Annotated in this window: 45 protein-coding genes; 13 read left to right on the top strand and 32 right to left on the bottom strand. The window is 54.6% G+C overall.

Annotated features, from left to right (window positions below):
- A partial coding sequence (gene sucB, locus G437_RS0109015) for a 2-oxoglutarate dehydrogenase, E2 component, dihydrolipoamide succinyltransferase (protein ID WP_024332234.1) occupies positions 1 to 1,311 on the top strand: 1,311 nt, incomplete at its 5' end.
- A 53-nt stretch (positions 1,312 to 1,364) separates the two neighbouring features.
- Here the strand turns inward: sucB and G437_RS0109010 are convergent.
- A complete protein-coding gene (locus G437_RS0109010) occupies positions 1,365 to 2,639 on the bottom strand; it encodes a protein kinase domain-containing protein (protein ID WP_024332233.1) in 1,275 nt (424 codons plus the stop codon).
- 125 nt (positions 2,640 to 2,764) lie between these two features.
- Between G437_RS0109010 and G437_RS0109005 the strand changes: the two genes are divergently transcribed.
- The 5 genes from G437_RS0109005 (at position 2,765) to G437_RS0108985 (ending at position 7,136) form a co-directional block, all read left to right on the top strand.
- Complete coding sequence (locus tag G437_RS0109005) at positions 2,765 to 3,457, top strand: DUF4191 domain-containing protein (protein WP_024332232.1); 693 nt, start codon at positions 2,765 to 2,767, stop codon at positions 3,455 to 3,457.
- 109 nt (positions 3,458 to 3,566) lie between these two features.
- Positions 3,567 to 4,487, top strand: a complete 921-nt coding sequence (locus G437_RS0109000; RefSeq protein ID WP_024332231.1) for an ABC transporter substrate-binding protein — start codon at positions 3,567 to 3,569, stop codon at positions 4,485 to 4,487.
- Positions 4,488 to 4,498: 11 nt separating this feature from the next.
- The gene (locus G437_RS0108995) at positions 4,499 to 5,407 is read left to right on the top strand and encodes a transporter substrate-binding domain-containing protein (protein WP_024332230.1); all 909 of its coding nucleotides are present in this window, start codon (positions 4,499 to 4,501) and stop codon (positions 5,405 to 5,407) included.
- A 2-nt stretch (positions 5,408 to 5,409) separates the two neighbouring features.
- Positions 5,410 to 6,309: an amino acid ABC transporter permease gene (locus G437_RS0108990; RefSeq protein ID WP_024332229.1), complete on the top strand. Its 900-nt coding sequence runs from the start codon at positions 5,410 to 5,412 to the stop codon at positions 6,307 to 6,309.
- An 11-nt stretch (positions 6,310 to 6,320) separates the two neighbouring features.
- Positions 6,321 to 7,136, top strand: coding sequence for an amino acid ABC transporter ATP-binding protein (locus G437_RS0108985; RefSeq protein ID WP_029769527.1), 816 nt, complete (start codon positions 6,321 to 6,323; stop codon positions 7,134 to 7,136).
- Between the two features lie 30 nt (positions 7,137 to 7,166).
- Here the strand turns inward: G437_RS0108985 and G437_RS0108980 are convergent, their stop codons facing one another.
- The 7 genes from G437_RS0108980 to glgA are packed head-to-tail and all read right to left on the bottom strand — an operon-like array spanning position 7,167 to position 15,483.
- Positions 7,167 to 7,856 (bottom strand): histidine phosphatase family protein, encoded by a 690-nt coding sequence (locus tag G437_RS0108980; protein WP_024332227.1) that lies wholly within the window; start codon positions 7,854 to 7,856, stop codon positions 7,167 to 7,169.
- A gap of 3 nt (positions 7,857 to 7,859) precedes the next feature.
- Complete coding sequence (locus tag G437_RS0108975; protein WP_024332226.1) at positions 7,860 to 10,811, bottom strand: bifunctional [glutamine synthetase] adenylyltransferase/[glutamine synthetase]-adenylyl-L-tyrosine phosphorylase; 2,952 nt, start codon at positions 10,809 to 10,811, stop codon at positions 7,860 to 7,862.
- Positions 10,808 to 12,139, bottom strand: coding sequence for a glutamine synthetase family protein (locus tag G437_RS0108970; RefSeq protein WP_024332225.1), 1,332 nt, complete (start codon positions 12,137 to 12,139; stop codon positions 10,808 to 10,810). The genes G437_RS0108975 and G437_RS0108970 overlap by 4 nt, the downstream gene beginning before the upstream one ends.
- Positions 12,136 to 13,023, bottom strand: a complete 888-nt coding sequence (locus tag G437_RS0108965; protein WP_024332224.1) for an SPFH domain-containing protein — start codon at positions 13,021 to 13,023, stop codon at positions 12,136 to 12,138. Before G437_RS0108965 ends, G437_RS0108970 begins: the two co-directional genes overlap by 4 nt.
- Positions 13,024 to 13,038: 15 nt before the next feature.
- Positions 13,039 to 13,464 (bottom strand): NfeD family protein, encoded by a 426-nt coding sequence (locus G437_RS0108960; RefSeq protein ID WP_024332223.1) that lies wholly within the window; start codon positions 13,462 to 13,464, stop codon positions 13,039 to 13,041.
- Positions 13,461 to 14,252 carry an ABC transporter ATP-binding protein gene (locus G437_RS0108955; protein ID WP_024332222.1) on the bottom strand — a complete coding sequence of 264 codons (792 nt, stop codon included), beginning with the start codon at positions 14,250 to 14,252 and terminating at the stop codon, positions 13,461 to 13,463. The genes G437_RS0108960 and G437_RS0108955 overlap by 4 nt, the downstream gene beginning before the upstream one ends.
- Before the next feature lie 34 nt (positions 14,253 to 14,286).
- Entirely contained in the window at positions 14,287 to 15,483 is a 1,197-nt protein-coding gene (gene glgA, locus G437_RS0108950) for a glycogen synthase (protein WP_024332221.1), read from the bottom strand.
- Positions 15,484 to 15,579: 96 nt separating this feature from the next.
- Here glgA and glgC point away from each other — a divergent pair, with 96 nt between their 5' ends.
- Positions 15,580 to 16,818, top strand: a complete 1,239-nt coding sequence (gene glgC, locus G437_RS0108945) for a glucose-1-phosphate adenylyltransferase (protein ID WP_029769525.1) — start codon at positions 15,580 to 15,582, stop codon at positions 16,816 to 16,818.
- 18 nt (positions 16,819 to 16,836) lie between these two features.
- Here the strand turns inward: glgC and G437_RS11440 are convergent, their stop codons facing one another.
- Together G437_RS11440 and G437_RS0108935 are read right to left on the bottom strand one after the other, a co-directional pair.
- Positions 16,837 to 17,124: a hypothetical protein gene (locus tag G437_RS11440; RefSeq protein ID WP_024332219.1), complete on the bottom strand. Its 288-nt coding sequence runs from the start codon at positions 17,122 to 17,124 to the stop codon at positions 16,837 to 16,839.
- A gap of 21 nt (positions 17,125 to 17,145) precedes the next feature.
- A complete protein-coding gene (locus G437_RS0108935; protein WP_024332218.1) occupies positions 17,146 to 18,759 on the bottom strand; it encodes an ABC-F family ATP-binding cassette domain-containing protein in 1,614 nt (537 codons plus the stop codon).
- A gap of 73 nt (positions 18,760 to 18,832) precedes the next feature.
- Between G437_RS0108935 and ypfJ the strand changes: the two genes are divergently transcribed.
- Positions 18,833 to 19,738, top strand: coding sequence for a KPN_02809 family neutral zinc metallopeptidase (ypfJ, locus tag G437_RS0108930; RefSeq protein WP_024332217.1), 906 nt, complete (start codon positions 18,833 to 18,835; stop codon positions 19,736 to 19,738).
- Between the two features lie 51 nt (positions 19,739 to 19,789).
- Here the strand turns inward: ypfJ and G437_RS0108925 are convergent, their stop codons facing one another.
- Positions 19,790 to 21,160 (bottom strand): aspartate aminotransferase family protein, encoded by a 1,371-nt coding sequence (locus tag G437_RS0108925; protein WP_024332216.1) that lies wholly within the window; start codon positions 21,158 to 21,160, stop codon positions 19,790 to 19,792.
- A 288-nt stretch (positions 21,161 to 21,448) separates the two neighbouring features.
- Here G437_RS0108925 and G437_RS0108920 point away from each other — a divergent pair, with 288 nt between their 5' ends.
- A complete protein-coding gene (locus tag G437_RS0108920; protein ID WP_024332215.1) occupies positions 21,449 to 22,339 on the top strand; it encodes a universal stress protein in 891 nt (296 codons plus the stop codon).
- Complete coding sequence (locus G437_RS0108915; RefSeq protein WP_024332214.1) at positions 22,329 to 23,885, top strand: APC family permease; 1,557 nt, start codon at positions 22,329 to 22,331, stop codon at positions 23,883 to 23,885. The genes G437_RS0108920 and G437_RS0108915 overlap by 11 nt, the downstream gene beginning before the upstream one ends.
- A gap of 373 nt (positions 23,886 to 24,258) precedes the next feature.
- On the opposite strand, the gene G437_RS0108910 is transcribed toward G437_RS0108915, so the two are convergent.
- Genes G437_RS0108910 through gabT form a run of 3 tightly spaced genes read right to left on the bottom strand, consistent with a single transcriptional unit; the run spans position 24,259 to position 28,324 of the window.
- Positions 24,259 to 25,734, bottom strand: coding sequence for an NAD-dependent succinate-semialdehyde dehydrogenase (locus G437_RS0108910; protein WP_024332213.1), 1,476 nt, complete (start codon positions 25,732 to 25,734; stop codon positions 24,259 to 24,261).
- A 13-nt stretch (positions 25,735 to 25,747) separates the two neighbouring features.
- Entirely contained in the window at positions 25,748 to 27,001 is a 1,254-nt protein-coding gene (locus G437_RS0108905; RefSeq protein ID WP_024332212.1) for a Glu/Leu/Phe/Val family dehydrogenase, read from the bottom strand.
- Positions 27,002 to 28,324, bottom strand: a complete 1,323-nt coding sequence (gene gabT, locus G437_RS0108900; protein WP_024332211.1) for a 4-aminobutyrate--2-oxoglutarate transaminase — start codon at positions 28,322 to 28,324, stop codon at positions 27,002 to 27,004.
- Positions 28,325 to 28,437: 113 nt separating this feature from the next.
- Here gabT and G437_RS0108895 point away from each other — a divergent pair, with 113 nt between their 5' ends.
- The 3 genes from G437_RS0108895 to tgt are packed head-to-tail and all read left to right on the top strand — an operon-like array spanning position 28,438 to position 31,807.
- Positions 28,438 to 29,889: a PucR family transcriptional regulator gene (locus G437_RS0108895; RefSeq protein ID WP_024332210.1), complete on the top strand. Its 1,452-nt coding sequence runs from the start codon at positions 28,438 to 28,440 to the stop codon at positions 29,887 to 29,889.
- Between the two features lie 20 nt (positions 29,890 to 29,909).
- Positions 29,910 to 30,593, top strand: a complete 684-nt coding sequence (locus tag G437_RS0108890; protein WP_024332209.1) for a queuosine precursor transporter — start codon at positions 29,910 to 29,912, stop codon at positions 30,591 to 30,593.
- A complete protein-coding gene (gene tgt / locus G437_RS0108885) occupies positions 30,590 to 31,807 on the top strand; it encodes a tRNA guanosine(34) transglycosylase Tgt (protein ID WP_024332208.1) in 1,218 nt (405 codons plus the stop codon). The genes G437_RS0108890 and tgt overlap by 4 nt, the downstream gene beginning before the upstream one ends.
- Before the next feature lie 39 nt (positions 31,808 to 31,846).
- On the opposite strand, the gene G437_RS0108880 is transcribed toward tgt, so the two are convergent.
- The 18 genes from G437_RS0108880 to G437_RS0108790 all read right to left on the bottom strand — a co-directional run bounded on the left by G437_RS0108880 (position 31,847) and on the right by G437_RS0108790 (position 50,558).
- Positions 31,847 to 32,305: a metal-sulfur cluster assembly factor gene (locus G437_RS0108880; protein ID WP_024332207.1), complete on the bottom strand. Its 459-nt coding sequence runs from the start codon at positions 32,303 to 32,305 to the stop codon at positions 31,847 to 31,849.
- Between the two features lie 9 nt (positions 32,306 to 32,314).
- A complete protein-coding gene (sufU, locus tag G437_RS0108875) occupies positions 32,315 to 32,809 on the bottom strand; it encodes a Fe-S cluster assembly sulfur transfer protein SufU (RefSeq protein ID WP_024332206.1) in 495 nt (164 codons plus the stop codon).
- Positions 32,810 to 34,105 (bottom strand): aminotransferase class V-fold PLP-dependent enzyme, encoded by a 1,296-nt coding sequence (locus G437_RS0108870; protein WP_024332205.1) that lies wholly within the window; start codon positions 34,103 to 34,105, stop codon positions 32,810 to 32,812.
- The gene (gene sufC, locus G437_RS0108865) at positions 34,105 to 34,857 is read right to left on the bottom strand and encodes a Fe-S cluster assembly ATPase SufC (RefSeq protein ID WP_024332204.1); all 753 of its coding nucleotides are present in this window, start codon (positions 34,855 to 34,857) and stop codon (positions 34,105 to 34,107) included. Before sufC ends, G437_RS0108870 begins: the two co-directional genes overlap by 1 nt.
- A 10-nt stretch (positions 34,858 to 34,867) precedes the next feature.
- Entirely contained in the window at positions 34,868 to 35,200 is a 333-nt protein-coding gene (locus tag G437_RS0108860; protein WP_024332203.1) for a non-heme iron oxygenase ferredoxin subunit, read from the bottom strand.
- Positions 35,197 to 36,381, bottom strand: a complete 1,185-nt coding sequence (gene sufD, locus G437_RS0108855) for a Fe-S cluster assembly protein SufD (RefSeq protein ID WP_024332202.1) — start codon at positions 36,379 to 36,381, stop codon at positions 35,197 to 35,199. Before sufD ends, G437_RS0108860 begins: the two co-directional genes overlap by 4 nt.
- A 5-nt stretch (positions 36,382 to 36,386) precedes the next feature.
- A complete protein-coding gene (gene sufB, locus G437_RS0108850) occupies positions 36,387 to 37,835 on the bottom strand; it encodes a Fe-S cluster assembly protein SufB (RefSeq protein ID WP_024332201.1) in 1,449 nt (482 codons plus the stop codon).
- A 26-nt stretch (positions 37,836 to 37,861) separates the two neighbouring features.
- Positions 37,862 to 38,560 carry a helix-turn-helix transcriptional regulator gene (locus G437_RS0108845; protein WP_024332200.1) on the bottom strand — a complete coding sequence of 233 codons (699 nt, stop codon included), beginning with the start codon at positions 38,558 to 38,560 and terminating at the stop codon, positions 37,862 to 37,864.
- A gap of 76 nt (positions 38,561 to 38,636) precedes the next feature.
- Positions 38,637 to 39,269: an NUDIX domain-containing protein gene (locus G437_RS0108840; protein WP_024332199.1), complete on the bottom strand. Its 633-nt coding sequence runs from the start codon at positions 39,267 to 39,269 to the stop codon at positions 38,637 to 38,639.
- 12 nt (positions 39,270 to 39,281) lie between these two features.
- Positions 39,282 to 40,331 carry a glycosyltransferase family 4 protein gene (locus G437_RS0108835; RefSeq protein WP_024332198.1) on the bottom strand — a complete coding sequence of 350 codons (1,050 nt, stop codon included), beginning with the start codon at positions 40,329 to 40,331 and terminating at the stop codon, positions 39,282 to 39,284.
- Positions 40,264 to 41,931: a murein biosynthesis integral membrane protein MurJ gene (gene murJ, locus G437_RS0108830; RefSeq protein ID WP_024332197.1), complete on the bottom strand. Its 1,668-nt coding sequence runs from the start codon at positions 41,929 to 41,931 to the stop codon at positions 40,264 to 40,266. The genes G437_RS0108835 and murJ overlap by 68 nt, the downstream gene beginning before the upstream one ends.
- Entirely contained in the window at positions 41,900 to 42,730 is an 831-nt protein-coding gene (locus tag G437_RS0108825; protein ID WP_024332196.1) for a hypothetical protein, read from the bottom strand. The genes murJ and G437_RS0108825 overlap by 32 nt, the downstream gene beginning before the upstream one ends.
- Entirely contained in the window at positions 42,730 to 43,662 is a 933-nt protein-coding gene (locus G437_RS0108820) for a copper transporter (protein WP_024332195.1), read from the bottom strand. Before G437_RS0108820 ends, G437_RS0108825 begins: the two co-directional genes overlap by 1 nt.
- 11 nt (positions 43,663 to 43,673) lie before the next feature.
- A complete protein-coding gene (steA, locus tag G437_RS0108815) occupies positions 43,674 to 44,873 on the bottom strand; it encodes a putative cytokinetic ring protein SteA (RefSeq protein ID WP_024332194.1) in 1,200 nt (399 codons plus the stop codon).
- Positions 44,874 to 44,884: 11 nt separating this feature from the next.
- The gene (gene recN, locus G437_RS0108810; RefSeq protein ID WP_024332193.1) at positions 44,885 to 46,546 is read right to left on the bottom strand and encodes a DNA repair protein RecN; all 1,662 of its coding nucleotides are present in this window, start codon (positions 46,544 to 46,546) and stop codon (positions 44,885 to 44,887) included.
- Positions 46,546 to 47,367 (bottom strand): NAD kinase, encoded by an 822-nt coding sequence (locus G437_RS0108805; protein WP_024332192.1) that lies wholly within the window; start codon positions 47,365 to 47,367, stop codon positions 46,546 to 46,548. Before G437_RS0108805 ends, recN begins: the two co-directional genes overlap by 1 nt.
- Positions 47,364 to 48,194, bottom strand: coding sequence for a TlyA family RNA methyltransferase (locus tag G437_RS0108800; protein WP_024332191.1), 831 nt, complete (start codon positions 48,192 to 48,194; stop codon positions 47,364 to 47,366). Before G437_RS0108800 ends, G437_RS0108805 begins: the two co-directional genes overlap by 4 nt.
- Before the next feature lie 132 nt (positions 48,195 to 48,326).
- On the bottom strand, positions 48,327 to 50,558 hold the full coding sequence (locus G437_RS0108790; RefSeq protein WP_231782351.1) for an HAD-IIA family hydrolase: 2,232 nt from the start codon (positions 50,556 to 50,558) through the stop codon (positions 48,327 to 48,329).
- Positions 50,559 to 50,980: the final 422 nt, after the last annotated feature.

Here is a 50,980-nt window from a genome sequence, read left to right as displayed (position 1 = left end):
ACCGAGGGCACTGTTTCGCGCTGGCTAAAGGAAGTTGGCGAAAAGGTCGAGGCCGACGAGCCTCTGGTCGAGGTTTCTACCGACAAGGTCGATTCCGAAGTTCCGGCGCCGGTGTCCGGATACCTAACCGAGATCGTTGTTCCCGAGGACGAGACAGTCGATGTAGACACCGTTATCGCTCGCATCGGCGCTTCTGCCCCCGGAGCAGATAAGTCCACTGCTGCTCCGAAGCAGGAAGAATCGACTCCTAAGGCTCCGGAAGCTCCCAAGGCTCCCGCCGCGCCCAAGGCCCCGCAGGCTCCTAAGGCTCCGCAGGCCCCCGCAGCGCCCAAGGCTCCGGAAGCTCCCAAACCCGCCTCCCCTTCAAAGTCGGCGGGCTCGCCCGCAAAGGGAGGCTACGTGACCCCGATCGTTCGCAAGCTAGCTAAGGAAAAGGGCGTCGACCTTTCTACTGTTACTGGTACAGGCGTAGGCGGCAGAATCCGCAAGCAAGATGTACTCGAGGCGGCTTCTAAACCTGCGCCGGCGAAGGATGCGCCAAAGCAGGCAGGCAAGGAACCCTTCCGGGCCAAGACCCCTGAGTGGCAGGAGGGCTTGCGCGGCAGCACCCAGAAGATGTCGGGTCTGCGCCGCACTATCGCCAAGCGTATGGTTGAGTCGCTTCAGGTTTCTGCTCAGCTAACTACCGTGGTCGAGGTAGACGTAACCCGCATTGCCAACCTGCGTAAGAAAGCCAAGGCGCCCTTCCAAGAGAAGGAGGGCACCAAGCTCACCTTCCTGCCTTTCTTCGTAAAGGCTGCCACAGAGGCTTTGCAGGCTCACCCGAAGCTCAATGCTCGCATAGATGGTAAGGAAGTTACCTACTTCGACCATGAGCACGTTGGTATTGCAGTCGACACTCCTAAGGGCCTCTTTGTTCCCGTTATCAAGGATTGTGGACAGAAGGACATTGCCCAAATAGCGCACTCGATCAATGATCTGGCTGGGCGCACTCGCGATGGGCAGATCAAGCCCGACGAGCTGAGTGGATCCACGTTCACCATCACCAATACTGGTTCTGGTGGAGCACTATTCGACACCCCGGTTATCAACCAGCCCGAGGTTGCAATTTTGGGTGTTGGCACAATTGTCCGCCGCCCGGTAGTAGTAAAGGATGGCGATGGGAACGAAAACATTTCCATTCGTTCTATGGTCTATCTGGCCATCAGCTACGATCACCGTCTGGTAGACGGTGCCGACGCTGCCCGTTACTTGATGGCAGTAAAGCAACGTCTAGAAGAGGGCGACTTCGCCCAAGAACTAGGTATGTAAGCTGATTGTAGATGCGGCCGGCGATAGCGCCGGCCGCATCTTTACGCCGTTTTTTATTTCCTCACTACACTGAATATTTTCCCGTCCCTTATTTCAAAAACCGCCTTATATTTAGTGCTTTCCACTTTTCTACAGCTTTGGGAACACTGCTCGTGGGCACTTTGGACAATGGTTGCTTCTATGGTGGATCCCTGCTTTTCTTCGTTTGCAACCGTGACCGTGACTCCCTTAGCGCGTACTCCTGCTGCCTGTAGTCGAGCAAATAGGTCTAAATCCGCTTTCTGCGACGGCGATTCCGGAAACGATACTTCAGCAAGCGACTTCTTATCCATCTTCTCGATCGCCCGCGCCCGACGCGCTAACATTTCGGCGAGCGTAGCGTTGCCCGGTGCTAGGTCCGTTTCGGGCGGCGCACTCTGCTGTTGCGTTTCTACCGAAGGAGCTGGTTGCGGTTTTATAGAACGGACTCTCTTAGGTTCCTTGCGCTGCTCTGAACTCGGCGTCTTTAGCCCCTCAGTCACCTTCTGAGAGTCCTTTTGTTCTTTGACTGCAGCTGCAGTATCTGTATTTGCCGTAATGGCGGTGCCCAGCGCTAAACCAACTCCCACGCACACCATCACGACCCCAACCGAAATCAAAGACCAGTGGGGCTTTGCTCTTTTGGCGGGAGCTTGGGTTACCGCATCCAGCATTCCTATTGTGCGCAGTTCCTGGGCAGGATCCAAGCAGTCCTGTGCGGAAGTCCCCTCGTCTTTATATAGCTCGAGCAACTGCCCCGCAACCGGCCGCTCCTCCGGATCGGCGTTGGTAGCACCATGACTATCAAAGCCTAGTTCTTCACATATTTTGCCCCACCCATATATGTCGCGTGCTGGGGAGTCTTCTTCAGATGGAGAGGCGTACTTTGCGGTTCCCAATCGCGTCTGGGCGATATCAATGTCGATCAAGCTGGCTCGTCCGCCCTCGTCAACCAACACATTCGCAGGCGAAACGTCGCCATGACTGAGCCCCCGTGAATGCAACTGCGCAAGTCCTTCTAGCAAATCAGCTAGAACCCGCTTGGGCCTATTCAGTTCGCCCAGCGCACTCAGCGGACTGCCCGACTCCAAGGACATTACTAGCACCCACCGGTTGTCGACCGGGACCAGGTCGTGCAGCTGCACCAGGTGGCGAGCGCGAAGTCCACTGAGGCATTCGAAGCGGTCCGGATCGGGACAACGAACAAATTTTGCCGCCCAGCTCTTGCCTGCCTCGTCTCGAACTTTCCAGACTGGGCCCAGGGCGGCAAATCCAATAACGTCTAGTACTTCGTAACCGCGAATCCTCATGTCTCTACGGAACCACTCACTATGACTGTTTTGAAGGGGGCTTCGGCAATCTGTGGATAACTTTTTGTCTTGTGGGGCTCTCGCCCGTACAATTCAGGCTAGATACAACCAGAAAGTAGGATTCTATGGCTAAGGACGATACCGCCGCACCGAAGCGGTCTTTTTTTGCCAACATCAAGGACGCGTACACCCTAACCAAGCGCTCCTACCCGTGGGTAGGCTGGGCGCTCGCCGGCGCTTTCCTTCTTCCACTAGTCATTTCAGCTTTGGTTGGCTGGGCTACTTCACACATTGTCCTAGGCATTCTGTTCGGTATTTCGCTCGGGCTGCTAGCTACCACTGCCACTTTGTCCAGACTGATGAACCGGGCAATGTACGCCCAGCTCGACGGCCACGCCGGAGCTGCCGGAGCCATCATGCGGCAAATTCGTCGTGGTTGGGATATCGAAGAACAACCGGTAGCAATGACTCGCAATCAAGACCTCGTCTACCGGCTCGTTGGACGCCCGGGAATTGTACTTGTGTCCGAGGGGCCAACAGCTCACGTTTCGCGGATGCTGGCTGACGAATCCAAGAAGATCGCTCGCGTCGCCCCAGGCGTCGAAATACACCATATTCAGGTAGGCCACCAGGAAGGGCAGATTCCCCTAAGCAAGCTATTGCGCACTATTAACAAGTTGCCAAAGTCCTTGCGTAAAGAAGAGGTCCCGGTTGTTACCAATAGGCTTCGTTCCCTGCAGGCAAAGTCGATGAATATGCCCCGAGGTGTTGATCCCTCTAAGGTCAAGTTCAATCGCAGGGCACTGCGCGGCAAATAGAAATAGCTTCTTTTTGTGAAACGGCTCCCACTTAGTGGGGGCCGTTTTGCATACTCATTCATATACATGCATAATATGCATATCACTTAATATTTATAAGGAGTTCCCAATGCAGAAGAAGTTTTATGCAATCGCTGCAGCCAGCGTGCTCGCACTTTCAGCTTGCTCAACAGGAGGCGAGGGGGCTTCCCCCGCAGGCGGCACCACAGACCCTGGCGAAACAGGCTACGACGTTTCTGCCATTAAGAAAGACGACTCCGTGGCCGCCCTCGTTCCAGAGAACGTAAAGAAGCGCGACGTGCTTCGTTCTGTTTCTTCTGCAGACTATGCTCCTGCCGAGTACTTCAAGGTAGACGGGCAGACTCCAACCGGCTATGACATCGACATCGCCAACGCGCTAGCTAAAGTCATGGGCCTGAAAGAAGGCACTACTAAACACACAGCCTTCGACGCCCTCATCCCACAAGTAGGCTCCAAGTATGACGTTTCACTCTCGTCTTTCTCGATTACACCAGAACGCGAGAGCGAAGTAAACATGGTCTCGTACGTACAGGTCGGCTCCGCATTTGGCACCGCCAAGGGCAACCCCAACAAGTTTGATCCCAAGAATCCATGCGGCAAGACCATCGGCGTCCAAAAAGGTACCTTCCAATACGACTACATTCAAGACATGTCAAAGAAGTGCCTAGCAGAGGGCAAGCCGAAGATTCAGATCAAACCCCACGATCTCCAAACTGAAATTTCACCTAAAGTCGCCGGCAAACAGTACGACGCCACTTTCGCAGATTCGACCGTAGTTGGCTACACGGTGAAAAAGTCCAACGGCTCCATAGAACAAATTGGCGACGTCATGGAGTCGGCGCCCCAGGGGATCGTGATCAGCAAGCAAGATGAAGCCCTCACCAAAGCGGTCCAGGCAGGAATGCAGAAACTGATGGACTCGGGCGAATTGAAGAAGATCCTGTCCCACTACGGCGCTCAGGATGCCGGCCTTAAAAAGGCCGAGGTCAACCCGTCTGTAAAGAAATAGGCAGATCCGTAATGTCCACGCAAAAGCTAGCTTCCCTCGCCCTTGTGGCGCTCCTGCCCCTAACGGCCTGTGCCGCACCAGATTCCAATGCCGTTGACGATCCTGGCCGCGACGGCTTTGACATCTCGTCTATAGAAAAAGACGACGCGGTCGCAGCCCTAGTTCCGAGGGAACTAGCCTCGCGTGGAACGCTGCGAAATGCGGCTGCAACGGATTATGCACCCGCCGAATATCGCAAAGAAGATGGGCAAACCCCCACCGGCTACGACATCGACCTCGCTAAGGCACTTGCAAAGGTGATGGGACTCAAAGGAGCAACTACTACCCATGCCCCGTTCGATTCGCTAATTCCGCAGGTAGGTTCCAAATTCGACCTCTCGCTTTCATCATTCTCGATCACCGCTGAGCGCGAGGCCGAAGTAAACATGATTTCTTATGTAAAGGTCGGCTCCGCATTTGCTACAGCTAAGAAGAATGCGCAGATTTTCGATCCGGCAAATCCGTGTGGAAAAACTATTGGCGTGCAAAAAGGAACGTTCCAATACGAGTATGTAGCCAAACTTTCTAACAAATGCAAGGCAGAATCGAAAGCTCCAATAACAGTTAAACCACACGATGTCCAAACCGAAATAACGCCAAAGGTAGCCTCTGGTCAATACGACGCTACCTTTGCCGATTCCACGGTTGTGGGGTATTCGATACGGAAAACCCGTGGCGCCCTCACCCAAGTTGGTGACACTATTGAATCTGCCCCCCAAGGTGTGGTCGTTGCCAAAGCCGACCGGCAGCTCGGACTTGCGGTCCAGGCCGCAATGCAAAAGTTGATGCGTACCGGCCAGCTAAAGAAGATCCTTGGCCACTACGGGGCGGCAGATGCGGCCTTGGAAGAGGCCGAGCTCAATCCTCAAGTTGGAAAATAGATATGGAAGAACTACATAGGAACAATCCGCAGCCCGTGTTTAAGCCGGGCAGGCTAATTGGTGCCCTCGTGGTGGCACTGATTGCCTTAGCGGTAATTAACTCACTCGTTACCAACCCGAATTACCGATGGGACGTGGTTGGCCAGTACCTGTTCCACCCCTCCGTAATGCGGGGAATCGTATACACGCTACTGCTTACCGTAGGATCTATGGTGATTGGCATCATTTTGGCCACCACGATGGCAATAATGCGCCAGAGCGAAAACCCGGTCACCCGCTCGGTTGCCTGGTTCTACATATGGTTCTTCCGAGGAACACCAATCTACACTCAGCTAATTTTCTGGGGCCTGCTTCCCACGCTGTACCAAACTATCTCGCTTGGAGTACCTTTTGGCCCAGAGCTCTTCTCGTATTCCACCGACAAGGTTTTGACACCCGGACTTTGCGCCCTGGCTGGCCTGGGTCTAAACGAGGGCGCATACCTGGCCGAGATTATTCGCTCCGGTCTAAATTCAGTAGATCAGGGCCAAACTGAGGCGGCAACTGCACTGGGAATGAAACCTGCCAAGATCATGCGCCGGATTATTTTGCCCCAGGCTATGCGGGTCATAATTCCTCCTACCGGCAACGAGACAATTTCGATGCTAAAGACCACCTCTCTCGTGGCAGCTGTTCCCTTCACCTTAGAGCTGCAGTTCGCTGTACAAGAGCTTGGCAATCGCACGTTTATGCCGATCCCTCTCCTACTGGTTGCGGTATTCTGGTACCTATTGATCACCTCAGTTTTGATGGTTGGCCAGTACTACATTGAACGCTACTTCGGACGCGGTTTTGATCAACGCGATTCGAGCAGCTCTACTTCTAAAGACCCCAAGACTGCATTTTTGGATGTGACACCGTGAGCGAATCAAGCATGGTAAAAATCGAGGGCGCCCACAAGTTTTTTGGCGATCTACACGTGCTGAAGGGAATCGACCTCGAAATTAAGAAAGGCGAAGTCTGTGTTCTACTCGGCCCTTCCGGTTCGGGAAAATCTACGTTACTTCGCTGCATAAATGAACTAGAATTTATTTCGGCAGGGCGTATCTATTTGAACGGTGAACTGCTCGGAATGGTTGAGGAGCCCGCCCCCACCGGTTTAATTAATAAGTTGAGAGCTCGCAGGCACGACTCAATTACCCCAGAAGGTACTTGGCTCAAGCGCAGGCCCGATTCGGAAGTCGCAAGGCAACGCTCGAGGGTCGGGATGGTGTTTCAGCGGTTCAACCTATTTCCCCATATGACGGCACTGCAAAACGTCATGGAAGCACCCGTGCAGGTCAAGGGCGTAAAAAAAGAGGAGGCCCGCAAGCTTGCCCTTTCGCTTTTGGAGCAGGTTGGCCTTTCAGACAGAGCGGAGCACTACCCTTCTGAGCTTTCCGGGGGCCAGCAACAGCGCGTTGCCATCGCCCGGGCCCTGGCGATGGAGCCTGAGCTAATGCTTTTCGACGAGCCCACCTCTGCCCTCGATCCCGAATTGGTCGGCGAAGTGCTGGGCGTAATGAAAGATCTAGCGGCCAATGGAATGACCATGGTCGTGGTCACTCACGAAATCGCCTTTGCCCGCGAGGTTGCGGATAAAGTTGTCTTTTTGGACAAGGGGCAAATTGTCGAGGCCGGCCCCCCCAGTGAGGTTATCGACAATCCGAGCCAGCCAAGAACTCGCGAGTTCTTCAACAAGGTTCTCTAAGAGTTTGAGGGGCCTCGTGCCCCTCAAACTTTATTCTTTGCCTTCCAAGGCTCGCATGGCTTGCTGGGAAGAAAGTGGTGCCCCTGCTACCTCCTGCACAGGCCAATCCGCAACTGGACGGCCTCCCCAGGTGAGGGCTGTAAAGTTCCCCGGTTTGCCCTCTAAGACGGACGTCTGCGCGTTCGGAACCGGGAACTGCGAAATCAATCCGACACTTACCTGCGGAGTACGCGTAGCCCCGTATAGTCGCATTATCGCACCGTGACAAACAATACCTGCGGTACCGTCGCCAACCTCCTGGTAAGCCTCCTGCACCACCTGGTCAAAGCGAGCTAGGATTTCGCGGCCAGACTCCGCTCCTGGCATCCTGTAGTCCAAATCCCCTTTTACCCAACGCACCAACGTAGATAGGTACTGCCTCACTGAGTCGGCGTCAGTGTTCATCTCGAGCTCTCCGGCGCGTACCTCCCGTAGCCCTTCGCGCACTTTCACTTGCAACCCGAAAAGATCTGCTAGAGGCTGCGCCGTCTGCTGCGCCCTAGCAATAAACGAGCTGTACAGCGCATCCAGGGCAGGCAAATTGTTGAGCTTCCAGTTGGCGGCCAGCTGGCGAGCCTGCCCTCTGCCCTCGTCGTTTAGGTCAGCCCCCGGATAATCGGTATCTAAGGCGCCGGCAATGTTCGAGGGCGTCTGGCCATGTCGAATTAGTACTAGCTTCATGTTTTACCCGTAAAAAATCTCTTCCATTACGTCCCTACAGTGGCGAGCCTTGCGGCGGTAGTCGTCAACCAGAGAGCGGGCACTGCGCTCATAGCCCAGTATCAAGGAAACCGCTGCTATCTCGTCATTTGTTCTTGGCAGCAAATCCAGTTTACTTCCTCCGTCACGCCCAGATGCGAGCGTGTTGGCCGCCCTAATCCGGCTCGCCGCACGCCAGGCGGCCTCTAGTGCATTTGCCTTCTCTGCCGGCAAAAGCCCTGCTTGGACAGCGGCAGCCAGTGCCTGAAGGGTATTTGTTGTGCGCAACTGTTCTATTTCGTGCCCGTAGGTAAGTTGGATCAGCTGTACCGCCCATTCAGCATCGGAGAGGCCCCCCGGGCCAAGTTTTACATGCGCACGCGGGTCAGACCCGCGTGGTAAACGTTCACGCTCCATGCGAGCCTTAAGCATTCGAATACTTCTTAAATCTTCCTCCGACGGAGCCCGGCCGTAGCGGTATTCGTCTACGATTTGCATAGCCTGCTCTAATACCCGCCGATCACCGGCGACGGGTCGGGCACGCAACAACGCCTGCCTTTCCCACGGCGAGGCCCATTTTTCATAGTAGGAACGCAATGATTCAATGCTACGGGCAGTAGGTCCGTCTTTGCCCTCGGGACGGAGCCCCAAGTCCACCTTGAAAGGCCGCTGTACTCCCACCTCCGACAAAAGAGATTTCATAGTAGCAACAGTTTGTTCGGCCTCTTCGCGCGCCCCTTCCCCAAGCGGTTCGTAGACAGCCATTATATCGGCGTCGGAAGCATATCCGGGTTCCCTTCCTCCCAACCTACCTAGCGCAATAATGCCAATTCTGGCTCGGGGGTTTTTTACCACTCGGTGGGCGAGCTCCAGTGTCGTTTCCAAAGCCGCGTCATCTGCCGGGCAAATGTATAAACGGGCCCGCTTTGGATCCACCCCTTGCAAACAATCGGCAAGGCCAGCCCTAAGCAGCTCCCTAGAGCGAATCTCGCGCACCAGCTGGGCAGCCTCCACAATGTCCTCATGCCGACTAGCACTGGCACGCATTTCCCCAACGAGCCGTTCTTCCTCACGAGGTTCCAACTCTATCGGGTGGTCTAACCAAGCCACCGCAGCCGGAAAATGCTCAAATCCTTCCGCACAGTACGTGCTAGTTGGCAGTAACTTCGCAAGATACGCCGCAGCTACTCGAGAATCGCGCAACATAGCCAAATACCAATGCGAAGTGCCAATAATCTCGCTCAACCTGCGAAATCGCAGCAATCCAGCGTCAGGATTAGCTCCGTTTGCAATCCAGCCAATCATCACTGGCAGAAGCTGACGTTGTAAAGCTGCCCGCCTAGTCACCCCAGCAGTAAGCGCTTCAATATGGCGCAGGCTGCCTTGAGGATCCTTGTAGCCAACAGCTTTCAGACGAGCTGCAGCAGCTTCGGGCGAGAGAGCCGCTTCATCAGCCGAAAGGGAGGCAGTGGCAGGCAGTAGCGGCCTGAAAAATAATTCGCGATGCAAATTGCGCACGTCGTGGCGCACATGGGCCAATTCGACCTTGAGCGAGTCTGCATCGGGATACTTCTGCCCATCTATTGCCCGTCCGATTCGGCGCAGCTGCAGGTCAGCGGACGGGATCAGTCCAGTGCGGCGAAGCCTGTATAGCTGGGCACGATGTTCCACACAGCGCAAAAACCTGTAGCAACGGGCAAGCTTAGCTGCCCCCTCGCGAGCAATGTAGCCCTGGGTTGCCAAAGCCTGAATTGCCTCCAGAGTGTGAGGCCGGCGCACCGACTTGTCGTACCGTCCGTGTACCAATTGCATTAGTTGGATAGTCATCTCGACATCGCGGAGGCCGCCGGGGCCCAGCTTGATCTGCCTATCTTTGTGCTCTGGTCTCACGTTTTCCTCGACGCGAGCGCGCATGGCTCTAGCATCGGCTACGAAGCCCTCCCTGCCAGACGCCTCCCACACCATAGGCTCAACCATTTTTATAAACTCTTCGCCTAGCTTTCTATCTCCGGCAGCAAAACGAGCCTTCAGTAGCGCTTGAAACTCCCAGGACTGTGCCCAGCGGCGATAGTAAGAGCGATACGAATCTATAGTGCGGGCCACAGCCCCATCTGCGCCCTCGGGACGCAACCCCATGTCCAAAGGCCAAAGAGGCATTTCCTGCCCCTGCCCGACACAAATAGACGTCAGGGCGGACACAATCTTTGCGCTCTTCTCGATGAGCTCCCCCTCTGGCATCTGACGAGCAGGCTCTACCACAAATATGACATCCACATCAGAGATGTAGTTGACTTCTCGCCCACCGGTCTTCCCCATTACTATTACAGCGAAACGCACTTCATGGTTTGGATCTGCCTCCTCCACAGCAATCCGCAGGGACGCCTGCAAGGTCATATCCACCAGTGCCGTAATACAGCGGCTAACAAACGACACAATGTCGAGCGCCGCCCCGGAGCTCAAATCCATAGCCGCGATCAAGGTGAGTGCTCTGCGGTAAAGGTAGCGAACGCGATCCGAACTATCAGCGGCCTGAAACTCTGCTAGAAACTGCTGTGTCCACGCCCTCGCCTCACGTTCTTCCGAGGCAGGGTCGTAATTGCCCTCGTCAAAGTTCGAAAAAAGCGGAGGCATACGCAGGTTAGCCAACTGCTGCAAATCCTGCGGATGCGTCAATAGATGATCCGTTAAAGCTTGCGAAAGCCCAAGCACGCTGAACAACGCGTTTCCTGCTCCAGTTAGACATGCCCGAAGTTGTTTCGGTGCTGCCTCCCCTAAACGCACGAATCCGAGCAGTGCCATGTCTGGATCTGCGGCACTCGCCAAATATGGCAGCGGGTCAGCTATCTCGGAAACCTCCGCAAGCCAACTTTTAGCACGCGCGACTTCACGAACCCCAGCCTTGCGAAGCCTGATCGAGAGCTCAGAAGAATTACTCATAGGAAGAATTGACGCAGCTCATAATCTGTAACCTGAGCACGGTATTCTTGCCACTCGCGCTCCTTGTTCGCTATGACAAATTCGAATACCTCTTCCCCCAACGTAGAAGCCACCAGATCGGATTTTTTCATCGCCTTAACAGCATTGGCGAGGGAGGAAGGCATGGAGGGAATACCCAAAATCCGGCGTTCCTGATCCGTAAGTGCCCACACGTTATCTTCTGCCTCCGGGGGCAGCTCGTAATTATTTTCGATTCCGGCTAGACCGGCCTCCAGCAGCACGGAAAAGCCTAAATATGGATTTACCGCCGGATCGAGCGCTCGGAATTCAATGCGAGCGGACTCGGGCTTGTTGGGTTTATAGTTGGGGACGCGCACCAGCGCGGACCTGTTGTTGTGCCCCCAGCACACGAACGAAGGGGCCTCGCCTCCGCCCCAGAGCCGCTTGTAGGAGTTCACGTGTTGATTTGTAACTGCTGCCATTTCGTGGGCGTGGTGCAATATCCCGGCGATGAAAGCACGTGCGGTGCGCGACAGCTGATACTGGCCAGATGGATCGTGGAAAGCGTTTCTTTCGCCCTCGAAAAGAGACATGTGGGCGTGCATTCCAGAACCAGGCTCGCCCGCGAATGGCTTAGGCATAAAGGTGGCTTGTATACCCTCGCGTAGTGCTACCTCTTCGACCAGAGTACGGAAAGTCATAATATTATCCGCAGCCGTTAGTGCATCTACAGAGCGCAGATCGATTTCGTTCTGTCCGGGACCGCCCTCGTGATGACTCATTTCGACACTTATGCCCATTTCTTCGAGCATACCAATTGCCTTGCGACGAAAATCGTTGTCACCGCCCCGAGCAACATGGTCGAAGTACCCGGCCTCGTCAACCGGCACTATCTGCCCTTGCGGACCCCGTTCAGGTTTCAGCAGATAGAACTCAATCTCGGGATGGACTCGGAACGTAAAACCTAGCCCTGCAGCATGTTCGAGTGCCCGTTCCAAGACAGCGCGGGGATCGGTTCGGGCGGGCGACCCATCGGGATTAGTCAGGTCGCAAAACATGCGCCCTACCGACGCATTATCGGTGCGCCAAGGCAAAAACTGGAAGGTTGAAGCGTCCGGACGCAAGATCATGTCAGACTCGTAGACTCGACTCAAACCCTGGATAGCGGAGCCATCGAATCCTATGCCCTCGGCAAAGGCGCGTTCCAGTTCTACCGGATCGATTGCGACAGCCTTGAGTACACCAAGCACGTCCGTGAACCACAAACGCACGAAGCGTGAATCCGATTCAGCAATCTTCGAGAGGACTTCCTCTTCTACTGGCCTCATTTATTATTACCAAATCCCTTCGAAATAGCCTCCAAGGCCGCAGTCATCTCGGCTGGAACTATCCAAGTCTTGTTGCCGTCCCCTTTAGCTAGTTCCGGAAGCATCTGCAAATACTGGTAAGACAGCAGCTTCTGATCCGGATTTCCCTCGTGTATTGCTGCAAATACCTTCTGGATCGCCTCTGCCTCACCTTGAGCTCGGGTAACCGCTGCTTCTGCATCACCCCGAGCTATTAGTACCGCGGACTTGCGCTGGCCCTCTGCTTGAGTAACTTGCGATTCGCGTTGGCCTTCAGCAGTCAAAATTGCGGCTCGCTTGTCACGCTCGGCACGCATCTGCTTTTCCATTGCCTCCTGAATCGAAGGAGGCGGGTCAATTGCCTTTATTTCGACTCTGTTAATGCGAATGCCCCAATTAGTAGTTGCCGCGTCCAAGACTCCTCGCAATTGAGTATTGATAGAATCGCGCGAGGTGAGTGTATCTTCTAAGTCCATTGTGCCAATCACGTTGCGCAGCGTAGTAGCAGTAAGCTGCTCGATTGCAACCAGGTAGTTGGCGATCTCGTAAGTCGCCTGCTCCGGACTGTTAATTTGGTAGTAAATAACTGAATCTATAGTAACCGAAACGTTGTCGGCAGTAATAACAGGCTGAGGGGCAAACGCGACCACTTGTTCTGACAGCGTAACAACCGCCCGTTTGGAATCCACAAAGGGGATTAAAACGTGTAGCCCTGGGGCCAAGGTCGTTTGATAACGGCCAAGACGTTCCACCACTACGGCGGTTGCCTGCCTAACTACAATTATCGATTTCGCAATAGCAATAACAACTACCAATACGACTATTGCGGCCACTATGCCAGCGGCACCTATAGGTAAAACGCTCATTTTAAAAACCCTTATCTAATCGGTGGTTTTTACCACGGCTCGCGCCCCGTCTATTCGAACTACAGTTACAGTTTCGCCTTCATTGATCGGCTCTTCGCTTACAGCACTCCAACGCTCTCCGTGAAGCATAATCGTGCCGCCCGCACTATTGATCGAAGAGGTAGCAACCCCGCACCTACCGCGATAACGAGAAGCATTAAAGGCAACTTTAGGAGTTGACGACTCAATCCTCTTTTTCAGAAACGGCCTCACTGTCAGCACCAGCACCGAAGAGACAGCCGCGAAAAGCAGGATGTGAAGCCACCAAAGCTCCGGAGCAAGGAAAGCACTGACACCGCTAGCCCCAGCCCCGATTGCCAGCATTAAAAAGAAGAAATCACCGCTGAGTAATTCGACAATCACTCCTAGCAGAGCTGCCCCAACCCAGATCCAGCCACTCATTTCGCCTGATCCTTGTGAGCCCACCAGCGCCCTTCGCTGCCACCGACCGACAGGGGGTAATCAAACAGGGCAGAGATTACCTTAGAGGTGAGTACCTCGCCAAGTGGACCTTCTTTTTCTACTGCACCGTCCTTAAGTGCTAGTGCGTTGGTGAAGCCCTTTGGAATCTGCTCAACGTGGTGGGTAACCATGATCATGGCAGGAGCGTGTTTGTCACTAGAAATCTCGGTTAGGGCTGCAAGCAGATCCTCGCGGGCACCTAAGTCTAGTCCCCTTGCAGGCTCGTCTAAGACTAGCGCCTCGGGATCGGGCATTAGAGCCCTGGCAATCATAACGCGCTGGCGTTCCCCGTCCGACAAGCTCCCCACCTGGCGATCCTTTAGGTGAGAGATTCCAAAAAGGGCGAGCAAATCGGCCGCTCGAGAGGTATCCACCTCCTCGAAGGTCTGTTCTGCTGACGCTGGCTGTCCATACACAGAACTCAATATTGCATCTTCTACCAAAGTCTGCGGCTCAAGCAGCTGATCAGCCGCCGCGCCGATAGTACCTACCCTTGAGCGCAGCTCCGCAATGTCGACTGCACTAAGTTCCTCACCCAGCACCTTCACTGTGCCCTCATCTGCCTGCACAGCGCCTGTAAGCAGTGAAACTAAAGTGGTCTTGCCGGCCCCATTAGGGCCTAAAATAACCCAATGTTCGCCCTCGCGTACACCCCAGTTGATGTCCTTTAGTATTTCCTCGGTGCCACGGTGCACCCCGACCCCATTTAGCTCTATAACTGCTGCCATATTTTTACCTTATACGGTTTGGTCTTTTCCCGCTCTAATGCAACAAATCCTTGTACATCTGGATGGTTTTGTTTCCTATGGATGACCAGGTGAAATGCTCTTTACACCTGGCCAATCCGGCCTCTCCCATCTGCTTTGCTCGGGCCGGATCTGCTAGAAGAGCGTTAATGCGCTCGGCCATGTCACGTTCAAATTGCGCTGGCTCAAGCGGGGTGCCTGTGCCATCTTTCTTCTGCTCGATGGGTACTAAGAAGCCTGTTACACCGTCTACGATCACGTCTGGGATTCCCCCAGTCTCGGTTCCCACCACAGGTAAAGACATGGCCATGGCCTCAAGATTCACAATCCCCAAAGGCTCGTAAATTGACGGCGTAACAAATACAGTTGCCGCAGACAAGATCGCAATGAGTTCATTTCGCGGAAGCATCTCGGTGATCATCTTGACACCGGTGCGGTCCTGGGCCAGTTCGCTGACCAGACCTTGAACTTCAGCGGCAATCTGCTTAGTATCTGGGGCTCCGGCGCAGAGCACAATCTGAGCCTCACGGTCCACGTAACGAAGCGCTTTGAGTAGGTGGGGCAAGCCTTTTTGGCGGGTTACTCGCCCCACAAAGACGACGGTAGGGCGGGACGGATCTATGTCATACTTAGCCAGTATTTCTTGGACTCTGGCAGTGTCCTCTGGCACCTTCCATTCTGCCAAATCTATGCCATTGTGAATGACGCGGACCTTTTGCGGATCGACGTTTTCGTAGCAGCGCAAAATATCCTCGCGCATACCATTAGATACCGCCACAATTTGGTCGGCGCCCTCATAGGCTGTTTTCTCGGCCCACGAGGAAAGGTGATAACCGCCCCCTAGCTGCTCTGCCTTCCACGGACGCAGAAGCTCCAAAGAATGCGCCGAAATTACGTGGGGCACCTGCCACATCAGCTTAGACCAGTGCCCAGCCATGTTTGCGTACCAGGTATGCGAATGAACCACATCGGCCCCCTTGGTGTAGGGCACCATCTGTATATCCACTGCCAGGGTTTTGAGCGCCCCATTCGCGTTTTTCAGTTGGAGCGGATATTCGTACCCGCGCACCCCCTCTTCGGAGCGAGGCCCATCAAAGGCATGCACATGCACCGCAATATCTTTGCGCAGCACTTTTGCCAGTTCTTCAACATGCACACCGGCGCCACCGTAAACGTGAGGGGGATATTCACGGGTCAACAGGTCTACGCGCACGATGAACTCCTAACAGCTAGCCTATATGTGAACACCATTACTTTATCTAATTCCAAACTCCAGCGCGGGCAGTTCTCAGCCCGGTAAAGTTGAAGCATGTCGTCAACACCACGCGTATTAGCTTTCGTTCTTGCCGGTGGCGAAGGAAAACGCCTGATGCCCCTTACAACCGACCGTGCCAAGCCCGCGGTTCCCTTCGGGGGGCACTTCCGGCTGATTGACTTCGCCCTTTCCAATATGGTCAATTCTTCGTACACAAAAGTTGTTGTACTTACTCAATACAAGTCGCATTCACTGGATAGGCACATCTCCAAAACCTGGCGCATGTCGACCCTGCTCGGATCTTACGTGACCCCAGTTCCCGCCCAGCAGCGCAAAGGAGCGCATTGGTACTTGGGATCGGCCGACGCGGTCTATCAGACGTTGAACATTGTCCGCGACGAAAAACCCGATTACCTGGTTATCGTTGGAGCAGACAACATTTACCGCATGGACTTTTCACAGATGGTCCGCAAACACATAGAAACGGGGGCATCGCTAACAGTTGCTGGCATTCGGCAACCTATCGAACTTGCTAACCAATTCGGAATTCTCGAAACGGAGGGCGACAAGATTTCCGCCTTCGTTGAAAAGCCATCTTCTACTCCCGGCCTCCCAGACGACCCCTCTAAGGTGTTGGCATCCATGGGTAACTACGTCGTCACCACCGACGCGTTTGTCAACTTCCTCGAGCAGGATTCACTTGACAAGGAATCCAGCCACGACATGGGTGGGGACGCCGTCCCGTATTTCGTTGAGCACGGTGAAGCTGGTTTCTATGACTTCATCGACAACCGCGTCCCCGGATCCACTGATCGCGACCGCGACTACTGGCGCGACGTTGGAACCTTAGATGCATACTACGATGCCAACATGGACCTGATCGCGGTCCACCCTATCTTCAATCTCTATAACCAAGAATGGCCCACCTACACTCAGATTGAAGGCTCTACTCCCCCAGCTAAGTTCGTCTTTGACGACGAAGGCAGGCGAGGGCTAGCGGTGGATTCTTTGGTCTCTCCGGGCGTAACTATATCTGGCGGGCACGTCGAAGGGTCTGTGCTTTCACCCGGGGTATATGTACACTCCTATTCCCGAGTTGACGATTCTGTCGTTATGCACAACTGCCGCATTAACCGACATGCCCAAGTCCAGCGTGCCATCTTAGACAAGAACGTAGTTGTCGAAGAAGGCGCTAAGGTCGGTTTCGATTTCGACCACGATCGCGCTCGCGGACTCACCGTTACCAAGTCCGGGATTGCTGTAGCTCCGAAGGGGCTAGTTATCCCTCGATAGCCCTTAGCTTGGCGGTGACTAGGCAGACCCTAGCGAGTGCCCGAAAGTTTCTCTGTAGCGGAAACCTGCTAGGGTTGCTGGTGCAAACTTGTGGTATGCGCCGCCGGCGCCATCGGAAGGTACGTCGAGATGAAATGTTCGGCACGCAAGTGCACTGAGCCCGCTGAGTTCGCCGTCTGCTGGCGAAATCCAAAGCTGCACTACGGGCGCGAAAAAGTTTGGCTCGCCTGCCCTGGACACCGAGACTTCCTCGTCGATTACGTAAAGTTGCGGGATTTCCCTGTCCGGGTCGAGACGCTCGAACAATACCTCAAGAAGAATGACTGACTACTTTAGCTCCACCAAGTCCATATAGCTTTCGTCCCAGAGATCTTCGTCTCCGTCGGGCAACAATATAACCCGCTGTGGTTGTAGAGCTTTTACTGCCCCCGCGTCGTGCGTTACTAATACCACGGCACCCTCGTAGTTTCGCAGCGCGTTCAGAATCTCCTCGCGCGAGGCCGGATCCAAGTTGTTGGTGGGCTCGTCTAGGAGCAAGACATTGGCAGCAGAGACAACCAGCGTGGCCAAAGCCAGACGCGTTTTCTCGCCTCCCGAGAGAACGCGCGTAGGCTTGTACACGTCGTCACCTGTAAAGAGGAACTGGCCTAAAATGTTTCGCACATGGGTATCATCTAAATCGGGTGCGGCATGCGCCATGTTCTCGAGTACGGTAGCTTGCATGTCCAAGGTCTCGTGTTCCTGCGCATAATAGCCAAGTTTTAGACCATGTCCGTCAAGCACCTCGCCCATATCCGGCTCTTCAATACGAGCCAGGAGCCTCAGGAGGGTAGTTTTCCCGGCGCCGTTGTAACCGAGTACTACTACCTTCGCGCCTCGGTCAATAGCTAAATCAACCCCTAAAAATACCTCCAGAGAGCCATAGGTCTTAGTGAGCTCTACCCCCCTGAGCGGCACTTTTCCGCACGGGGCGGGGCTCGGAAAGCGCAGTCTAGCAACCTTTTCTTGTTCTTCGCCGCCACCCACAGAAGCGAGTAGCTCCTCGGCTCTACGCAGCATCTGCTGAGCAGCAACTGCCTTAGTGGCTTTATAACGCATTTTTTCGCCCTGCGCACGCAGAGCCTCTGCCTTACGCAGGGCGTTTGCCCTCATCTTTGCACGTCGTTTTTCATCTTCGCTGCGCTGCTTTAGATACGTATCCCAATCAGTTTGATAGATATCTATTACGCCGCGGTTGGCGTCCATGTAGAACACCTGGTTGACCGTATCCTTTAGCAGCTGCACGGAGTGGGTTATTACCATAAACCCGCCGCTGTAGGTACGAAGATAGTCTCGCAGCCACACAATTGAATCGTGGTCTAGGTGGTTGGTCGGCTCGTCTAACAGCAAAATGTCAGCTTTAGAAAAAAGGACCCTGGCAAGTTCTACTCTGCGACGCTGCCCACCAGATAGCGTATGCAAAGGCTGAGATACGGTTTGTTCGCTGAGACCTAGGTTAGAAGCAATCTGGGCTGCCTCAGCTCTAGCCGCATAGCCACCCGAAACAGTAAATTGGTGGTCTAGACGAACGTAGCGTTCCATAGCCTTTTGTTGTTTTGTGCCTGTAAGCGTCGACATTTGCTGCTGCGCTTTTTCGATCTTTTGTAACATTCTGGCTAGATCGCGAGCTTCAAGTATCCGCTCCATCCCACTCTGGTTTGGCTGACCTACCTTGGGATCTTGAGATAGATAACCCACGGTCCCTGACGAGGTGACCTCACCCGAGTAGGCTATTACGCCTTCCTCCTCGGCAAGTCCAGCCAAAAGTGTCATAGTGGTAGTCTTGCCAGCGCCGTTGCGTCCCACGAGGCCGATGCGATCGCCCTTGCGAATAGTAAAATTCGCCTCGCGAACTAGTTGACGGTCGCCAATGGAAATGGACAAATCCTTCGCAGTTATCACTGCCCTATCCTAAAACAGAGTGAGGACACACTAAAAAGAAGCCAAATCTGGCTAGGTAACTTACCATTTGTGTATGAGCTTCAATGACAACATCCAGTTGGACCCGGGGCGAGTCACCACCTCAAAAGGAGGGCGCGGCGGCCGCGGCCTAGCGATAGGCGGAGGCGGCTCCCTGTTGGTAGTTATCGCCCTAGTAGTTATTTCTCAGCTTACGGGAGTTGACCTAATAGGCGGTTTGACTGGAAGCGGTGGACAACAGCAATCCCAATCTGCGGCCCCAGGTATTGATCTGTCCCATTGCACCAGCGGACAGGCAGCAAACCAGAAAGATGAATGCCGAATGGTCGCCACGGCACAGTCCTTGGATGCGATGTGGGGCGAGCAGCTTCCCCAGCAGGCAAACACCGAATATGCCAAGCCCGGTTTTCAGATTTTTCAAAACTCCGTTTCTACCCAATGCGGTACGGCCTCTGCGAATGTCGGACCCTTCTATTGCCCCGGCGACAAAACAGTCTATCTCGACCTGTCGTTCTTCAAACAACTGAGCCAATTCGGTGCAAAGAATGGCCCCCTGGCGCAGGAATACATTGTTGCTCACGAATTCGGCCACCACATTCAAAACCTGACAGGCCAATTTACCGCCCACGACACGCGCCAAAGCGGCGACGGCTCCGATGCGGTGCGTATGGAACTACAAGCAGATTGTTACGCAGGAATTTGGGTAAACCGAGCATCGCAAACGGTCGACAAGAACAGCGGGGAAGCATTCTTGCAAAAGCCCTCTGACACCCAAATTGCCGATGCTCTTGGCGTGGCTGCCGCTATCGGTGACGACCATCTGCAGCAGCAGAGCCAGGGTGGGGTAAACCCTGATTCGTGGACGCACGGTTCTTCCGAGCAGCGTACAAGATGGTTTAAAACCGGCATAGAACAGGGATCCATGCAGGCTTGCGACACCTTCAGTGCCACCGACCTATAGCATCGAAAAAGTATGTGGGCCCAGCAAGTAGCTGGGCCCACATACTTTCGGCTACTTAGTAACTTCAGCGAGTAACGAATCCAAAGCACCCACATACGCGTCAATCGCAGTGTCGTCGTGTACTACCGAAAGCGTCCACTCCTCCTCACGCCCCGGGGTCATGAAAATACCGTGGTTCATGTTCCAGAGCCAAGCTAAATCAGTGATGCCACCGGATTGGTGTTCGGCGTAGGACTCGTAATCTACGATCTTCGCGTCCGAGAAAGTAACACATCCCTTCGACCCGATACCTACCGTATAGGCGTCAATGTCATACTTTGCAATGACCTCGTTGCACCCTTTTAAAATCCGCTCATTGAGGTGATCTAGGTGTTTGTAGGCGTCCTTGGTCAGAACCTGTTCGAGCGAGGCACGGGCGGCAGCCATAGAGAGCGGGTTGCCCGAATAGGTACCCACCTGGTTTACAGTGTGGTCCTCGACCACGGACATGACTTCAGAGGTTCCGCCTATGCCGCCCGCTGGTAGCCCCCCACCCAGAGCCTTCGCCAGTGTAACCATATCCGGGGTGATTCCGAAGCGCTCGGTGGCACCCCCAGCGGCCACGCAAAGACCGGTCTTTACCTCGTCGAAAATCAAGACCACCCCATGCTTTTTGGTAATTTGGCGCACCGCCTCTAAATAACCTGGCTCGGGAAGCACGACTCCTAGGTTCATCATGGCAGCTTCCATGATTACACAGGCGGGTTTGCGCCCTTCCTTATCCAGCTCGACAATGCGCGCTTCCATCGCCTCGGCATCGTTAAACGGAACCGGAACCGTAAGCTCGACGGTAGAATCGGGAATGCCACCGCCATATGGCAGCTGCTTGTAATGATCGCGGGGACCAATATCTTCGTAGTCAACGCCAATGGACACCATAACTGCATCGTGATGACCGTGGTAGGATCCGAAGATCTTCATAATAGTGTCACGGCCAGTGTAAGCGCGGGCAATGCGGATGGCGTCCATAGTGGCCTCGGAACCAGAGTTAGTGAAGCGCCATTTTTCGAGTCCGAAACGCTGCGCAAGCAGATTCGACACCACTATGTCGTCCTCGGTTGCTGCCCCGAAATGCGAGCCCTTTGGCCACCGTTCGGCTAAGGCCTTCCCGATAGCCGGATGGCCGTGCCCTTGCACCATTGAGCCGTAGCCGTTGTGGAAATCGTAGTATTCGTTACCGTCAACATCCCAGATCTTCGCACCGGAACCACGATCAATGTAGATGGGCCACGGATCGCGCGACTGGTAGGCGGAAGCCACTCCGTTTGAAAGATGGTTGGCGGATTCGTACATCCGCTTAGATTCTTGCGTGTTGTCATTGAGAATCTTTTCCTGCTCCTCAATGAGTTTCTGGATCCTATTTTCATCGAGTTGTACAGTCATTTACTCCTCCGTTTTGGCGCCTAAGCCAATAAAACTGCAAATCGCACTTCACCGTTGAAGTTAAGTCATACCTGCCGCACACTTGGGACTTACGGCCTACGCTGGTCGTGCGATACACACTTTACACAATCAAAACGCAAAACGCACTATTTAAAGAAGATTTACTAGCGTTTACACTTTCGACCGGGCGCTTCCGGTGGCCGCCCAAAAACATTTATAGTAGCGTGAACCACACTTAGTATTGCTGCCCAAAGAAGTCCAGCAAGCTAGCGGAAGGAGCTAACAGCTATGTCCGTTCTAGTGGGATACACCAGCGCCCCACGCGGCCGCGACGCCCTAAAACTTGGATGCATATTTGCTAGATCTTTTGATGCCGTTGTCGATATCGTAATGATAATTTTACGTGAACGCGCCAGCGTGGTCATGCCCGATGCCTCATACGACGTCCTAGTTGAAGAACAGGCACGTGCCTGGATGGAAGAGGCAATTGAAGGATCCACACTCACCATACGCACCCATATTCGTTACGCCGATAGTGCCGAAGAAGGATTGCTAGAAGCTGTGGAGGAATTTGACCCCACGATGCTGGTCATATCGGGTTCTAGGCGCTCAGCCCTGGGTCGCCTTACCCTAGGCTCAGTTGGCTACGCCCTAATGGCTACCTGTCCGGTACCACTTGCCCTCGCCCCGCGGGGAATGCGCGAGCTAAAAGTAAAAGCACTAACTAGAGTTACCGTCGGAGCCGACAACAGACCCGGCAACTCCGACCTAGTTACCTATGCGTGTTCTCTAGCGAAGCGCAGCGAGGTACCCTTACGCATTGTCTCTTGGGTTGCCGCCAAAGGTCCCTCTGAGGACGAAACCGAAAGCAGAGCCAGGAAAAAAGCCAAAGAGCATATCGAATATGTGCGAACCCGTGCCGAATCACTACTGGGGAGCGACTACCCCATCGAGCTCGAGATCACCGTAGGTGACTCGATCGAGGACGCGGCAACAAACACCGACTGGCGCGAGAGCGGCCTAGCAGTATTGGGGTCTTCGCAGTTAGCCCAGCCCAGGAGGCTTTTCATGTCCTCGGTAGCTTCCAAAATTATGCGGGCCATACCCGTACCCCTAGTAGTTGTTCCGCGCGACGGTGCCGAGCCAATAACTGAACTGGGAGGCAGCCGTGAGCAATGAGCCAAAAGCACAATCCTCAAAAGGTCTCTCTGCCGAATCAGTTGGGCTGGTAGGAGCCATAGTCATAGGCCTATCCTGCATCGCTCCCCCCTACACATTGACCGGCGCCATAGGTCCCACCGCTGCCGCAGTAGGACACCAGTTACCAGCTATCTTGCTCGTGGGTTTCGTGCCAATGCTCCTTACTGCCTTCGGATATCGCGAGTTAAACGCAGCTATTCCCGATGCTGGCACCTCGTTCACCTGGGGAGTTAGAGCTTTTGGCCCCTATCTAGGGTGGCTCAACGGGTGGGGACTCATAATAGCCACCACCGTCGTACTGTCTAACCTAGCCGGAATTGCCGTCGACTTTTTCTATCTTGCCCTCGCGCAAATCACCAGAAATCCTCAGTTGGCGGACCTGTCGCAAAACACTGCCGTGAACATAGCAACCTGCCTTGTGTTCATGGCCGTAGCTACCTGGGTTTCTTACCGCGACATGCAAACCGCTCAAATCGTGCAGTACATTTTGGTCGCATTCGAGTTGATAGTCTTTGTTGGTTTTGGCGCAGTCATGTTTTACCTTGCTTACACGGGCCAGGCCTACCATTTCAATCAAATTTCACTTTCGTGGTTTAACCCGTTAGAACTGGGATCAATGGGCCAGCTCGCCGCAGGAGTATCAGTAGCGCTATTCATCTACTGGGGTTGGGACGTCACTTTGACCATGTCTGAAGAGACAAAAGGCTCAGCGTCTACCCCAGGTAAAGCCGCCACACTAACCGTCACGATCGTCGTCCTCATATATATGTTCGTTTCACTGGGAGCCATGACCTACGCAGGCGTAGACCCTACTGACGAACTCGGACTCGGTAACCCAAAGATCGCTAACAACGCGTTCTTCGCCCTCGCAACCCCGGTGCTCGGAGGCGGGGCAATTCTAATTTCAGTAGCCGTCTTAGTATCGACAATGGCATCCTTGCAATCGACTGCAGTCTCGCCGGCTCGCACCCTCCTGTCTATGGGGTACTACGGCGCCGCCCCACGAAAACTTGCCTCTATTCATCCCAAGTACTTCACCCCGGGATTCTCTACGGTGCTGGCCGCAATTACTGCGGGAATTTTCTATACAGTGATGCGCTTCCTTTCCGAGAAAGTCCTCTGGGATACCGTAGCCACGCTTGGAGCAATGATCTGTTTTTACTACGGGCTCACTGCTCTAGCATGCGTGGTTTATTTCAGAAAACGTTGGTTTACCTCGGTGCACAACTTTTTTATGACTTTCCTGTTCCCAGGTGCGGGAGCACTCATGCTATTTACCCTCCTGGTAGTCACCACCTACGACTCCTACGATCCCGCCTTTGGATCTGGATCGGAAATTGGCGGAATCGGGCTCGTATTTATACTTACCCTGCTCCTACTAGGTACAGGGGTAATACTCATGCTCCTCTGCCGCCTGAAGTATCCCGATTTCTTCGCCGGTAGGTCCCCTCTGCGTAAATCAGTGGCACCTCCTACAGGCAACGAGGATCCGCCCACCGCCATAGCAATAAAAGAGGACAAATAGGCTGTTGAGAAAGCACCTTGCATGCTGCGCTCTGCCTCCCAAAAAGCTAGCCCAGCTAACATACTGCCTACACCTAGGAATATCTACGCGCAAGACTTACCCTCTCGTATGACGGGCAGATTCGTCTGATCACTTGTTCGAAAGCGGCCATGGCTGCAGGGAGTGCTCCGGGATCCATCTGCAGGTGCGAACCAGACTCGCAAATACCAAAGCACGGGGTACAGCTTCATTAGCCCAAAGAAAAAGACCGAGGGTATGAGACCGGCTCAACACCGGGCTCATACCCTCGATTTCTAGAGATGGAAACTGCTAAAAACGTCCCAACGAATAGAGGACAGAGCGTTGGGATATTCCCATACCCTTCCTATCCCTGCTACCAAGCAACACTGAAATACTGTGTCTCTTGGAATTCACGAACGCCCGCGCGCCCCCCTTCACGGCCAATTCCAGACTGTTTTACCCCACCGAAGGGGGCAGCCGGGTCAGAGACCAATCCACGGTTTACCCCGACCATGCCAGCCTCAATCTTTTCAGCGGTAGATAGTGCCCACTGTAGATCACCGTAAATGTAAGAGGCCAACCCCATCTCCGTAGAGTTTACGTCCGCCAGCATGCTCTCGGTATTAGACCAAACCAAGATCGGGGCAACAGGCCCAAAAATCTCGTTTTGGAATAGTGCAGAAGAGTTGTCCTTTACCTGGACGACCTGCGGCTCTAGGAAGTACCCCTCTAGATCTGGAAGAGGCGCTCTAGCAATTACCTCGGCCCCCTCGGCTTCTGCCTTGGCCAGTAAATCCCGTACTGACTCTAAAGCCTTCCGATTTACGAGCGGGCCTATTTCTACGCCCTCGGTAAAAGCAGAACCAACCTTTAGTTCCTTCACCTTATTGGACAAACCAGCAATGAATTGCTCGGCTACATCCTGGTGCACATAAAGGCGATTTGCTGCAGTACACGCTTGCCCCCCGTTCCGGAACTTCGCAACCATTACGCCTTCGATTGCAGCTTCCACATCGGCCGTGGGCCCCACAATGAAGGAGGCGTTGCCCCCAAGTTCCATAGACGAGTTCACAATCCTCTTGGCGGCCTGCTGCATAAGTAGCGAACCAACTCCAGTTGAACCAGTGAAAGAGATCAATCGCACCCGCGGATCCGCTAACCAGGTAGAGGAGATATCCGCCGAATTAGCCGACGGAACCATGTTCACTACCCCATCAGGCACCCCTGCTTTCTGCAAGATACGCATAACAGCTAGAGCGGTAAGCGGAGTTTCGGAAGCCATCTTGAGGACCACCGTGCATCCGGCAGCCAGAGCTGGAGCAATCTTTCTGGTAGCCATGGCGGCCGGAAAATTCCACGGCGTTATGAGGGCGGCTACCCCAATCGGGCGATGAGTAACTATCAGCCGGCTTCCACCGGCCGGTGGAATCGCATAGTCCCCATCCGATCGAACGGCCTCTTCCGAGTACCACCTGAAGAACTCCGCTGCGTAAGTGACTTCGCCTTTAGCATCGGCCATTGCCTTGCCGTTTTCCCAAGCCATAAGGCCTGCCAGTAATTCGGCCTCATCTAGCATTAGTTCCCAAGCCTTGCGCAAAATCTCGGCTCGCTCGCGAGGAGGAGTGTTTGCCCAACTTGCGAACGCCCGCTGGGCGGCATCTACTGCAGCCTTGGCGTCTTCTTTCGAACCCGCTGCAACCTGAGCAATGACCTTTCCAGTAGCCGGATCGTGAACGGCAAATGTCTTGCCAGTTGCGCTCTGGTGAGCGCGCCCTCCAATCCAAATGCCCTCTTCAGGATTCAACTCACGAACGTAATCCTGCAGCGACCGTGGTATTTCGACAGACATCAGTTCCTCCCGATCACGGGTATAGCCCGCGTAGTTTGTGGGCGTGCAAAACGCGATCCACAGCTAACGCAGTAGCTGCGACGCGCAGTGTCACATCCTTTTCAGTGGCATACTCGTCTACCTCATCCCAAGCGGCCAACATTCTGCGAGATTGCTCGTTTTGAACACGTTCAATGTCCCAGAAGAAGTTATCTCGAGACTGGACCCATTCGTAGTACGAAACTAGAACGCCCCCAGAGTTGGCTAAAATATCGGGAACGATGAGTTTGCCTTTCTTATTCAGGATCTCATCTGCCTGCGAAGTTGTGGGCCCGTTTGCTGCCTCAACAATAATTGGAGCTTTCACCTGGTCAGCATTGTCCTCGCGCAGCACACCTTCTATTGCGGCCGGTACGACTACGTCTACATCGAGCATCAATACTTCTTCGGGATCCATTGCTGAAGCGCCTTCGAAATCGACCACTTTACCGGTGGAGTCCACATGTTCCCCCAGAGCTGCAATGTCTATACCGTCGTCGTTGCGAATAGCCCCGTAAACGTCAGATACGGCTACAACCTTCATACCTGCCTCGGACATGAATTTAGCCGCGCCGCGCCCAACTTTGCCGAAGCCTTGGACGGTACCAGTCGCGCCCTTTATACTCACACCCAGCTTTTGCAAGGCGGCTTTCACCATTAAGAAGACTCCCAGGGAAGTAGACTCTGCACGCCCCAACGAACCCCCTAGCTCTACCGGTTTGCCCGTGCACGCCCCCGGCACCGTGTACCCAACAGACTGTGAGTACGTGTCCATGAGCCAGGCCATGGTTTGTTCGTTAGTGCCTACATCTGGCGCCGGAACGTCCTTTTCGGGACCGATAATTGGCAGAATTTCGGCAGTGAATCGGCGGGTGACGCGCTCGAGCTCGGCCTTGGAGTATTTGGCTGGATCGATTCGCACACCCCCCTTTGCTCCACCGTAAGGCAGCCAGAGGAGCGCGCATTTCCAGCTCATCCACATTGCGAGAGCGCGTACCTCGTCAAGATCTACCTGCTTCGCGAAGCGAATACCCCCTTTGGCAGGGCCTCGCGAAAGGTTGTGCTGAACGCGATAGCCGTGTAGGACCTCCGAAGTTCCGTCGTCGCGCCTTACAGGAATTGCTACGGACATCTCGCGTCTAGGTATGGCCAGCAGATCGTAGTCAGCATCCGAAAACCCAAGGATCTCTTGAGCCTTGCGGAGCTGGGTCTTTGCATCCTCGTATGGCCCCTGTATTTGATCAGCCATTTATATCTCCTTTAGGATCTGTTCTATGACGCCCAAGGCGTCGTCAAGTAGTTCATCTGGCATAGATAGCGGAGGCAGCATGCGAATTACGTTGCCTTCGGTCCCACAGGCAAGGAGGATGACCCCCCGCTGGTAGGCCCGATTCTGGATCTCTTTAGCTAGGCCGGCATCCGGTTTGCCTTCCGAATCCACCAATTCAATCGCCATCATTGCGCCTCGACCACGGACGTCGCCAATGCGCTGGTCAGATGCTGCTAACGCACTAAGACGCTCGCGAATTATTTTTTCGAACCTCTGGGCAACTTCTAGTAGCCCATCCTTTTTTATAGATTCAGCTACAGCCAAGGCAGCTGCGCACGAGACCGGGTTGCCCCCGTAGGTGCCACCTAGCCCGCCGGCAACTCCGGCATTCATGATTTCTTCTCGACCAGTAACTGCAGAAAGAGGCATTCCTCCAGCAATACCTTTGGCGGTGCAGATTACGTCGGGGGTGATGCCTTCCCATTCTGAGTCGAACATCTTTCCCGTTCTGCCGTAACCGCACTGTACCTCGTCGGCAACGAAAACTACCTCGTTTTCACTCGCCCACTTCGCCAAGTTTTGTAAGAATCCCTCCGCGGGAACTATAAACCCGCCCTCGCCCTGCAAGGGTTCAATAACGATACAAGCCAAGTTCTTGGCGCCGATCATTTTCTCGAGCCAGTTTATGGTGCGAGCTGCCGCTTCATCCCCGCTCAAGCCATCTCGGTAGGGATTTGACATTGGCATCCGATAAACTTCGGGGGCAAAAGGCCCGTACCCTGACTTGTACGGGCTAACCTTCGAGGTCATCGCCATAGTTAGGTTGGTCCTGCCATGGTAGGCGTGTTCGAAAGCAGCGACAGCTGGCTTTCCCGTATATTGGCGAGCTACTTTGACCGCGTTCTCGACTGCCTCCGAACCTGAGTTCAACAAGACCGACCGCTTTGAAAAATCCCCCGGCGTAGCCTGGTTCAAGAACTCACAAACCTCAACATAACCTTGATACGGGGTAGTCATGAAGCAGGTGTGAGTGAAGTGGTCTGCCTGTTTTTTTATAGCCGCCGCCACTCGCTCGTTTGTTGCCCCGACCGTGGTTACGGCGATGCCGGAACCCATGTCGATAAAGCTGTTTCCATCCAAGTCCACGATTATGCCTCCGCCGGCATACTGGGCATAGATCGGATTTTGCGTTGCCACGCACGAAGAAACTGCCTCTTGCTTTCGCTGCGCAAATTCTTTCGATTTTGGCCCCGGCAGCTCCGTAACTAATTTACGAACCTGTGGGAACTGTGATTGTGACATCATTGTCCTCCAACATTCACTAATGCTGACAATCTGAGACTATGGTCCTAGACGCATGCGCGCCACAGTTAAAGTGCACAAATTTTCAACTATATTTGTGCAAGACTTACAGCATGGCTTGCATCTCCGATCTGCTACACCAGCCCTCCATCGAACTGGTCCCCCTGTGGTGCCCAAATCCAAGCGCTTCCATTCGGTGGGTTGCCGTAACGGAGCATCTTGATCCAACCCCTTTCCTCGAGGGCGGCGAACTGGTACTCACCACCTCCTGTGGCAATCCAAGCTCCCCTGGGGCTTGGGCAGAATATGTCTCCCGCTTGCAGACGCGCCAGGTTAGCGCCCTCGCGTTTGGCATCGGCCCTTGGCAACGCAAAGTTCCCCGGGCTCTTCTAGCTGCCGCCCGCCAGGCAGAGCTGAATCTGATTGAAGTTCCCGAGCAAACTAACTTCGTGCGCATTTCACGCCTTGTTGCCGACCTTCTACAAGAAGAGGCCGAAGCCGAAGAAAGATTGCTTGGGCGGGCCCAGCAAGATCTAATTGGGGCTGCCTGCTCGTCTACGCCAATAAAATCAATCTTGACCAAGTTAGGAGATATTGTAAGGGCCGACTGTGCCCTCACCACGGGCGAGAGGATTATTGCCTCCCCTCCAACCGCATCGTTTCAGGCGGACGAATTGCTAGCGGCTGTAAAGCGCTGCGGGAGCGTCGCAAGTTCTGAAATAACTCCCCTTCAAACTCTTATAGTTTTGCCAGCAGGCTCTTTGCATGCCTCCAGCACCTTCCTGGTAGTGAAAGCCGCGCATGCGCTGCCCCAGTGGACTAGGAAGGCGATATCGACTGCAGGCTTACTGCTGCAGACTGCGCAAGCGAGCCAAGAGAAACTTGCCGCCACCAGGCTCGCGCTGTCTAGACGTTCTCTAGAGCTATTTTTAGCCGGCGACCCGCACACAGCCCGCGAAATATACGCGCTGGCCTACCCACATTCGAAGCCTTTAGATTCGAAGTTGACCGTAGTAGCCGTCAAGGGCAGCCGCTTGCAGCTCGAACGAGTTCACAAGCGCGTAGAAAACTCCTTTGCAGCCCCTACACGCCTAACCGAGGATAGGCTGCATATCTTGATTTCTCCTTCGGCTCTTCCTCTCCTTTTGTCGCATCTACAAGATCACGACATTATGACTGCGGTGGGCTCCCCCAAGCGCCAACAAGACGTGTCCCGTTCGCTAGCTACGGCGGAGATAGCACTAAAGAAAGCTACCGCCAAGCGACCACAAGTTTCCTGGGAGGAGGTCTCAGGGAACTCAATTATGGCACTGGTGGACGAGGCAGACGCAGTATGCTGGGCGCAGGATTTTCTAGATCCCCTGCGCTCCCAACCCCAGCTTAGAACTATACTTTCGGCCTTCATAGGCGCGAACGGAAACATTGCCCAGGTGAGCCAAGAAACCTCTCTACATCGAAATACCGTTCGCATGAAATTGGAGCAAGCCCAGCGACTTTTGCATATTAACCTGGATGACCCCGCCGCCAGAGTGCAAGTATGGTTTTCGCTTCGCGCCCTCGAATAGTTCTAAATACAATGGCGTACATGACCATCGCTAACTACCAGCCCCGCAATTCCTCACGTTTTTACGACCTGATAGCGATATTGTTCGTATCCTTCTTATTACTGTCTAATATCGCAGCTACCAAACTAATCGCTGTTAACACCCCATTTAGCGGATTCTCTCTTATCTTTGATGGCGGCGCAGTACTGTTTCCATTCACCTACATACTCGCCGATGTACTGTCCGAGATCTACGGTTTCAAGGCAGCTAAACGAACCATCCTGGCGGGTTTCGCAATCTCGATATTAGCCTCCGCAATCTTTTACCTTGTACAAATTGCCCCAGTTGGGCCCGGCTACAAGAACCAAGAGGCCTTCGAGTCCGTGTTAGGTTTCGTACCTCGCATAGTTGCCGCATCGGTATGCGGATACTTGGTTGGTCAACTGTTAAACTCGAAGGTTCTGGTGTTGATCAAAGACAAGTTCGGCGAAGAGCACTTGTGGGTGCGCCTAATCTCTTCCACCCTGGTCGGTGAGATGGCCGACACCACCATATTTTGCACTATTGCGTTTTACGGGGTGATCACAGGATCGGAGTTCCTAAACTATGTCGTGACCGGGTACGTGTACAAGTGCCTACTCGAAGTTGTTTTGCTACCGGTAACGTACCCTGTAATAAATCTATTGAAACGCGCTGAGACTAAATATTTGGAGGCCAAAAAGTGAAGGGTTTCGAGATTGGGGTGCGCCTTGAGGGTCACCTTGGGCGGACCGGAACTATTCATACTCCACACGGAGATATTGCAACTCCGGCCTTCATTCCGGTGGGCACTAAGGCCACTGTAAAAGCGGTATTGCCCGAATCAATGGCAGATCTCGGGGCGCAGGCTTTACTTGCCAATGCCTACCACCTATACCTTCAGCCCGGCCCCCAAATTGTAGACGAGGCCGGAGGCCTTGCAGCATTTATGAACTGGCCGGGGCCTACCTACACCGATTCTGGCGGGTTCCAAGTACTCAGTTTAGGAGCCGGGTACAAGAAAGTTCTCTCGGAGGAATTCTCGGGAAAGACGACTGCCCCGATATCTAAGCCACAGCTAAAAAACCGCGCTACTGTCGACGAGGACGGAGTGGTATTCCGCTCCCATCTAGACGGCTCTAAGCATAGATTTACTCCCGAGATCTCGATGCAAATCCAACATCATCTCGGCGCAGATATTATGTTCGCCTTCGACGAACTCACCTCGCTGGTACACCCATACGACTACCAGGTCACCTCGTTGGAACGTACCCGGCGTTGGGCCGAACGCTGCCTTAGTGCTCACAAGCAACTCACCGCAGAAAGAGCCAACAAACCGTACCAGCAGCTATTCGGTGTTCTCCAAGGTGCGCAATACGAAGACTTGCGCCGAAAGGCCGCCCGCGATCTGGGGACTATGGAAATAGACGGCATTAGCTTCGACGGATTCGGAATCGGGGGCGCGCTAGAAAAAGAAAACCTTGGCAAAATCGTTGGTTGGGTGTGCGAGGAACTACCAGAGTCTAAGGCCCGCCACCTGCTCGGTATTTCCGAACCTGACGATTTTTTCAGTGCCATTGAAAACGGTGCTGACACCTTCGACTGCGTAAACCCCTCGAGGGTCGCTCGCAATGCAGCAATCTATCTTCCCGGTGGGCGGGTCAATATCACACGTGCAGAATTCAAACGGGATTTCCGGCCTCTTGACGAAAAATGTGAATGTTATACCTGCACGCATTACACCAGGGCCTACCTGCACCATCTGTTCAAGGCGAAAGAGATGCTCGCCTCTACCCTAGCTACTATCCACAACGAGCATTTCACCGTGACTTTGGTAGCAGGAATTCGGAGGGCCATCGAAGAGGGCTACTACCACGAGTTCAAGACACAAACCCTAGGCCGCTTCTACGGGAAAAAATAAAGGTGGCGGCACCGCGCCACCACCTTCGCGACCTGGAACCTAAACGTTGAACCCTAGAGCTCTCAGCTGCTCACGACCTTCGTCTGTTATGCAGTCTGGCCCCCACGGTGGCATCCACACCCAATTGATAGCGACTGCCGACGCCATGGACGCCAACACCGTCCCGGCCTGGTCTTGAATTACGTCGGTTAGCGGACAAGCTGCAGAGGTTAGCGTCATATCCATTATTACCGCGTTGTTCTTGTCTATATGCACTCCATAGACAAGCCCCAAGTCGACAACATTAATACCAAGCTCAGGATCAATAACGTCCCGCATCGCCTCGAGGACGTCTTCCTCGGTAATTGTTGCCCCTTCAGCCACCTCGCTATCGACCTCCCCGAAGGATTGGTTTTGCTTGTGCTGGTGACCTTCCTGGTGCGCTGCAGCCAGCGATGCCGGCCCACCCTGGGTAAAGCGCTCCGGTACCGGATCGGGATTAGCCATTGGATTAGTCATGTGGTCTCCTTACGCTTTGCAGTCTGCATGCGGTGCAGTCCCGCTTGCCTGACCTTTGCCGTGAGTTTGGGCCTGCGAGAGCGAATCTATCAGTGCCATCCACCCCAGCAACGCACATTTAATACGTGCCGGAAATTTCGCTGTGCCTTCGAAAGCTGCCAAATCTTCGAGAATATCCAAATCTTCTTCGCTAGGCTCTGCCCCTTGACCGTGCATCATGCGCAAGAATGTTTCATACAGCTTGCGTGCGTAATTAGCCGACTTGCCTTCGACCATCGAGGACATGATCGACAGTGAAGCCTGAGAAATAGAACAGCCGCTGCCATCCCAGGCGATCTGGTCGATATTCTGGTTTTCATCCAGATTCACTGCCAGGGTAACTTCGTCACCGCACGTAGGGTTGACCTGGTGAGAGGCAGCTTTCCCCTCGGCCTTTCCACTTCCATACCGGAGTCGGGCGTGATCCAAAATCACCTGCTGGTACATCTGCTCTAAATCTGACATTTACACTCCAAAGAATTGGCGGACCTGCTTGAGCGCGTCGAGAAATCGGTCAATCTCGGCACTGGAAGTGATCAGAGAAGCCGAGGCGCGGGCAGAAGCTCTTACTCCAAAGTGCTTGTGCAACGGAATCGCGCAGTGATGGCCCACCCTGATAGCAATAGAGTGAGAATCCAGAATCTGGCCCACATCGTGCGGATGCACGCCATCTACCACGAACGAAACTACGGCAACCCGATTTTCGATAGAAGCAGGACCGAGTACCTTGACCCCGTCTATGCGTTGTATCCCCTCGAGTAGTTGCTCAGTAATTGCCCTCTCGTGAGCGGCAACACGTTCCATCGATACTTCTGAAAGATAGTCGAGAGCCGCTTTGAACCCCACAATCTGTCCAACCGCCTGGGTGCCCGCCTCAAAACGGGCGGGGGCAGTTTGAAACTGAGTGCGCTCCATGTCTACGTCAGTAATCATGGAACCGCCCGTCATAAAGGGTGGCAAAGCCGAAAGTAACTCCCGGCGTCCCCAGAGCGCACCGATCCCTGTAGGACCGCACAGCTTATGCCCGGATAGAACAGCAAAGTCCACCCCGAGATCCACTACCGAAATAGGCATGTGAGCAGCAGACTGAGTAGTATCTAGAACCACCAGTGCTCCCACAGATTTGGCCTTCTCTACAATTTGAGCTACTGGGCTAATCGCACCGGTCACATTGGACACGTGCGTAAAAGCCACCACCTTCGTATTCGGGGTTATAGCCTCTAGCGTATCTAGATCAATACAGCCATCCTGATCTAAATCTAACCAAGCAAATTCCGCCCCGGTGCGCGCGCAAAGCTGCTGCCAAGGAACCAGGTTAGCGTGGTGTTCAGCCCTGGTAACAACAATCCGGTCGCCCTCACCAAGACGAAAACCGTCAGCCTCAGAACCGCCTGCACCAAGTGAAGCATTCAGCAACGAGTACGCAAGAAGATTTATGCCCTCGGTGGCGTTCCGCGTCCAAACCACCTCGTCCTGACTCCTGGCATGAATGAAGTTCGCGACTGCTTTACGCCCCTCCTCAAAAGCGGTTGTCGATTCGTCCGCGAGCAGATGGGTACCGCGATTTACTGCCCCATTATGGTGGGCGAAGAAATCGGATTCGGCATCCATGACCCAGCTCGGTTTTTGCGAAGTAGCGGAAGAGTCCAGGTAGGCCAATGGCTCGCCGCCCCGACCAATCCGAGTGGTGATAGGAAAATCCTTGCGTAAGCCTTCCAGCTCGCTGTCGCTAAAATCTGCAAAGTTTTGGCGGTTATTCATTATTTTCCGGTAAACCTGTCGTAGCCTTCTTCTTCCAACTGGTCAGCAAGTTCAGGGCCGCCCTGCTCAACCACGTGTCCGTTCACGAACACGTGTACAAACTGGGGCTTGATGTAGCGCAAAATGCGCGTGTAGTGCGTAATCAACAAAATGCCACAAGAGACCTCATTGTGAACCGCGTTCACGCCCTCAGAGACAATGCGGAGTGCGTCGACATCTAGACCGGAGTCAGTTTCATCGAGCACAGCGAATTTCGGGCGCAGAATACGCATTTGCAAGATCTCATGACGCTTCTTCTCGCCACCGGAGAAACCAGCGTTTAGATCGCGGTTTGCGAATTCAGGATCTATTCGCAAATCCTGCATAGCCGTCTTAAGCTCCTTCGTCCAAGTACGCAGAGCCGGCGGTTTTCCATCCACAGCGGTGCGAGCAGTGCGCAGGAAGTTAGAAACGGACACCCCCGGGACCTCAACTGGATACTGCATTGCCAGGAAAAGACCGGCCCTCGCTCGATCGTCGGCAGTGCCTTCCAAGATATTGTGCCCATCCAGCAATACCTCCCCGTCGTCGATAGTGTAACCGGGGTGCCCAGCAATAGAGTATGCCAGGGTTGACTTACCTGAGCCGTTCGGGCCCATGATCGCGTGCACTTCGCCGGAATTGATAGTCAGATCAACTCCGTGCAAAATCTGCTTCGGCCCCTCGTTGGTCTGGACCGATACCTTCAGACCTTTGATTTCTAAAGTCGACATTCCTCTTCCTTTACTTGCGGGCATCGACGTCGACAAGAACATCGTCGCCGTCAAGACTTAGTTGATAAACGGGCACGGGTTCAGTTGCGGGCAACGTCGGCTCGCCGGTTTCTAGATCGAAGACGGCTCCGTGGCCCCAGCACTCGATGGTGCCATCTTCAATATCGCCTTCCGACAAAGGCACGTCACCGTGGGTACAAGTATCCCCTATAGCGTGAAAGCCGCCGTCCGTGTCGCGAACTAGGGCTACCTTGTGGCTTCGTCCGGAAGCATCGGCTAATTGGATGCATCTTGCCTCTCCAGCCTCCAAATCGCCGACTTTACAGGCCAGTTGCAAACTCACGCGTAGGCCTCCCCCTGATTGAGCTCTTCCTCGATCTTCTGCATGAGGTGTTCCTCGACTGAAGCCACCCCAATCTGGTTGATTAGCTCGGCGAAAAAACCACGGACAACTAGACGGCGTGCAGTCTTCTCGTCAATGCCGCGGCTCATCAAGTAGAACAGGTGCTCGTCATCGAAACGGCCGGTGGTGGACGCATGTCCGGCCCCTTCAATCTCGCCGTTTTCGATCTCGAGATTAGGAACCGAATCTGCCATGGCCCCCTTCGACAACACCAGGTTGCGATTCAACTCGTAGGAGTCTGTGCCAAACGCCTGGGCTCCGATCAAAACATCGCCTATCCAAACCGAATGTGCCCCTTTACCCTGCAACGCTCCCTTGTAAGCTACGCGGGAATAACAGTTCTTAGGACCGTGGTCAACAAACAAACGATGTTCGTGGTGCTGATGGGCGTCGGTGTAGTAAACCCCCAGCATGTTCACTTCCCCGCCCGGGCCCGCGTATTCCACATCCGAACACAGGCGCACTGCCTTCCCGCCAAGCGTGATTACGACATGCTTCAGTGATGCGTCACGGCCTACACGAATACGGTGGTTGGCGGCATGAGTAGATTTTTCGTCCCACTCCTGCACACTTACGAGAGTCAGATTTGCGCCGTCAGCGACATCCACCTCTACTGTTTGGGTGACACAAGCGCTCCCCGAATGCCGCAATACCATAGTCGCACTGGAATTCGCGCCCGCCCGCACAACCAGGTGACTCGCCGCCGGCTCTAGCGACGAGCCCTCGACCTCGACAACTACCGGGACATCTGCCTGCACGCCCTCGGCAATTTCCAGAGTAGAAACTTCCCTAGACGCATTCCAGGCAACTACGGCTGTGCGATCGCCCGGCTTGCCAACAACCGGTTTGTGCTCATCGGAATCGACGTGCCTGAGGGTTATCTGGCTACTTTCCCCCTCAGAAATGCGAACTTTAGGCGCGGGACCACTAATTTGCGGATCGAACAAATCCGAAACCAATTCCAAGGGTGTAAAACGCCAATCTTCCTCGCGCCCGGTAGGAACGGGAAAATCATCTACGGAAAAAGACGACTCACGGTCTGCCCGCGACGAAGCAACCTTAGACTTTTGCTGGCTGATACCTTCAGAAGCAAGTACAGCTTTAGAATGATCGGTCTTCATATCGACTAACCCACTGACCCTTCCATTTGGAGCTCAATTAGACGATTTAGTTCTAGCGCGTATTCCATGGGCAACTCGCGAGCAATAGGCTCAACGAATCCGCGCACAATCAACGACATGGCCTCGGTTTCAGTCAGGCCACGACTCATCAAATAGAACAGCTGGTCTGCACTAACCTTCGAAACCGTCGCCTCGTGCCCCATCTCGACTTCGTCGTTGCGCACATCCACATACGGGTAGGTGTCAGAACGGGAAATCTGATCAACCAGTAGCGCATCACAAACCACGGACGACTTGGAACCATGTGCCTTCTCGTCCACCTGGACAAGGCCACGATAAGAGGACCGTCCCCCGTTTCGCGAAATCGACTTAGAAACAATTGACGAGGACGTGTGCGGAGCTAGGTGCAACATCTTCGCGCCCGTGTCCTGGTGCTGCCCTTCTCCGGCGAATGCGATAGAGAGAGCCTCCCCTCGCGCGTGCTCGCCCATCAGGTACACGGACGGATACTTCATGTTGACCTTGGACCCGATATTGCCATCTATCCACTCCATAGTCGCCCCCTCCTCACAGACTGCACGCTGTGTAACGAGGTTGTAGACGTTGTTAGACCAATTTTGGATAGTGGTGTAGCGCACTCTTGCGTTCTTGCGCACAAAGATCTCGACAATTGCAGAATGCAGCGAGTCAGACTTATATATAGGCGCGGTACAACCTTCCACGTAATGCACGTAGGAGCCCTCGTCAGCGATGATCAACGTACGCTCGAACTGGCCCATATTTTCGGTATTTATACGGAAATAAGCCTGCAACGGAATCTCGACGTGAACGCCCTTAGGCACGTAAATGAAGGATCCGCCCGACCAGACGGCCGTATTCAAGGCCGCAAATTTATTATCGCCCGCGGGAATAGCCTTGCCAAAGTACTCTTTGAATAACTCCGGATGCTCGCGCAAGCCGGTGTCAGTATCGAGGAATATCACCCCTTGGCGCTCCAAATCCTCACGAATTTGGTGGTACACGACCTCGGACTCATACTGGGCAGCCACGCCAGAAACTAGGCGCTGTTTCTCGGCCTCGGGAATGCCTAGCTTGTCATACGTGTTACGTATGTCCTCCGGTAAATCATCCCAGGACTCGGCCACACGTTCAGTTGAGCGCACGAAATATTTGATCTGATCCATATCGAGGTGGGACAGATCAGGCCCCCAAGTGGGAATAGGCTTTCGAGAAAACGTCTTATACGCCTTCAAACGTCGTTTGAGCATCCATTCAGGTTCGTTCTTAGCCCCCGAAATGTAACGGACCACGTCCTCGTCTAAGCCGCGCTTGGCAGCCAGACCTGCTGCGTCCGAATCGTGCCAGCCGTACTCGTAGGCTCCAATAGAATTGATGATCGCTTCGTCGGCTGCCTCTTTAGCCGCTGACGAACCTACCGGAGGTGACGTTGTCATATTTTCCTTCCCTGTTTTCTGCACGCTCATTTGCGCTCTAGCCTAGAGATGCCCGCGCGGATCCTGGGCATTGCTACCGGCACCGACGTAGTGCACACGTGTTCCCCGCCCGCCAAAGTGGCAAGACGTTGAACATGGACACCGAGCAACCTAGCAAAAGCCTGGGTTTCGGCCTCACACAATTGCGGGAAATGACCTGCTACATCCTGCACCGGGCAGTGACCCTGGCACAGCTGAACAGCATACCCCCCATTGCCCACTTCACGCACTGTTGCTGCATATCCGTCCTCGGTCAGGGCATCAGCTAAGGCCATAGCCTTGGAACGGGGATCGTCTGGGGCAGCTCTTACGGCAGGAGCATATTTCCTTTCGATGTCGCGAGAGCGAGCCGCCGCAAAATCCGCGACCGCCTGCTCGCCGGAGGTCTGTTCAATAAAACTAAGTGCTCTAGAAGCAAGCTCTGAGTAATCCTCGGGCAGAGCCTCGTGCCCGCTGCGAGTAGCCACATAGTAGCGAGCCGGGCGCCCACGCCCTCGTTTGCCCGGTTTCGACCCGTCATATTCGGCGATTGATCCTTCAATTTCCAGGGCCCCAATATGGCGACGCACAGCGGCTGTAGTGAGCCCCAGCACCTTAGCCAAGATAGTGGCCGTCACTGGCCCTTTTTCGACAATTAGATCTAAAACCGCCTGCCGGGTGGGTTCCTCTTTTGGCGAGTCTGCCATACCTACACCCCCTGTAAGATCTCCCTGACTCGTTGTCATAATCCTATCGCATTTTCGCAACACATCCGTTTAATATTTACTCTTGCAGCGAATCTGTTGATAAGTGCCAGCTATCACCAGGGTCTCGTAAACTTGCAAAGTCCGTGTCTATAGCCGCAGACAGTGCCAATATCCCCGTTATGGCAGAGGGGTTGTGAATAGTGCCACTGAAGATAGCCTGGAGAGCGTCAGTCAACTTCACCCACTTCATTTCTAGTTCAGCCTCCTCAGCTTCTCTAACGAATCCGTCCGGGCAACCCACCTGCACTAGATTGCGGGCAAGGAATACGCGCAGCCGCTCATTTGAGCATCCCGGCGAAGAATAGACGTCTACGAGCGTATGCCAGTCTTTAGCAGCAAGTCCCACTTCCTCGGCCAATTCGCGTTGCGCCGCTTCAAGCAACGTTTCGCCTTCAACGTCAGTTAGCCCCGCTGGGATCTCCCACAATTTTGCCCGAACCGGATGGCGGTATTGCTTTATAAGACAAACCTGGGGCACCGGTTCTTCCTTCAAAGCAACGATGCAAACAGCTCCCGGATGATCCAAATAATCGCGGTGCACGTTTTTGTCACCAAAACGCACCTCATCTGTGGCAATTTCAAAAATCGCCCCCCGCCAGGGTTTCGAAGAATTGAGGACGGGCTTACTTTCAACCTGATCGGACAGCATGATTCCTCCTATTTATGCCTTTCGGGGCCTTTTCTTTTCGAGGGCGTAGGCGCGTTCTAAAGATTCCACCACCTCTGCTGGACTCGGCAAGCGTGCCGCCGCCTCGCGTGCCCGCCTGCCCGCAACAACTCTGGCCTCCGGGTCTGCCAAAAGTTCTGAAATCGCCCTCGCTATAGACTGAGGTTCTTCCGCAACCAGCCTGGCTCCATCTTTGCCAGTGACTACGCTCGTTCCCCCCACGTCCGTAGCTATCACCGGTACTCCTGCCGTAAGAGCTTCTTGGATAGCTACGGGCTGGCCCTCCCACCGAGCGGTGGAAACGAAGATATCGGATGCAGCCAGTGCATCGGCAATATCGTCTCGCCTTCCTAGAAAGTGAACCGGGAGGTTACTAGACTGCCTCTTCAGTTCAGCTTCCAGGGGGCCGTCCCCTATAATTACAGCTTCAAAAGGATTCTTCACCAGTTTCAAAGCCTCAATAAAGGTGTCAAGGCCTTTCTGCTTCGAGAGTCTAGCAACCTGCAGCAATATGGGTTTTTCACCGAGCTTCACCTTAGAGAGGAAACGTCTCTTGTCACCCTTCCCACGGAAGGGGGCAGGTACCAGAGCCAGCTCAGCACGTTTTGCCCCGCACTCGAGTGCCCACTGCACAAGGTCCGGGCTGACGCCCAGTACCGTATCTGCGCCACGGGCAACGATTCGCATTAGCACGCGCCCCAGGAATCGCACCGTTGTTCCACCTACAGGACGATTATGCAAAGTCACCACTATTTTGGCTTTCCCCGTACGAGCTAGGCAGGCAAGAGCCCCAGCCCGCAGCCCATGAGCATGGATAACGTCAAAATCGCGTCCGAACTCTGAAATACGAGCTATCGCAACTAAGTCCCCTCGCGAGGGCGAAGAACCAATTTCTACCGGAAAGTGCCTTTTGTATCCACCCACCATATCTGCTGGGCCGGCCACCACTACCTCATGCCCGGCTTGAGCTAATAATTCATTCACTTGCCTTACGTGAACTGGAACCCCACCCGCTGCCTTGGCCATCAAGAGCATGATCCTCATTGCGCATTCCTTTTCTAACGACGCCGAGCGCGGGCAGCGCTCCTACCGCGACGAGCAATAGTCCGGCTACCCCCGCAGCCAGCGTACCCGACACGCCTGGCAAAGCCGCAACGATCGGAGTCTCCAAAAGCCATGCCAGTCCCCCACAAGCTAAAGAGGGGATGCCACATTTGACCAGTACTATCAGAGTGTGGCGACTTGCCTTCTTCTGGCCAATATGCACAAGTCCCCATTCAAGCCCCACGCCTGCCGACAGCATTCCAATAGAAGACCCGATCGAGAGAGCAAGCAGTGTTGCAGGCCCGTTAGCCCCCGCCGGTGCCAGCAGCCGGGCAAGCGCCCAGGAACCACCCGCAGTTATCAACCAGCCGCTGGCCGTGGCAGCAACGGCAATGCTGCCTCTATCTATTGCGTAGAAGACTCGCGACAAATGGTAGATGAGGGCGAATCCCACGACCCCAGGGGCGAGCGCCAAGAGCGCGTGTGCCATTCCGGGTACGGGTTTCAGGAATTCGAAGACGTTTGAAACCGGCTTAGCTCCCGCAATTAGTAGCCCACATCCCACGCAGGATACGGCAATAACTGCGCTAGTGGAGGTTTCAGTGGCACGGGCAAAGCCGCGCCTGCCCGCCTGGGCCGCTGTTCTCGCCAAGTCCGGAAAAACTGCTGTAGCAACTGGCACTGCCAGCACAGCGTAGGGCAACATATAAACAGCTTGGGTGTACTGGTAAATTGCTACAGTGCCCACGTCCCCGTAGGCTCGGGCAATAGAAAGCACGCTCAGCGCGGCAAATTGTTGAGCCAAGAGCGCACCTACTCCTGCGAACCCGAGTGCTCCCGCCCGTTTCATTTCTACCTGTGTGAGATCAATTCGAGGACGAAGCCGGATTCCCAACTTGGCTACTGGAATAAATAGGGGAAGCGATAGCGCGCATACCCCCGCCGTAGTTCCCCAAGCCAAAACATTTACGGCCACCTGGCTTACGTCCCCGGCACTGTCTGAAGCGCCAGGATTCAACCCGTATAGACCGTAGGTTGCTATTACCACGACAGAGGAAAGTAGCGGCGCAAACGCAGGCCAGAAAAATTTCTTGTGAGCTTGGAGAACGCCGGTAAGGACCACCGATATCCCATAGAGCGGGATCTGGGCCGCAAACACCCGCAGAAAAGAGGTTAGTAGTTCACGTTGGCTAGCTTGGTTTGCTCCTACCGGAGCTGGTAGCCATGCTGAAATTAGTGGAGCACCAAAACAAATTAGAATCGCAAGCGGAATTAGGACAGCAAGGGACATAGTTAGCAGCGAAGAAGAAATGCGGGCGACGTCCTTTTTCATCGCCTTTGCCAATGGTGCTGCTAGCAGGGGTATCGTAATGCCGGCGAGCGCTCCGCCTGCTGCTACCTCATAGATAATATTGGGAATCTGATTCGCGGAGGCGTAGGCATTTGCGGTCTCGCCTTGCCCCACCCATGCAAATTGGGCGAACCAGCGGGCAAACCCGAATATCCGTGCCCCAAGCGTTAGGATCGATATCAATCCTGCGGCCCCGAGGAATTGTTTCAGAGGGCCCTTAGCGCCCATCTGGCCGGCCCCAGCTGTCAATCTTCCGGAGTACGTCTACAGAGTCAATTACTTCCGAAAAGCTAACCTTCTCAGAAGCAAACGTGAGCGCCACTAGCAGGGCCGCCCCGCCATAGCGGGCGGACAGGGGTAACGCCTTTGCAAGCCCGTAAAAAGTCAACGCTCCGAGCGCATTCGCACCGGTGTCGCCCAACATGGTGCAAGCCTTTGCATCCTGGCTAAATCCTTTTGCTGCTGCCACTGTTGCTATGCCCCCCAGGGTCCCAGCGGGGCCGCTAACAAGAGAAAGCGGCAAGGATAGTGCCAGCACCCCCTTGCGCGCGCGGACTGGACGCAAATCGAGCAGGTTGATCATATTTGTTCCCGCAGCAAGCATGCTTGCCCCTGCCAGCCAATCACCTAAACCAGCCTTGCCGCGGCGCCGCCCGAGCGTAAGGGCAGCGAGGGCGGAGGCTCCCCCTATAGCCGCAAGCTTAACAAGTCCGGTGCTTATGTACCCATCCTTCAGTGCCGTTAGATGCCCTCGCAAGCCTTTGGCTACCTTTTTGCCGTCTCGTTCTCCTTGGTCCATATCGTCGATATAGCCACTCCAGGCACTAACTCCGGTTAGCAGCGCCGCGGGCAAGAGTGACTTACCGGATACGAGGACACCTAGGCTACTTGCGCCTACTGCTACTGCAGCGCTCAGCACACCGCCTCGAAGAGAAAGACTTTGCCCCGTGAAATTTTGTCGTTCCCACTCCTTGCGGTCGCCAACTATTCGAGACGCTACAGCCGAGCTGACAGCTGCCAGGCCTACTCCGAAACAACCGGCCTTCATTACTGTGCCTTTACCGGAGGAAGGGGCTTGTCTGCCCCCGTCTGGAAGCCGAAAGCTCCAGGGTGACCGGCCTTTGCCGCACTAAGTGCTAGTGGAGTAGAAACGGCGGCGCTTATTTGGCTGATAGAGTCCACTGTTGCCACGGATACGCCTCCGGCGCGGACCTTCGCGATAAAGCAATCTTCCGCTGCAGCGCTTCCAACTAGCACTCCAGATTCGGGGGATTTAGCGACCGCCTGGGCCAGGCCAGTAACTGAATCGTCACTATAGGTCTTACCTGCCTTCTTGCCGTTCTTAGCAACTGCATCGGGGTTGCGCGGGCCAATTACAACTACCGATTTAGCGGGTTCAGAGACATTCTTGGTAATAGTAGCTAACGGGGCAGATTTAGCGGTGAGCACCTCTGCAAGCGCATTAGATTTGTCGCCTGGTGCAGTCAGTAACTGCACTGCGCCCGATCCCATTATCGCCCCGGTGGAGGCCCCACCCTCGGGAGCTGTCTCGAGGTACGAGGTTATCGAAGAAACTAATGACTTGCGGTAGGATTCCCGGGACTGGGTGAACCAGTCTGCTTCCAAAGACACTTGCCCAACAACCTTCGCACCTGCTTGGCCCAGCTTGTCCGAAATTGTCTTTACGTCGTCTGCCTCGGCGCCAGGCAGAACAATAAGGCCAACTTTTTGATCTTTGAGAGAGCCAGGAAGAACTGCGGCGGCCAACCCGTTCACGTAGGAATCAGAATTCTGCACTGACTTGTGAGCCTCAGAGAGCTGTTCGTTGAGCGTGGCCTGCTGTTCGGTAAGACGGTTGACCTGCCCTGTGAGCGCGGATGAGAGTGGCCCTTGTAGCGGTCCTGCTCCCAATATCACGCCGAGCGTCAAGGCGATGAGAACCGCCATTAGGGAAACTAGGTGGTAGCGAAAATCAATCAAGATTCAACCTCTTACGTGAACGGATAAATAGGCCCGAAGCCGCTGGCTCCGGTTATTGACGCCCAGAGTCTAGATAAATAGAGCCCAATTACGCCATAGAAGGTCTGCCCTGCCGGTGTAACTGCCAACGCAATCAACACGGCGGCTACCCCAACCAGCGCGAACAAGAGCGCCTGCTTATTTGAAACCTTGGGTTGGTATAGCTGGGAGACTCCCTTGGCATCCACTAGCTTTGAGCCGACCCGCAAACGGGTCAGAAAAGTAGAGGCCATGCCGGCGCGCCCCTTGTCCAGGAATTCGACTAACGTGGCGTGGGTTCCGAGGGCGACTATCAGCTCCGCCCCCTTGTCGTCGGCGAGGAGCATAGCAACATCCTCGGAAGTACCGGTAGCTGGGAACGTAATGTAGTCAATGCCCTGCCGGTCGAGCCGTTCAGTACCTGGCGCCCTGCCGTCTTTGTATGCGTGCACAACAATTTCGGCACCGCAGCGCAGCGCCTCGTCGCTAACCGAATCCATGTCGCCAATGATCATGTCCGGTTGGTAGCCTTCTTCGCGTATCGCGTCGGCTCCCCCATCGACTCCTACAAGCACAGGTTTGTATTCGCGAATGTACGGTTTTAGCGAGCGCAAGTCTTCCTTGTAGTTGTAACCGCGAACTACAATGAGCACCTGGCGCCCATCGAGCTTTGTACGCACGCGGGGAACGCCGACGCCGTCAAGTAAGAGGTCGCGTTCTCGCCGCAGGTATTCCATGGTGTTGGCTGCGAACGCCTCAATTTGCACTGAAAGACCAGAGCGCGCCTCTTCCATTGCAGCCTGATTAGACTGCTGGTCCTGCCGCTTCCCTGCGGCTAATAACTTACCGTCGGCGTAAACCTCGTCGCCTTTTATGGTGAGAGTAGTGCCCTCACGCACCTGCATTACGTCGGTGCCTAAATCGTCGATTAGGATGATACCCGCGTCTAAAATTATCCCCGGGCCCATATTCGGATAACGACCCGTGGTGGATTTGGCCGCGTTCAAGACAGCAATCGGTTTTGCGCCAACAAGTGCCTCTGCTGCTACCCGGTCAATGTCGGCGTGGTTGATGACGGCAATTGAGCCTTCTTCCAACCTGCGAGTCAGATTTTTGGTGCGCTTGTCTACCTGGGCGGGCCCCTCATTTAGGGATACCCCCCGCTTCTTTGTCCTTCTGAACAACGTTGCCACGGACCTTAGTATTACACGTGCGAGCCGTTTAACAACTCAGCGGCGTGCACTCTTGCCGATTTTGAGTCCGTGTGTCCAGATAACATGCGAGCGAGCTCTAGGACTCGTTCCTCGCCCTCAACTTGCCTTACCGCCGCGTTTGCGCCGGATTTTTCCACAACGATGTGAGTTTGCCCGAACGCGGCTACCTGCGCCAGGTGAGTGACAACTATTACTTGCCTATTTTGAGCTAACCGGGCCAGCCTCAATCCAACTGAGGTCGCTGCCTGCCCACCAATGCCTGCGTCGACTTCGTCAAATACCATGACCGGGCTTTGCCCGCCTCGACCAAGAGTAGATAGTTCCAAGGCGAGCATGATCCTCGAAAGCTCTCCCCCTGAAGCCCCCTCACCCAAATCTACAGCCGGCATAGAAGGGTGCGGCTTTAGTCTGATAGCTACTTCGTCCTGCCCGTTTTCTCCCAGTTCGGCAAGCGGTCTTACCTCAACAACAATTTGCGCATTGGGCATTGCTAGCTCTTTCAGCTCTCGGGTAGCAGCGCTCGCGAGGGCGGAGGCAGACCTCTTGCGCAGCCTAGTTAGCTCTTTTGCGAGCTTGTCCGCCTCGGCGAAGCAGGCTTGAACCTCGGCCTCAAGTTCCTGCTCTCGCTCACTGCCTCCATCGATTTCGGACAGCCTTTGGCTGGCCTCTTTGCGCCAGGACAGTAACCCGCTAGCCGAGGCCGCCCGGCCCCTGCCCACCTCGGTTATCTTTGCCAATCGCTCGTGCATACGTTCAAGCTCATTCGGATCAGCTTGCAAGCTTTCGAGGTAGTCCGAGATCGTTCTAGCTAGCTCTTGAAGATCTGCCTCTATGCCAGAGGCGACTTGAAGCTGGTTCGTTAGCGCTGGATCATAGCGGGTGGCTTTTTGCAAGGCTTCAATTATTGCGCCAACAGAGTCAACTATTCCCCCCTCCGCGTTCAAATAAGAGGCTGCGCCGGCAGTAGCTTCGCGCAGGTCTTCGACGTTGGTTAGGCGCTCGATCTGTGAACGCAGCTGTTCGTCCTCGTTGGGCTTCGGCGCTAATTCGTCAATCTGTTCAATGCCAGAGCGCAGTACTTCTATTTCCACCTGTCTAGTACGCGCACTGGTGCGCCAATCCTCGAGCTTGGCGCAAGCACGGCGATAGCGCCCGAAAGAGCTGTGGTATGCGGCTAGAGCTGTACCCAATTTTTCCCCTCCGGCCAGATCAACACGAGCTCTCTGAGCCGCTGCCGAGCGCAGCTTCAATTGCTCTGTTTGGCCGTGTACTGCAACTAAGAATTCCCCAGCCTGGCGAAGTATTCCAGCAGGAACGGAGTGCCCCCCGGCAAATGCCCGCGACCGACCTTTGGCTGGCACAGTCCGCGAAAGTAACACGGCCCCCTCCTCGACTTCACCGCCGGCACCCAAGACAAGATCTTGGACTGCTCCATCGCTTTCGATTGCGAATAGCCCCTCTACGTGGGCGCGTTCGCTTCCAGCACGTACCTTTCCCGCGTCGGGTTTGGCTCCAGTGAGTAACCCCAGAGAGGTGAGCACCATGGTCTTGCCGGCTCCAGTTTCGCCGGTTATAACCGTGAGTCCACTAGCGAATGAAACAACGGCCTTGGAGATTACCCCAAGATTTTCAATACTAAGTTCTTCGAGCACTAGCTATCCCGCCAACCATGAACTGGAAGATCAAATTTCCGAACAAGTCTAGAGGAAAAAGGTGCGGCATTTATGCGCGCGAAGCGAACGGGCTTTTCAGAGCGTGTCATTTGCACTGTCGTACCCGGTTCCAGGGGAGTACAGCGCTGCCCGTCCGCCCAAAGTTCCAGCCGGCTGCGCTGCAACGGTGAGATAGCAACCTCTACTATTGAAGTCGGAGAAACTACCAGCGGCCGAGTAAAAAGTCCGTGTGCTGCTAAAGGTGTTACAACCAGGGCCTGCACATCTGGCCACACAACAGGCCCGCCAGCGCTAAACGAGTAGGCCGTCGATCCGGTTGGAGTGGCAACAATTATTCCGTCGGCCCCGTACGTCGATACTCCTTGTCCGTCTATACCGAGCCCAAAATGTGCTGGGTGGGCGGCGTCAGTATGCAAGATTGCAGCCTCATTCAACGCCCAATCTGTAACGTTCTTCGCCCCGGGCCTACGCACAGCTATTTGCATGCTCATCCGATTTTCGACTTCGAAGTCAGCGCGTACTATATGGTCGATTACGACTTTTAGATCTTCCTTTTCAGCCTCGGTCAAAAAACCCATGTGCCCCAGATTTATACCGAATAGGGGCAGCCCTGCTTCGCGCGCAAGGGGGGCAGCAGACAAAACAGTACCGTCGCCCCCAACTGCCATTACCAATTCCACTTCGGAATCGATATGGTCAACCAGTACTACGCCCTGTTTTTGCAAGCCCATACGCAGCTCGAGGTAAGCGGCCTTTGCGGCGGGACGATCCGAATGTAGCTGGGCGTACACCTTCCTCATTTGTGAGCTCCCCTAGGCCCGTCTTCGACTGCTTTGCGTACCATGGCAGAAAGCTCGGGCGCATTTTTCGCAGTCTCTTGGAGCTTTGACATGTAGAGAAAATATTCGACATTTCCAGAGGGCCCGGGGAGCGGAGAAGCCGCGCAGGCCTTAACGGTTAGACCGTTTTCGATGGCGCACTCAGCTACCTTTAGAACCGTTTCGATGCGCTGCTCGGGCTCGCGAACCACTCCCCCGTGTCCGAGCCGGTCCTTACCGATCTCGAATTGAGGCTTGACCATTAGCAAGAAGTTAGCTCTGGGTGAAGATACTCTCACCAAAGCGGGAATCACCAAGGTTAGTGAAATGAAGGACAGGTCCCCCACCACCAAAGATGGCGCAGGAGCGACCTGTTCGGCCTCAAGGGTACGCACGTTAGTCCGTTCGAGCATCTCTACTCGAGGGTCAGTTCGCAAGCGCCAGGCCATCTGCCCGTACCCCACGTCAACTGCCACCACAGAGGCCGCACCTCGGCGAAGCAACACGTCAGTAAATCCGCCTGTTGAGGCACCGGCATCTAGACAGCGCACGCCATTTATTCGAGGTCCGCTTTGCGCCAAAAGATCCAGCGCACCAGCAAGTTTGTAAGCGCCTCGGGAAGCATAGTCCTGACCAGGCACGTGAGATACTGTTACTGCCTGGGCGGGGTCCACCTGCCTCGCAGGTTTTGTTACCACTTGTCCGTCTAGCTTGACCTGACCCGACGCTATAAGCTGGGCAGCTTTTGTTCTAGAAGGCGCGAGCTTTCTGCGCACCAGCTCAGAATCTATACGCCTTAGCCTGCCCATCAGTTCCCTACTGTCGTAAGTGCTTCAGCTAGTTGCTGCTGTATGTCCTTTAGTATTTGTACTTGTATGGCAAGAGGATTGTCGGTGAGATTTGCCAAGGCTTGTTGGATATTTGACAAATCCACCTCCAGATCACTCATTGTCTTCATTATCTACCGCTGCCGAATCTGCAACAGAGTAATCACTCTGCCCGGCCTGCACCTCGTTCTCGACTGAACCAGACCTTTCCCCCAAATCCTTGTCCTCGAGACGCTCTTCGCGGTTGCGAACAACCTCTATTTCCGGAACATTCACCCGATCTCGGTGATCGCGTGCCTCCCACACGGCAGCGACAAGAGCCCTGTAGTCATCGAGCTCCAACGTCAATGAATCCTGACCGAGAGCTACCTCGTCAACTTGAATGGTTCCTCGCTCGACCCTGAATCCGCGCGAAGCCCCACAGACCCAATCGCCGTTGGCGGTCTTGACAGGGCCAGGTACCGGCTCTAGCAATGAACGCATATCCAGGCCAAGATATGTAGGCCTTTCTTCTTTCTTCGCCAAAGCAACATCTTTGGCACTCGCCACGCCCGTCAGCAAGTGCAGTACCGGATACCCTGCTGCGCGAGCGCCGGCAATGTCTGTATCGAGGCGATCGCCGATGCACAGTGCCTTCGACCCCTCGGCAATTTCTACCGCATGCCGGTAGATCCCAGGAAACGGCTTTCCGCCTGGCCTGGGTTCAACTCCGGTTGCGTGAATAACTGCCTGGACCAAGGAACCGTTTCCAAGGCTGAAACCGCGTTCTGTCGGGAGCGTGGCATCCATGTTCGTAGCTACAAAGGCTGCCCCATTGTTGATGGCATAGGCTGCTTCGGACAAGTCACTCCATCCGAGCGAGGCATCATATCCCTGAATTACCGCTGCAGGGTGGTCGTCCGCGGAATTCACCAATTCAAAACCAGCCTCAGTTACGGCAGCAAACAGCCCCTTGCCACCGATCGCAAGTACCTTTGCCGCAGGAGGGAGTATTTCTTTCAGGATTGCGACCCCGTCCATAGCAGAGGTCATAATCTTGTCTTCGTCGATATCGATTCCAAAGCCGGCGAGCTTTTCCTTAACCTGCTGCCTGGTACGCGAGGCGTTGTTAGTCACGAAAACGAGTTCCATCCCGGAGTCCTTCGCAGCCATGAGACCACTTCCGGCATGTTCGATAGGCTTTGAGCCCATATAGGCAACTCCGTCTAAGTCAACCAGGGCCAATTCATATTTTTCATTGAGTGGTTTGCGCGATCCCTGCAAATCTGAGGCGACATATTCCATTTCAGCCTCAACTACCTCGTCGAAATCGACGATAGTAAGCGGTTCTGGCACAGCAGGGATCTGTGCCTCGGTCTGCTGCGCTTCCTCGTCCCTTCCGAGTTCACGCAAGCGATCGACCTTCACCTGTAGAAGACGCGAAAGGGTCTCGTCGTCTTCAACCTTCCGAGTTGCCAAAAAATCGTCGATCACTAGCAGGCCTGCATCGGGTTCTCCCAAATCAGCTCGAGCCCCCGACGCGACCAGAGCGAGCTCTGCTTGATCTGCAACTGACATCCCGGCCGTAGACGTATCGCCAATGATGTCGAGCGCCTTCTGGGGCTTCCCCATTCCGCGCTCACAGTCAGCTTCAATCGCCCGGAGGGTATCCTCACCAGTTAGGCGCCGCAGTGCCCGAACCTCGCGTAGTGCCTCCTGGTACTTCTGGCAAGCGTAGGCGGACAACGCCGCTGCCTCGCGCACCGCGCCAATCCGACCAGCGCGCGCCACTGCCGCCTGAGCATGATCGTAGGCCGCCTGTGGATCAACGTCAACAAGCGAACCCGCCATAACGAGGTGCCTCGCTACGATATCGGCATTATCGGGATTTAACCCGGCAAGAGCTTTCCGAGCGGCGGGGTCGAGCGACTCCGCTTTAACATTCGTGGGAATCTCGGGTTCGTTGCGTCGCGAGTCCCACTTATTTTGCCGACGGAAATCCCGGGGACCTCGCTCTTCGTTACGGCCATGCTGTTTCCGCGGGCGATCAGAAAAACGTTTTCCCCCGGAACGACGATCGTCGAAACGCCTCTTACCACGATCTTCTGACCGCCACGCTCCTCGCTGGTGACCATCACGCCGTTCGCCTTCGCGACCGAAATGCCTCTTGCCACTATCACGGCGATCCGAGTCATAACGACGCTTCCGGTCAGAATTATGACTGGAGTGTCCCCTACCCTCGTCATGTCGGAACTGGCCATCCCTGCCGTACTTCTGCTGACGATCGGAGCGCCCAGATTTGCTATTCTCCCGCCACTTGGGAGCGCGCTCACGGCTATGCCAGTCCCTTGAAAAACGATCGTTCACAGTATTCCTTCGGATAGTGGTAAGTACTTGTCTCTAGCATAGTAGAAACTGTGACCGGCGAGCCCGCTCCTCAGTGTGAAGTCGGGCTCTGAAAAACACTCTTGCTACCCTTGCCGATAAAAATCCCTTCCAACATCTTGGCAGCGAAGATAAGAGGACTTTGTTTCTATCCTTGTGTTGTTTGTGGGCCGGCCCGCCCCTCCCGGAGGGGCCCCACCCGCAACCCGCCCCCTGCCAGGGAGCACCCCCCCTGCCATAACAGCCCGACTACCCGGACCCCGGCAAGCAAACCGGGCTTAAACAACAAGCAAGCCCAAGGGTTTAACAAGACGGCGGGTTTAACAAACAGAAGGACCCAACCCCCCACTATATAGAGGGGTTGGGCCCAACCAAATAACAAAGAATAATCCGTGGCAGTGACT

This window comes from Winkia neuii subsp. neuii DSM 8576 (assembly GCF_000420405.1).
In the GTDB taxonomy this organism is placed as follows: Bacteria; Actinomycetota; Actinomycetes; order Actinomycetales; family Actinomycetaceae; genus Winkia; species Winkia neuii.
This window is presented reverse-complemented; position numbering and strand designations above follow the sequence as displayed.

Coding starts and splice junctions, on each gene's coding strand:
- G437_RS0109010 (WP_024332233.1), bottom strand. CDS start 2,639: ATGAGGATTCGCGGTTACGAAGTACTAGACGTTATTGGATTTGCCGCC.
- G437_RS0109005 (WP_024332232.1), top strand. CDS start 2,765: ATGGCTAAGGACGATACCGCCGCACCGAAGCGGTCTTTTTTTGCCAAC.
- G437_RS0109000 (WP_024332231.1), top strand. CDS start 3,567: ATGCAGAAGAAGTTTTATGCAATCGCTGCAGCCAGCGTGCTCGCACTT.
- G437_RS0108995 (WP_024332230.1), top strand. CDS start 4,499: ATGTCCACGCAAAAGCTAGCTTCCCTCGCCCTTGTGGCGCTCCTGCCC.
- G437_RS0108990 (WP_024332229.1), top strand. CDS start 5,410: ATGGAAGAACTACATAGGAACAATCCGCAGCCCGTGTTTAAGCCGGGC.
- G437_RS0108985 (WP_029769527.1), top strand. CDS start 6,321: ATGGTAAAAATCGAGGGCGCCCACAAGTTTTTTGGCGATCTACACGTG.
- G437_RS0108980 (WP_024332227.1), bottom strand. CDS start 7,856: ATGAAGCTAGTACTAATTCGACATGGCCAGACGCCCTCGAACATTGCC.
- G437_RS0108975 (WP_024332226.1), bottom strand. CDS start 10,811: ATGAGTAATTCTTCTGAGCTCTCGATCAGGCTTCGCAAGGCTGGGGTT.
- G437_RS0108970 (WP_024332225.1), bottom strand. CDS start 12,139: ATGAGGCCAGTAGAAGAGGAAGTCCTCTCGAAGATTGCTGAATCGGAT.
- G437_RS0108965 (WP_024332224.1), bottom strand. CDS start 13,023: ATGAGCGTTTTACCTATAGGTGCCGCTGGCATAGTGGCCGCAATAGTC.
- G437_RS0108960 (WP_024332223.1), bottom strand. CDS start 13,464: ATGAGTGGCTGGATCTGGGTTGGGGCAGCTCTGCTAGGAGTGATTGTC.
- G437_RS0108955 (WP_024332222.1), bottom strand. CDS start 14,252: ATGGCAGCAGTTATAGAGCTAAATGGGGTCGGGGTGCACCGTGGCACC.
- glgC (WP_029769525.1), top strand. CDS start 15,580: ATGTCGTCAACACCACGCGTATTAGCTTTCGTTCTTGCCGGTGGCGAA.
- ypfJ (WP_024332217.1), top strand. CDS start 18,833: ATGAGCTTCAATGACAACATCCAGTTGGACCCGGGGCGAGTCACCACC.
- G437_RS0108925 (WP_024332216.1), bottom strand. CDS start 21,160: ATGACTGTACAACTCGATGAAAATAGGATCCAGAAACTCATTGAGGAG.
- G437_RS0108920 (WP_024332215.1), top strand. CDS start 21,449: ATGTCCGTTCTAGTGGGATACACCAGCGCCCCACGCGGCCGCGACGCC.
- G437_RS0108910 (WP_024332213.1), bottom strand. CDS start 25,734: ATGTCTGTCGAAATACCACGGTCGCTGCAGGATTACGTTCGTGAGTTG.
- G437_RS0108905 (WP_024332212.1), bottom strand. CDS start 27,001: ATGGCTGATCAAATACAGGGGCCATACGAGGATGCAAAGACCCAGCTC.
- gabT (WP_024332211.1), bottom strand. CDS start 28,324: ATGTCACAATCACAGTTCCCACAGGTTCGTAAATTAGTTACGGAGCTG.
- G437_RS0108895 (WP_024332210.1), top strand. CDS start 28,438: ATGGCTTGCATCTCCGATCTGCTACACCAGCCCTCCATCGAACTGGTC.
- G437_RS0108890 (WP_024332209.1), top strand. CDS start 29,910: ATGACCATCGCTAACTACCAGCCCCGCAATTCCTCACGTTTTTACGAC.
- G437_RS0108880 (WP_024332207.1), bottom strand. CDS start 32,305: ATGACTAATCCAATGGCTAATCCCGATCCGGTACCGGAGCGCTTTACC.
- sufU (WP_024332206.1), bottom strand. CDS start 32,809: ATGTCAGATTTAGAGCAGATGTACCAGCAGGTGATTTTGGATCACGCC.
- G437_RS0108870 (WP_024332205.1), bottom strand. CDS start 34,105: ATGAATAACCGCCAAAACTTTGCAGATTTTAGCGACAGCGAGCTGGAA.
- sufC (WP_024332204.1), bottom strand. CDS start 34,857: ATGTCGACTTTAGAAATCAAAGGTCTGAAGGTATCGGTCCAGACCAAC.
- sufD (WP_024332202.1), bottom strand. CDS start 36,381: ATGAAGACCGATCATTCTAAAGCTGTACTTGCTTCTGAAGGTATCAGC.
- sufB (WP_024332201.1), bottom strand. CDS start 37,835: ATGACAACGTCACCTCCGGTAGGTTCGTCAGCGGCTAAAGAGGCAGCC.
- G437_RS0108845 (WP_024332200.1), bottom strand. CDS start 38,560: ATGGCAGACTCGCCAAAAGAGGAACCCACCCGGCAGGCGGTTTTAGAT.
- G437_RS0108840 (WP_024332199.1), bottom strand. CDS start 39,269: ATGCTGTCCGATCAGGTTGAAAGTAAGCCCGTCCTCAATTCTTCGAAA.
- G437_RS0108835 (WP_024332198.1), bottom strand. CDS start 40,331: ATGAGGATCATGCTCTTGATGGCCAAGGCAGCGGGTGGGGTTCCAGTT.
- G437_RS0108825 (WP_024332196.1), bottom strand. CDS start 42,730: ATGAAGGCCGGTTGTTTCGGAGTAGGCCTGGCAGCTGTCAGCTCGGCT.
- G437_RS0108805 (WP_024332192.1), bottom strand. CDS start 47,367: ATGAGGAAGGTGTACGCCCAGCTACATTCGGATCGTCCCGCCGCAAAG.
- G437_RS0108800 (WP_024332191.1), bottom strand. CDS start 48,194: ATGGGCAGGCTAAGGCGTATAGATTCTGAGCTGGTGCGCAGAAAGCTC.